This window comes from Kribbella sp. NPDC051770, assembly GCF_040681455.1.
In the GTDB taxonomy this organism is placed as follows: Bacteria; Actinomycetota; Actinomycetes; order Propionibacteriales; family Kribbellaceae; genus Kribbella.
The window spans coordinates 1-57671 of record NZ_JBFAYT010000002.1 but is presented as its reverse complement, the minus strand read 5'-3'; the positions used below and the strand labels follow the sequence as shown (position 1 = coordinate 57671).

Sequence of the window (57671 nt, the reverse complement as noted above, 5' to 3'; positions counted from 1 at the left end):
AGCGGTAGGCCAGCACTGCGATCACGACCACCGCGATCAGCAGAATGAGTTCCATGACGTGCCTTCCTCGACGTGCCTGGAAAGAGGTACTTTCCGTCGAGCCTACCGAGTCGTACCAATTCGCCGAAAAAAGAATTGGTCACCGATCCAGATAGCGCTCCCGCATCGCCGGGCTCGCCGCCGGGCCGGCCGTGAACACGTACCGCGGCCCGGAAACCGGCTCTCCGGTGGCCCGGTCGACCAGCACCGGTTCGACCTCCTCGCCGGTCTCGGAGTCGACCAGGATCATCGTTCGCTCGGCCGGCGCGAGCCGCTCGTTGCCCCACGCGGCCAAGGTCAGGATGACCGGTCGCAGCGACTGCCCGAGCTCGGTCAGCACGTACTCGTGCCGCACCGGGCGTTCCTGGTACGGCCGGCGCTCCAGCAGCCCGTCGTCGACCAGCGCCTTGAGCCGCGTGGTCAGCATGCTCGACGAGATCTTCAGGTTGCGCTGGAACTCGTCGAAGCGGGTGAACCCGTCGAAGGCGTCGTGCAGGATCAGCAGCGTCCACCACTCGCCGACGTGCCGCGCGGTGGCCGACAGCGGGCAGGACAGATCCTCGAGCCGGAACTGGTCGCGCATCCACATCCCTCACTTCGATTTCCGAAGCCAGTCTAAGGGGGTGTCTGGTGATTCCCCGCCTACTGCGCGGCACCCGGCACGGCACCTCGGCGCACGGGAACCAAGCTCACGATGCTTCGCATCGCAGCGCTTGTCTCCCGCACGCCGAGCTACCGCACCGGGCACCTGCTCGCTACGGCGGGGAACCACCAGACACCCCCTCGGCGCGCCACGCAGGGTGACCGCAATCCCCGGGATCCGGTGACTCCTTGCGCATAATCGGTCACAGCTGCTCATCAGCGCACAGATCTGCCGGAGGCTCTCCGATGCGTATCACCACCCCCGTGCGACTGGCCCTCACCGCGGTGACCGGGCTCGCACTCCTCGTCCCGCACGTTCCCTGGAGCGACCCGGCGCCGGCCGAGGCCGCGCCGCGTTCGGCGTACGAGGTCGAGCCGTCGTACCGGGAGCTGCCGCTGGCGCAGGTCCAGGGCACGAAGATGGCCAGTACGTCGGCGCAGACGCAGCCGTTCGGCATGGTCGGCGTGACCTGGCCGGCCCGGAAGAGCTCGGCCGGCATCGTGGCCAAGGTCCGGGTCCAGCGCAACGGTGTCTGGGCGGCCTGGGAACGGCTCGAGGTCGAGGACGAGCACGGACCGGACGGTGCCGAGGGCAAGCAACGCTCCGGGACCGAGCCGACCTGGGTCGGTACGGCGGACGGAGTCGAGGCCGCGGTGACCACCACCGACGGGACGCCGGTGCCGGACGCCAAGGTGGTGCTGATCCAGCCCGGGATCCGGGCCGCGGACAACGATCCGCCGACCACGCCGGAGCAGCCGATCGAGCCGGAGGGCAGCCGTGCGCCGTACGCGATGCCGCGGATCGTCGGGCGGCCCGGCTGGGGTGCCGACGAGAAGCTGCGCTCGCACAACGGTGCCGCGTGCGCGAAGCCGAAGTACACCAGCACCGTGCAGGCCGCGTTCGTGCACCACACCGCGGACACCAACAACTACACCAGCGCGCAGGTCCCGGCGATGATCCGCGGCATGTACACGTACCACGTGAAGAGCCGCGGCTGGTGCGACCTGGGCTACAACTTCCTGGTCGACAAGTTCGGCCGGGCCTGGGAGGGCCGGTACGGCGGGATGCAGCTGCCGGTGCTCGGCGCGCACACCGGCTCGTTCAACGCGAACTCCTTCGGCGTCTCGCTGATCGGCAACTTCGAGAAGACTGCGCCGACCGCGCAGATGATGGAGATGACCGCGCGGGTGGTGGCCTGGAAGCTGGACGCGAACTACCGCTCCCCGCTGAGCACGGTGATCCTCGACGGCAGCAAGCTCGGCACCGTCTCCGGGCACCGCGACACCAAGGCGACCGCGTGCCCGGGCAAGAACCTGTACTCCAAACTCGGTTGGCTGCGGCAACGGGTGAACGCGCTGATGGGCAAGAGCATCTCGACCGAGATCTACCGGCGCGCGCAGCAGCACGGCGGTTATCGCGCGATCGGGCAACCGTTCTGGGGCGAGCACCCGACGAAGACCGGGCGGGCGACGTACTTCGGTGCCCTCGACATCTACTGGTCGGCGCGCACCGGTGCCTGGTCGGTGCGCGGCGGCTTCAAGGCGCAGTACCGGCGGATCGGGCCGGACGGGTTCCTCGGGATGCCGACCGCCGAGCAGCGCAACGGGCGGGTGAGCGGCAGCCGGCTGCAGACGTTCCGCAACGGCGCGCTGTACTGGTCGCCGAAGACCGGGATGTACCCGGTCGCCGGGCTGATCTCCCGCAAGTACGGCTCGCTCGGCGCGGAGAGCTCGCGGCTCGGGCTGCCGACCTCCGGGACGTACGCCGTCAACGGTGGCCACCAGCAACGGTTCCAGCACGGCAAGCTGACCGCCAGCACCCGCACCCAGAAGGTCTACGTCTCGTGAGGCGGGTCGTTGCCGCCGGCCTTGTATTGGCCGTGCTGCCGAGCGGGCTGGCGGTTGCCCAGGACATCGACCCGTTCGACGCCGAGGCGACCCAGACGATCACCGGCCGCGGCTTCGGCCACGGCCGCGGCATGTCGCAGTACGGCGCGCAGGGTGCGGCCCTGGCCGGGCGGAACGTCAAGCAGATCCTCGACTTCTACTACCCCGGTACGGCGGTCGGCAAGGCCACTGGCACGATCCGGGTCCGGATCACCGCCGACAGCACCGACGGCGTCCGGGTGCACTCGGTGAGCGGGCTGAAGCTGCGCGACCTGAAGACGAACACCGTCTATACGTTGCCGGTGGCAACGACCCGGAACCAGTGGTCGATCGATCCGCACGGCGAGCACGGGACGCAGGTCCGGTCGTTCGACGCGAAGAAGCGGACCTGGTCGCTGTGGCGGACGCTGTCCGGTACGGCGCAGTTCGAGGGCCCGGCGGTGATCGGGCTGGTACTGCCGAGCGGGGCGCAGGTCAAGTACCGCGGCGCGCTGCGGGCTGCCGATGTCGCCGGGGCGCACCTCGACACGATCAACGTGCTGCCGCTGGAGACCTACCTGCGGGGTGTGGTCCCGCGCGAGGCGATCACCAGCTGGCGCCCGGCCGCGCTGCAGGCGCAGTCCGTTGCCGCGCGCACCTATGCGGCGTACCACCGCAAGCGGGCCGGGAGCCGGGTGTACGACCTGTGCGACACGATCTCCTGCCAGGTGTACGGCGGGTACTCCTCGGAGAAGGCGTCCACGAACGCGGCGATCGCGGCGACGGCCGGGCAGATCCGGCTGTACCGGAACACGCCGATCATCGCGGAGTTCTCGTCCTCGAACGGCGGGGCGACGACGGCCGGGACGGTCGCGTACCAGTTGGCCAAGGCGGACAGCTGGGATGCGTACCCGGGCAACAAGAACCCGAACGTCACCTGGACGACGACGCGGACCGCCGCGCAGCTGCAGGCGGCGTTCGGCGTCGGGAAGCTGAAGGGCGTCTCGATCAGCCGGCGGACCGGGCTCGGGCCGGACGGCGGCCGGGTGACCCGGGTGGTCGCGACGGGTGCGGCCGGGACGCGGGCGTTCACCGGGGATCAGGTGCGGGCGAATCTGCATCTGAAGTCGGCTTGGTTCGTCTTCGCTGGTTGACATACCAAGTGGTGAACCCTTGACGGTCCGCGCTGCTGACGGTTAGAACGTGACATCGATGTCAGCCGCCCGTGAAGGAGTGCTCGATGCGCGGAAGAATTGGTATATCAACTAAGGTCTTCGCCGGGTTGCTGGCGGTGGCGGTGGTCGGCGCGCTGCACGCGCCCGGGGCCGAGGCCGCCCCGGCCGGCGAGCAGACCGGTGCGCAGGGCGGCGGCAGCGCGGCGGCGCGCGCCAACTCGTCGTACCAGGCGTTGAACAAGTACTTCGCGGCCGGACCGGGGCTGTTGCTCGAGGAGTACCCGAACGAGCAGCAGAACCCGTACTCCTACGTCTGGCCGTACTCGCAGGGCGCGGTCGCGGCGGAGAACCTCGCGGGCATCCCCGGCTCGGGGCGCAAGGCCGCCGCCGAGGCGGAGCGCCGGCTCGACGGGTACAAGCCGTACTGGAACGCGGGGACGACGCCGAAGGGCTACGACTCCTACCTGCGGCCGCCGCTCGGCCAGGGCGGCGACAAGTTCTACGACGACAACGAGTGGATCGGGCTGAACCTGATCCAGCACTACCAGCGCACCCACGACAAGGCGTCGCTGGCGCGGGCGAAGGAGATCTTCGCGCTCGTCGTGCACGGCTGGGACACCGACCCGGCGCACCCGTGCGCGGGCGGCGTCTACTGGACGCAGGCGCCGTGGAGCCAGGACCGCAACACGATCTCCAACGGCCCGGGCGCGGAGCTCGGCGCGCACCTGTACCTGCTGACGCGGGACCGGTCGTACCTGACCTGGGCGCAGAAGATGTACGAGTGGGCGCGCAGCTGCATGCTCGCGCCGAACGGCCTGTACTGGGACCACATCGACCTGGCCGGAACGGTCGAGAAGACCCAGTGGAGCTACAACCAGGGCGTGATGCTCGGCGCCGGAACCCTGCTCTACAAGGCGACCGGCCAGAAGCGCTACCTGACCGAGGCCAAGGCCCTCGCGAACGCGTCCCTCGCTTTCTACGGCAGCGAGGACCGCCTCTGGAAGCAGCCGACCCGCTTCAACGCGATCTGGTTCAAGAACCTGCTCATCCTCGACTCGGTCACCCACGACCCGCGCTACACCGCGGTGATGAAGGCCTACTCGGCCCGAGCCTGGTCCGAGGTCCGCGACCCCGCCACCGGCCTCTTCCACTTCGCCGACGGCCCGGTCCAGCTCCTGGAGCAGGCCGGCATGGTCCAGATCGACGCCCTCCTGGCCTGGCCCCGCGGCCGCTACGACAAGCTGGCCTGACGCCCGAAGCCGAACCCGACCAGGGTCTCCTGGGTCGGGCGAGGCCCAGGCCAGTACGCCGGCCACCCACCCGAGGAAGTCGAGCGACGACGACCGCAGGGTGACGATCCATCCGTCCTCCGTGGCTCGGTCGAACCCCACCGTTCCCCCGAGCCACGGCTCGGCGTCGGCCGGCGTACCGGACCAGCTGATCCGCGCCGGCACCGCCCCCGCCGGATCGCTGAACTCGAACCAGTCCCGCCCGTCGACGAACCGCATCGGGTCCGCGACCTTCCACCCGACCTGTACGTCGAGACGCTCCAGCTCCAGCACGCCAACCCGGTCAACAGCCTGCTGCAGCACCAGCCCCGCCGACTGCAACGGCAGCTCGACATCGGACTGGAACCCGCACTGGAAAACGAGGTTCGCCCGCTGAGGGGTGGTCCACCCGTCGACCAACCCGGCCGGATGCCACTGCAACCCCTGCGTCCGCCCGTCGAACGCCGACAACCCCAGCGCCGCCGCCTGGTTCGCGACCAGGATGAACAGATCCCGGTCCGCCCCCGCGGCGTACGCCGCCCCGGCCCACCCGTGCAGCCGCAGCTCGCCGTACGCCGTGAACGAGAACCCCGCGGGCTCGTTGCCGAGCGCCGCGGGGGTCGGTTCGGGCATCGGCGGGCTAGTTCTTCGAGTCGGTGGTCGCCGCGGTGATGCGGACCTCGGTGGCGGGGGCGCCGTCGCCCGGTGTACCGCCCTCGACCGGCTTCACGCCGGCGTTGGCGACCTTGTCGACGGCCTTCAGGCCGGCGGCGTCGAGGGTGCCGAAGGCGGTGTAGGCCGGGTCGAGGCCGGAGCCGTCGCCGTACACGATGAAGAACTGGCTGCCGTTGGTGTTCGGGCCGGAGTTGGCCATCGCGAGGGTGCCGCGGCCGTACTTCAGCTCGGGGAAGACCTCGTCCTTGAAGCTGTAGCCGGGGCCGCCGCGGCCGTCGCCGCCCGGGTCGCCGCACTGCAGGACCTGCAGGCCCTGGCCGACGGTGAGGCGGTGGCAGACCGTGTTGTCGAAGTACTTCTGGTTGACCAGGCTGACGAAGCTGTTCACCGTGCAAGGCGCCAGTGCGCTGTCCAGGGTCAGGCCGAGGTCGCCGACGCTGGTCTTCAGCGTCACCGCGGTGGTGCCGCTGGCCTTCACCTTGCCGTTGGCCGGGGCGTTCACCTTCTTCGCCGCCGGGCCGCCCTTGGTGTAGCTGCAGTCGACCTCGGCCGGCAGCGCGGTCGGCCGCTTCAGCGGCGCCGCCAGCGCGGTCGGGATCGACGCCGGCTTGTTGCCGGGCCCGGCGTCTGACGGCAGCGACGACGGGTCGGCCGACGGGGTGTCACCGGCCGCCGGGGTTTCCTTGGTGCCGGTGTTCGCGGCGATCAGTACGACGCCGACGATCACCACCACCACGGACACGATCGCCGCGATGGTGATCCCCACCATCCGCCGCTGCTTGCTCCGCTCGGCCGCCCGCTCCGCCTGCCGCTGCGCCTTCCGCGCCGCGAGCTGCTGCTGGTGGGTCTTCTTGGACATCGCACTCCTCACCTGGGAACGGGCCAACGCTGGGGGAAAGCTACAACCAAACCCTGAGAATCACCTGTCAACCCCGCGGGTCGTCCACAGTACTGAGCAGCACGTCCAGCTCCGCCGCCTCCCGCAGACCGCTGGCGCGCGCCAGCCGCAGCGCCCGTTCCCACTCCGCCCGGGCCTCCGCACCCCGGCCGAGCGCGGCCAGCGCCTCCCCGAGGTACTGCCGGGTCCGGGCCTCCATCAACAGGTTCTCGTTCCGTACGGCGACCTCCAGCGCGGCGCTCAGATGCGCAGCCGCCTCCGCCGCCTCGCCCAGCGCCAGCTCGTTGCGCCCGAGCTCCTGCAGCGTCTCCATCCGCTCCAGCTCGTCGTACTCCTCCTCGTCGACCGCCAGGCACTCCCGCAGGTAGGTGACGGCCTCGGCCGACCGCTCCGACTGCCGGTAGGCGACGCCGATCCGGTACAGGATCCAGTGCCGCGCCGCCCGCACGTCCTCCGTACGCCGGACCAGCTCCGCGGCGGTCCGGAACTGCTCGTCCTGCTCGGCGTACCGCTGCACCTCGCCGTACAGCGTGCCGAGCACCAGGTGCGCCTCGGCGATCGGGATCTCCGCGCCGAACTCCACAGCCAGCGCGAGCCCCTGCTCGGCCTGCGGAAACGCCTCCTCGTGCCGTCCGAGCCGCCCGAGGTACGCCGCCAGGTAGATCCGGCAGTGCAGCTCGTGGTTCAGGTGCCGCGATGTCGGCTCGGCGTCGAGCGCCTCTCGCATTCGCGCCGCCGCCGCCTCGAAGTCGCCGAGCTCGGCCAGTGTCGTCGCCCAGTCGTAGAAGGTCAGCGACTGCCCGACCTGGTCGCCGGCGCGGCGGATCGCCGTACCGGCGGCGTCGTACAGGGCCAGACAGTCGAGGTAGCGCCGGCGGTCGCTCAGGTACATCTCCAGCCCCATCGCGATCGAGGCGACCGGTCGTGCCGCCCGCGGTGCGTCGTCCACCGCCCGCCGGACCGCGGCGAGCAGCTCGGGGAGCTCGGTCTGCAACCAGTCGTCGATCTGCGGTACGTCAAGCCCCGCGGCGGGCTCGGCCAGCGCGGGATCAGCGAGCTCGCGGGCCAGCTTGCCGAGGCCGAACACCTGCAGCCGTCGCCGCAGACCCACTGCTTGGTACCACTCGAGAATCCTGAGCTGAGCGGCGTCGTGCTCGGCGGTGGTCAGCTCGGCGATCGCCAGCTCTCTCGCGTAGGCCCGGACGAGGTCGTGCAGGGTGTAGCGCTGCGGCCCGACCGTCTCCAGCAGGTGCAGGTCGACGAGCTTCTCCAGCACCTCCTCGACCTCCTCCGCTGCCTGCTCCACCAGCCGAGCCGCAACGAGCAGATCGAGTACGTCGCCGCGGTAGGCGCCCAGCAGCGTGAACACCGCCCTGGCCGACGGCTCCGCCTCGACCAGCCGGGCCAGCGACAGCGCCATCGTCGCCCGGACGTCCAGGTCGTCGCTGGAGAGCTGGTCGAGACGAGCCCGCTCGTCGGACAGGCGCGCGGCCAGCTGCGCCACACGGAGCCCAGCGTCGGTCGCCAGGTGCGTACCAGTGATCCGGAGCGCCAGCGGCAGGTAGCCACACAGCCGGGCCAGCTCACGCAGCGCCTCCGGCTCAGCAGACACGCGGTCCGCCCCAGCGGTCTCCGTCAACAACGCGACGGCCTCTGCCTCACCCAGTACGTCGAGCTTCAGCAACCGGCTGCCGGGCAGGCTGGTCAGCAGACGCCTGCTGGTCACCATGACCGCGCAGGTCTCCGAGCCAGGCAGTAGCGGCTTCACTTGCGCGACGTCAGCCGCGTTGTCCAGCAGCAGCAACGTACGCCGCCCAGCCAGCACGCTGCGGAACCGAGCAGCCAGCTGGTCGACCGACTCGGGCTGGTCGCTCGGCTCCGCTCCGGCCTGCTCCATCAAGCTGGCCAGTGCGTCCTCGACCGGCAGCGGTTCGTCCGGCCCGAAACCGCGCAGGTTCACCACCAGTACGCCGTCCGGGTAGTGCGCGGCCAGCTCGTGCGCCACGTGGACAGCCAGCGCGGTCTTGCCAACGCCACCCATCCCGGCGATCGCGGAGATCACCACGACGCCTGGTCCGGTGCTCCCCGCGACCAGGAGGTCGCGCAGCTGGTCGACCTGCTCCTGGCGTCCCGTGAAGTCCGGGACGCGCTCGGGCAGGCTGCGGCGGCCCGCCGCGGTGGGGCGCCGCGCGTACTCGGTCAGCTCGGCCAGGTCTTCCGGAGTGAGGCCCAGCCCTTTCGCCAGCAGCTCTACCGTCTGGGCGCGTGGATAGCGCCGACGGCCGTTCTCGAGCGTGCGGACGGCCTCGACGCTCACCCCGGCAGTGTGAGCGAGCTGCTCCTGTGTCAGGTCCGCCGCGTGGCGGTGCGCCCGGAGGACGGCGCCGAAGTCAGTCACGGCCGTCGTACGCCTCAGGGCCGCCGTTGGCGTTCACGTAGAGGGAGTAGAGCGAGGTCGTCGCGGTCAGGAACAGCCGGTTGCGCTTGGCGCCGCCGAAGCACAGGTTCGAGACGATCTCGGGGACGAGCAGCTTGCCGAGCAGCGTGGCGTCGGCGTCGTACACGTGGACGCCGTCGGCGGCCGCGCCCCAGACCCGGCCGGCGGTGTCGAGGCGGATGCCGTCGAAGGCGCCGTTGCCGCACTCGGCGAACACCTCGCCGCCGCTCAGCGCCGTACCGTCGTTGATCACGTCGAAGACCCGGATAGTGGCCTCCTCGGTGTCGGAGATGTACAGCTTCGACCCGTCGGCGGAGAAGACCAGCCCGTTCGGGCGGTTGAAGTCGTCGGCGACCTTGGTGATCGCGCCGTCCGGGGCGATCCGGTAGACGTGGCAGCCCTCGGTCTCGATCTCCGCGCGGTGTCCTTCGTAGTCGGAGTCGATCCCGTACGCCGGGTCGGTGAACCAGACCGAGCCGTCCGGCCGCACCACCACGTCGTTCGGGCTGTTCAGCCGGTGCCCTTCGTAGCCGTCGGCAAGGACCTTGACCGACCCGTCGTGCTCGGTCCGGGTGACCCGGCGGTTGCCGTGCTCACAGCTGACCAGCCGGCCCTCCTGGTCGCGGGTGTGCCCGTTGGTGTTCCCGGCCGGCTCCCGGTACGCCGAGACCTGGTACGACGTCTCGTCCCAGCGCAGGATCCGGTCGTTCGGGATGTCGCTGAACAGCACGAACCGGCCCTGCGGCGAGTAGACCGGACCCTCCAGCCAGCGCCCGCCGGTCCACAGCCGCTCGAGGTGTTTGTCACCGAGCGGCCCGTTCCACCGATCGTCGAGCTTCTCCCAGACAGCGGGAACGGTTCCGGCCAGCGGCTCGAGCAGGGACATCCGTACTCCTCACGATTCGGGTGACAGCGTCGTCACCCGAGATCGTACGGCGGCCGCGCGCCGTCCGTCGTGAGCATCCAGGACCAGACCGACGTGGTCGCGGTGACGAACAGCCGGTTCCGCTTCGGCCCGCCGAAGCACAGGTTCGACACGAGGTCGGGCAGCAGCAGCTTGCCGAGCAGCGTCCCGTCCGGGTCGAACACGTGCAGTCCTTCGTGCGTCGCCGCCCAGACCCGGCCCTCGGCGTCCAGCCGGATCCCGTCGAACATCTCGGCCGTGCAGGGCGCGAACACGTCGCCACCGGTCAGGCCGTCGTCCTTCACGTCGAAGCGGCGGATGTGCTTGCCGGGGGTGTCGACGACGTACAGCTGGGTCTCGTCTCGCGAGAAGGCCAGCCCGTTCGGGCGGAGGAAGTCGTCGGCCACGACCCTCAGCTCGCCGCCCGGCGAGATCCGGTAGACGTGGCACCCGTCGATCTCCTGCTCGGCCCGGCGGCCCTCGTAGTTCGAGGTGATGCCGTACGGCGGGTCGGTGAACCAGATCGACCCGTCGCGCTTCACGACGACGTCGTTCGGGCTGTTCAGCCGCCGGCCGTCGAGGTGGGAGGCGAGCGTGGCGAGCGAGCCGTCGTGCTCGGTGCGGACGACGCTTCGGTTGCCTTGGGAGCAGCTGATCAGGCGGCCCTGGGTGTCGAGGGTGTTGCCGTTGACGTTGCCGGACGGCTCGCGGAAGACGCTGACCTGGCCGGACTGCTCGTCCCAGCGCAGCATCCGGTCGTTGGGGATGTCGCTGAAGACGAGGCTGCGCCAGGCGGGGACGTAGACCGGGCCCTCGAGCCAGCGGCCGGCGTCGTACAGGCGTTCCAGGTACTCGTCGCCGGCGATCGTGAACCGCTCGTCGAGGCTGATGAATTCGGCTTTCATTGAATGACCTCCTGTTAGAGTTCTAGTTGACAGGATCTGGTTCGGCAAGGGGGTTTGATGACCGTAGATGATGTGGACCGGCGGCTGCTGGCGCTGCTGCAGGAGGACGCGACGCGGCCGTACGCCGTACTGGGCGAGGCGGTGGGGCTGTCGGCAGGGGCCGCGCACGAGCGGGTGCGGAAGCTGCGCGCGTCGGGGGTGATCCGGCGGACGACCGTCGACGTGGACCCGGCGGCGCTCGGGCGGGGTGTGCTGGCCTACGTGCTGCTCGACACGGACGCGTGGATGGGGGACCAGCGCGCGGCGCTGGAGGCGATCGGCGCGGTCGAGGAGGCGCACATCATCGCGGGGCCGGCGTCGGTGCTCGTCAAGGTGCGGTCGGGGACCACCGAGGAGCTCCAGCAGACGCTCCGCGCGCTCCACCAGGTGGACGGCGTGACCAGCACTCAGACAGTTGTCGTGCTGGAGTCGTTCTTCGAGCGGCCACCCGCCGTGGTGTGACGCACAACCTCCCTCCCGGTGAGTAACTTCGTCCTACACTCAGGCGACGCCGAAGGGAGCTGAGCTGTGCCAGACAGCCGCAAGATCACCAAGGTCCTGGTCGCCAACCGGGGCGAGATCGCCGTCCGGGTCGTGCGCGCCGCCGCTGACGCCGGACTGGGCAGCGTCGCCGTGTACGCCGAACCGGACCGCGACGCGCTGTTCGTCCGGCTCGCCGACGAGGCCTACTCGCTCGACGGCGCCACGCCGGCCGACTCGTACCTGAACATCGCCAAGATCCTGGACGTCGCGGCCCGCTCCGGCGCCGACGCCGTGCACCCGGGCTACGGCTTCCTGGCCGAGAACGCCGAGTTCGCCCAGGCCGTGCTGGACGCCGGGCTGATCTGGATCGGCCCGCCGCCGTCCGCGATCGACTCGCTCGGCGACAAGGTCAAGGCCCGGCACATCGCCGAGAAGGTCGGCGCCCCGCAGGTTCCCGGTACGCCGGACCCGGTCGCCAACGCTGACGAGGTGGTTGCCTTCGCGCAGGAGTTCGGGCTGCCGATCGCGATCAAGGCGGCGTACGGCGGTGGTGGCCGCGGGATGAAGGTCGCGCGCACGCTGGAGGAGGTCCCGGAGCTGTTCGAGTCCGCGACCCGCGAGGCGATCAGCGCGTTCGGCCGCGGCGAGTGCTTCGTCGAGCGGTACCTGGACAAGCCGCGGCACGTCGAGACCCAGTGCCTAGCCGATGCCCACGGCAACGTCGTGGTGGTGTCGACGCGCGACTGCTCGCTGCAGCGGCGCTACCAGAAGCTGGTCGAGGAGGCGCCCGCGCCGTTCCTGTCCGACGAGCAGCTGGCCTTGCTGTACGACTCTTCGAAGAAGATCCTCCGCGAGGCCGGGTACGTCGGTGCCGGGACGTGCGAGTTCCTGGTCGGGCAGGACGGGCTGATCTCGTTCCTCGAGGTGAACACCCGGCTGCAGGTCGAGCACCCGGTCTCCGAGGAGGTCACCGGCCTCGACCTGGTCCGCGAGATGTTCCGGATCGCCGACGGCGAGGAGCTCGGGTACGACGACCCGGAGGTCTCCGGGCACTCGATCGAGTTCCGGATCAACGCCGAGGACGGCGGCCGCGGCTTCCTGCCCGCGCCGGGGACGCTGACGCGCTGGCACCCGCCGTCGGGGCCCGGCGTACGGCTGGACGGCGGGTACGACGAGGGCGAGACGGTACCGGGCGCGTTCGACTCGCTGGTCGCGAAGCTGATCGTCACCGGACGGGACCGCACGCAGGCGCTGGAGCGGTCGCGGCGCGCGCTGAAGGAGTTCGTCGTCGAGGGGATGCCGACGGTGATCCCGTTCCACGCGGCGGTGGTCAGCGATCCCGCGTTCGTCGGCGACGACGGGTTCGCCGTCCACACGCGCTGGATCGAGACGGAGTACGACAACCAGCTCACGCCGTACGAGGGTGGTGCTGACGCTCCTGAGGCCGGCGAGCGCGAGAAGGTCACGGTCGAGGTCGGCGGCAAGCGCCTGGAGGTCGTGCTTCCTGCTGGGCTCGGCGCTTCGACTGCTGCCGCCGGCACCGCCAAGAAGAAGCCGGCCAAGCGCGCCGGCGGTGGCGGGAAGTCAGCCGCCTCGGGTGACTCGCTCACGTCGCCGATGCAGGGCACGATCGTCAAGATCGCCGTCGAGGAAGGCGCCACGGTCTCCGAGGGCGACCTGATCGTCGTCCTGGAGGCGATGAAGATGGAGCAGCCCCTGAACGCTCACAAGGCGGGCACGATCACCGGCCTGGCCGCGGAGGTCGGCGCGACGGTCGCGGCCGGCGCCGCGATCTGCGAGATCAAGGACTGACCTACTGCTCGTCCTGCCCTGCCTCGATGACGTCGTCGGGGGAGGGCGGGGCGCAGGGGTGGGTCTGCCACTCGGCGGTGGTGTGGTTCCAGTGGACCAGGAACCAGCCGTCGCGGGTCGGTGGGATCTGGACAGCGCTCAGGCGGGCGGCCATCGAGGCCGTCATCGTCGACGGGAGCTGCAGGAGCAGGCGGGACTGCTCGTCGGCGATGGTGACCGTGCCTCGGGCGCGCAGAGCTGCCTTAGCCTGCCGGCGGTGCCGGCGGGAGAGCCGGTCGCGGATCTTGGCGTAGACGTCCTCGCCGGCCTTGGTGGCGATCGCCTGGACGAACGGGAGCAGCGTCGAGCCGGCCAGCGCGCCGAGGAGCAGCTCGACGGCTCCGCGGGGGTCCTCGTCCGGCTGGGGGCGCTCTGGGTGGGCGGGCTCCGGGGTCTCGGTCACGAGGTCATCTTCCCCTGTTCGCCGGATCATGCTCCCGCGTGGACGAACGGAGCCCACACGGCCGGGCGGTTCGGGTACGCCGTACGCACTGCTTGGACGGCGGCGTGGAGCGCGGTCGCGGGATCTGTGGTGCGTTGGGCGGAGTAGTAGTGGTCGGCGACTGAGCGAGCGGTTTGGTCGCCGACCGGCCAGAGGGTGCCGATGACGTGGCGGAAGCCGGCCATCTGGAAGGCGCCGGTGATGTGGAGGGCCTCGTCGGTGAGGTCGCCGCGGGAGACACTGGTGTCGCAGGCCGACAGGTAGGCGACTTCTGCATCGTCGAGCCTGAGGCGGGCGAGGTCCGCGACGGTCAGTGGGTCGGAGGCGTGGTCGTGCAGCAGGAGCTGCCCGGTCGCGGCGTCGGCCGAGCTGACGGCGTGGCAGGCGAAGTGGGCCCAGCGGTGGTTCGGCAACGCGTCCAGTACTCGGCGGCGCGTTGCTTGGTCGTCGGCCAGTACGAGGGCGGCGGGGAAGCGGTTGGTGAGCGCGGCGGTTTCCTCGCGGACGCGGGGGAGTGGGGGTGTGCCGGGGGCTGCGGGGACGCTGACGATCAGGGGTGAGCCTGGGGTGTCCGAGGTTGTACGGCGGGCGTCGGCGAGGCTGCGGACGGTCGGGGCGTACGACGAGATGACGCGGTCGAGGACGCTCGGGCCGTTGGGTGGGCCGGCTGCGTGGAGGGGGAGGGTGGTCAGCGGGCCGGTGGGGATCCACCACAGGCGGGGGAGATCTCGCCCCGGCAGGTGCGGGCCCGCCGCGGCGAGCACTGGGTCGGTGACGACTTTCGCCAACCAGGTCAGGGTTTCCTGGACTGTTGCGTCGTCCCTCTGCAGGACCGCGATGCGGAAGGCTTCGGCGCGGGTCGTGAGTTCGGCGTGGTGCAACTCGGGAAGCTCGACGAGGGTGACTCGGCCGTTGGCGACGATCAGGGCGTCGCAGCGCAGGACGCTGGTGTTGATGATCGCTACCGGGCCCTGGGCGCCGGCGGGCAGCAGTTCCTCGATGGCCGGTGGGCGGAGGAAGGTCTCGAAACCGGCCTGCTGGCGGATGGTTTCGAGGAGTTGGTCCCACTCGTCGGAGAGCGCGTGGCGCGCCTCGCCGGAGAGGTGATCGCCGGCGGCTTGGTCGAGGAAGCCGGTGGCCGCTGGGCGATCGAGAGCCGTGCGGAGGTCCTCGAAGCGAGCGGCCGGCGCGGGATGCCGCTCGTGCAGGTCGGTGAGCTCGGTACGGGCGTCGAGGGCCTGGCTGAGGAGGACGCCGCGGCCGGTTTCCAGGAGCTCCACGGCGCGGTCCGGGCGCCCGAGGGCGATCTCGCAGGCGGCGGCGTGGCCGGCCAGGCCGGAGAAGCCTGCCAGCTGGTGCTCGCGGTCGGCGTACGGGAGACGGCGCGGGGCGGTCTGGGGGAGCAGCTCGACGGCCAGCCGGAGCGACTCGGCGGCGCCCGCGACGTCGGCGTTGTTGCTTTGGGCAAGCAAACTGAAGGCGGCGAGGGTGGCGGCCTCGATCCGGTTGTGGACGGCGGCGGTCGAGTCGGCGGCGAGTTCGCGGAGGACCGAGAGCGCCGCGGCGCCCGCTTTGCGGTCGTTGGCGATCTCGCTCTGGAACGCGAGCGCGGCGCCGTGGGAGAGCAGGGCCTCCGAGCGGCGGTAGCCGTCCGGGCCGGCCGCGACGGCTTCGGCTGTTGCGGCGACGAATTCGTCGAGCTGGCGGCGCTGCTTGGAGAGCCCGAGTCGCCCGGCCAGCCGTCCGGCAGCTCCCGCCTCTCCGTCCGCCCCCGCTCTCCCCGTACGGCGAAGGTCGGCGCGCAGCAGGCCCGACGTACGGACGAGTTGGGCTTGTTTGATGCCGGTGAGGACCGACAGGCGCTCGACCCGGTTGGGATGACCCGGCGGAGTTGTGGCGACGGCTTGCTCGGCGAGCGTCGTCGCCTCCGCGAGATCCGCGGGGCTGTGGGTCGCGTGGTAGCGGGTGATCAGGAGCACCGCGAGGTTGGACTGGAAGCGCGGGTGCAGCAGCCGGTCCGGTGGGGTCGCGGCCAGCGTCGAGCGGGCCAGGTCGATCGCGCGGTCGAGGACTGCGGGGTCGCGGGAGTGCGTCGACAGGTACTGCCTGCGCAGGGCCTCAGCCAGATTGGCGCCGGCGAAGGCGCGGGCGTCGCTGCGCGGGCGGGCGGTGTCGAGAGCCTCCTGGAAGACGGTGATCGCCTCGGCCAGAGCCGACGAGTCGCCGAGCTGGAGATGCCGGGAGAGCAGTCCCTCGCCGAGGTTGGACAGGCGGTTCGGGCGGCGCTTGTCGTCGCGATCGGTGGCGGCCAACGCGTTGCGGACGGCGGTGATCGAGTCCGCGAGATCCTGCTCGGCGCCGGTCAGCCGCCAGCGGAAGCGCAGCGCGCCCGCGAGGTTGGACTCGAAGGCCGGGCGCACACCGAAGGCGAACGCGGCAGGCACGCCCTCGTCGAGCTGAGCGGTGGCCTCCCGGAAGAGCCCGATCGCCCGATCCGCTTCGTCGACCCGACCGGATCGCTCAGCCTGCGACCAGTACGACGTACCGAGTCCGTTCAGCGCAGCGCTCCGGGTGTCCGCCTCGTCCGCAAGCTCCAGCGCCTGCTCGAACGCGCTGACGGCTGCGGACAGGTCAGTCACCCGGCCACCGGTCTCGTACGCCGCGTGCAGCCGTTCCGCCTCGCCCAGGAGCTGGGTCACCACCATCCGCTGGAGGAAGTCGTTCACCGGCGCGCGTGGTCGGTGCAGTCGGCGGGAGTGTGCGGATCCCCGTTGCCGACGTGGACCTCGGCCATCCACGACGGCCCGCCGAGCATCAGCGGCATCGCACCGAAGGGGGTGTCGATCGACGGCGGCCGCCCGAACGCGGGGCACGGCAGCATCCCACTCCGGACCGTCGACTCGTACTCGCGGTTGATCCGCTCGATCCGCCCGTCGTCGAGCCCGATCGCGGTCTCCAGCCGGTCGACCGCGATCAGGACGGCGCAGTGCGGGCACGCGTCACCGGCGACGTTGCCGCCGGTGATCCGGAACTGCTGCTTGCGGTCACCGCTCGGTGCCTCCCACTTCACCGAGACGGTGCCGCCGGCCTCGTACATCAGGTACAGGTGGGTGAGGTCGCGGCGGGACGCGATGCCCGCCGCCATCGCGTCCGCGAGTCCCCACTTGCTGACCTTCTTCGGTCCGAACAACCCCACCGGTTCCCCCTCAGAAGTTCTTCTTCACCTGGTCGATGATCGTGAACACGGCCAGCGCGCCGAACGCCAGGAACGCGAAGGCCAGGACGGCGGTGCGCACCGCGCTGATCCGGATCGGGGCCGGCAGCGCACGCGAGTTCATCCACCACAGCAGCCCGGAGTACACGAACATCATCGTGCCCGCCGTACAGGCCGAGATCACCAGCAGCACCAGCGGCTGGTCCAGCCCGGCCAGCAGCACGATGATGCCGAAGGCAACCAAACCCCAGACCAGCCAGAAGTACAGCTTGGACTCGGTCACGCTGGACTCGCGCAGGTAGCGGGCCTTGATCATGTCCGAGGCCAGCCGCGAGGTGTAGTCGACGATGCCGGCCGCGGCCGCGAACAGGCTGAACGCGCCGATCGCCCAGAACAGGTAGCCGAACCAGCCGCCGACCAGGGCCTGCAGGTTGACGCCCTCGATCTTCAGGAAGCTGATGTTGTTCTTCACCGACGCGTCACCGAACAGCGTGGCGTGCGCGAGCATCGACGTGAACATGATCGTCAGCACGGTGATCAGCACGAAGGTGAGCGCCTGCTCGAGGTTCGCGAACTTCCACCAGCGCTTCCAGCGGGCCAGGTTCTGCTCGTCGGGCGGGAAGGTGTAGCCGTTGGCGTTCGGGTCGGCTTCCTTCTCGCCGGTCACCGGCGAGGTCAGCCGGGGCACGTGCACGCCCATCCCGAAACCCTTGTCGCGGATCCAGTTGCTCTGGCACAGGTTCTGGCCGCCGCCGGCCCCGGCGTACGCGATCGCGCCCATCATCAGTGCGAAGCCGAGCTGGTCGACCGGGAACTGCGGGTTGGTGACCGCGTCGCCGAGCGCGCTGTAGGTCTTGCCGCGGATCGCGAAGATCAGCGCCAGCACGACGAGCAGGGCGACCGCCGCGATCTTGACGAAGATCAGCCGTTCCAGCATCACGTAGACGACCGGGGCCAGGGTGAGGATCAGGCCGATCACGACCAGGATGCCGATCGCGATCCAGCGTGGGTCGCCGGCGCCGAAGAGATAGGTCAGCATCGACGCCGAGCTGGTGGCCCAGCCGGGCCAGAGGTTCGCGAAGTACGTCATGATCGCGAAGAACAGGCCCCAGTGCTTGCCGTACCGGTTGAATCCGGTCAGCGCGGTCTCGCCGGTGGCCAGCGTGTAGCGCTCGATCTCCATGTTCAGGAACCACTGGATCGCGACGCCGACCACCGCGCCCCAGAGGAAGACCAGGCCGACCTGCGACGAGATGTACGGCCACAGGATGAACTCGCCGGAGGCCAGTCCGACGCCCGCGCCGACCATGCCCGGTCCGACGATCCGCCAGGTGTTCGACGGCGGCTCGGGCAGGTCGCGGACCTGCGGCGCGGGCAGGTTCTTGGTGGGCAGGTTGAAACGGTGCGGTGTTGACCTGGTGTCTGCCATGGGCTCCTCGCTCCCGGTCGACCCCCGTTCACCGGACAGTAGCGAAGGTTGCGGTCAGGGGCGACCCGACACCGCCCAGCGGTCCGATCCTGTCGCCGGGCGGTTGTCCGGTTGTCCGGATGCGGTCACGGAGGGCTGGTCCGTGGCGTCGCTCAGGGGCGGCCGGTGCCCGGTACGTCGACGCGCAGCGTGACGATCTCGCCGGTGCGCGGACCGTTGGTCAGCCGGTCGAGGTTGTCGGTGATGCTGTCGCCCGGCCGCCACTCGGCGCGGAGGATGCAGAGCGTCCGGCGATCGTCCCCGCCGAGCGCGATGGCGAACGGCGCCTTGTCCGCGGACAGCTCGACCCGCTGCAACACCTCACCACCGTCGGCAACCCGTACGACGTCGGACCCACCGGTGGCCACCCAGATCGCACCCTCGACGTCCTGACAGATCCCGTCGGGCCCGAGCCCGTCCGCGAACACCCGCCGGTTCCCCAGCCCGCCGTCGGCGGCGATGTCGAACGCGGTCAGCCGCCCGGCGAACGACTCCGAGATCACCAGTGTGGAGCCGTCCGGCGAGATCACCATCCCGTTCGGGAACTGGATGTCCTGCGCAACTTCCCGGATCTCTCCGGTCGGCGTGACCAGCTTGATGTACCCCGGTTTCGGCGCTTCCCCACCGGCGAAGTCGAAGTCCGCGCCGTTCACGTAGGCGTTGCCGCGCGCATCGACCACGATCTCGTTGGCGTGCTGCTCGGCGTACGTCGTGAAGCTCCCGTCCGCCTGCTGCCGGCGCAGCCGATCACCCGTCGTGAGCAACGACCCGTCCGGCAGCCAGTCGATCGACCAGCCCATCAGCCGCTCACTCGGCGCCGGCCACCGCTCGACCGTCCCGTCCAGGCCGACCGCGACGATCTCCTGCGCGATCCAGTTCGCGAACCACAACCGCCCGTCACGCCACCGCGGGGACTCCGGAATCCCCAGCCCACTCAGCAAGACCTCCATGACCGCCACCTCGTTCTCGTCGGTTTACCCCCTACACGAACGGCGACGGCGGAGATCGACAGTCAGAAGGACCCGTCGCCGAACTTCACGCCGTCCTCGCTGCCGTACATGTCTCGCAGGCACTCGTGCGACTCATCGAGGCCGCAGCACGGTTCGGACCCACCGTGCGCGTAGCACGCCATCGCGTCCCGGACCGGGCAGGAGTAGGCCTAGCCGCAGCAGTACTTCATTCCTGGAAGTTATCCAGCCGCCAGGTTACGAGCGTCGCGGCAGGCGGCGTTGCCAGTTGAGGGGGCCGACGGCGATGCGTTGGGTGGAGGAGCCGTCCCACTCGACGGGGAGGTGGTGGGCCAGCAGGGTGGCGCGGATCTGTTCGCCTACCGCCTGGTCCTGCTCGGCGACTCGGCCCTTCTCGGGGTCGAGGGTGCCGTAGGCGAGGAAGAGGTGGGCGGGGTCGTCGGCCAGGCGTTCGGCGTCCTGCTGGTGGAAGAAGACGTAGCCGCTGGAGGGGCGGTCGGTGGGGCGTTCGTCGTCGATCTCGGTGACGCCGCAGGTCTGGCAGCAGGTGAAGTTCATCCGGGCGACGACGCCGTTCGCGTCGAGCTCGGCGAAGGCGGCGGCGACGCGGTCGGCGTCGGTGTGCGCGGGCCAGGACGCTTCGTCGGCCAGCCGGCCGTTCCAGACGTCGTCGACGAGGGCTTCGAGCTGCTGGTCGTCGACCGGCATCTCGTCGTCGTCGCGGAACTCCCGCGCGTACTCGAGCACCTCGGCGCGGGTGAGGAAGCCGGGACGGACCCAGAGCTCGACCTGCTCGCGCAGGTCCTCGACCGCCTGCTGCCCGTCGACCGCTGAGGCAGCGGGCTGGGCCGAGGCGCTCTGCGGCACGGCGGGGGCGTTCGCGGGCGCGGCTGCAGCGTCCGCGGGCGCGTCCTCAGCCGGCCGTCGCTTGAACTTGTCGAAGATCCCCACGTCCGAAGCGTAGGCCCTCCACCTCGTCGTAGCGCCGCAGAGCCAGCGCCGCCAACCGCGGGTCAGCCCCCAGCGGCCGGCTCGCCCGTCCAGCGATCGCCGCTACTCGGTCAGCGAAGAACCCAGGAGCCAGCAAGTACGTTGCCACCGCCACCCGCCCGCTCACCCGCGCAAGCACCGACGACAACCGCTCGCCAGCCCCCGACACGTACCCCACCTCCACCGGCACCCCAAGCACCAACGAAAGCTCCGCAGCAACCACTGAGCAATCCCTCAACGCCCGCGGATCCGAAGACCCAGCAGCCGCCAGCACCACTCGATCCGCCACCGGCAACTCCCGTACCCGATCAGCCAGAATCTCCGCCACCGCAGCATCCGGCCCCAACGCCCCGGCCGCGGCCACCACCCCCGGGTACCGCGTAACTTCCCCCGCGACATCCCGGCACACGTGATACCCCGAGCTCAACAACAACGGCACCACCACCGCCCGAGCCCCGTCACCCACCACCCGATCAACCACCCCGGACAGCGCCGGATGATCCACGTCCACGAACCCCAACGACACTGGCACCTCCGTCCGCTGCCCAGCGATCTCCCGCACGAGGTCGTGCACCGCCCGAATCCCGCGCCGATCCGCGGTCCCGTGCGCCGCCGCCACCAGATCGCTCGTCCCGAGCCCACGCCCGTACGCCGTCCCGTCCGCCGCCACCAGGTCGCTCATCCGAGCCTCCGCCCGTACGCCGTCGCGTGTGCGTCCGCCAGATCGCTCGTCCCGAGCCTGTACGCCGTACCGTGCGCCGCCACCAGGTCGCTCACGCCGGCCCCACCGCCAACCGGTACCCCCGCCGTACGACGGTCCGCACCAGCTCCGGCCGCCCGACAGCAGTCCGCAGCCGATTCACCGTCACCTCCACCGCGTGCACGTCTTCCGCCCCCGGAAGCACCGCCAGCAGGTCCGGCCGCGAGACCACATCCCCACCCGCCTCCACCAACGCCGACAGCACCGCCCGAGGCCCCGGCCCCAGCGGCAGCACCACCCCGTCGAGCACCGCGGCCCCACCGCGGATCACCAGCGGCCCGAAGCTCGTCTCGATCGATCGCGCGTTCGCGTCGGTCAGCCGGTCGGTGACGCTCCGGATCAACGCCCCCAACCGGTACCGGTCCGGCACCAACGGCTCCAACCCGAGCGCGACGAACGGCGCCGAGGTCACCGGACCGACGCACCCGTTCAGCACCCGCCCGCTCCGCAGCATCCGCAGCAACGCGTCGTACTGCCCCAGCTCGGCCGCCGCATCCAGCAACGCCTGCGCGGCCGGCGCCGAGGTGTGAACGATCGCGTCCACAGCCCCGCCGACGACCTGCCCGATCAACCGCTCGACAGCGACCGGATCGGGCGCCGGCCCCCACCGGTAGACCTCCAGCCCCCGCACCGAAGCCCCGGCCTGCCGCAGCTCGTCCTGCAGCCCGGGCTCCGACAACCCGTGCAGCTGTACGACGATCTTGCGCCCCTCGACGCCCTGCTCGCGCAGCCACTCGACCACCTCGGCGGTCGTCTCCGACCGCGCCGACCAGTGCTCCACCAGGCCCGCGGCCCGGATCGCCCCGCGTGCCTTCGGCCCCCGCGCCAGGATCCGCGACTGCTCCAGCGTCCCGAGCAGATCGGCCGCGAGGCCGGCGGTGTCGGCCGCCTCGACCCAGCCGCGGAACCCCACGGCGGTCGTCACCACGACGTCGTCCGGCGGGTTCGCGATCACCCGCCGGGTCGCCTCGATCAGCGCCTGGTCGTCGGGCGCCGGCACGATCTGCAGCGTCGGCGCGTGCAGCACCTTCGCCCCGCGCCGCTCGAACGACGCGATCAGGTCGTCGGCCCGCCGGTGCGCGGTCACCGCCACCGTGCACCCGCTGAGCGGCCCCGGCTTGGCCTTCACCGAGCCCCACCAGCAGCCGGCGCCGCATCAACAGCCGGCTCAGCACCAGCCCCGGCCTCGCCCAGCCCGTCCAGCCCGACCGCGTCCAGCCCGACCGCGTCCAGCCCGGGCGCCTCCCGCCCGGCCTCCGCCGCCCCCACCAGCACCAGCCCGTCGCGCACCTCCACGGCGTACGCCGTCACCCCCACCCCCGGATCGTCCAGGCACACCCCCGTCCGCAGGTCGAAGACCTGCTTGAACATCGGTGACGCCACCGTCGGCACCTCGCCGCGGCTGCCGACGATCCCGCGGGACAGCACGTTGGCGCCGCTGAACGGGTCCTGGTTGCCCAGGGCAAACACTTCGCCGGTGTGGGTGCGGAACAGCGCGATCTGGCGCCCGTCCAGCAGCGCGGCGACGCCGCGCTCGGGCAGCAGTTCGTCGTACGAGCAGACCATCATCATCGGCGTACCTCCAGTCGGGGGCCGGCCAGCAGCACCGGCTCCAGTTTGCCTCGCTCGGCCGGCGTCGCCGGCCGGGGCTGGCTGCGTTCGACCACGTACCGCAGGTCCGCGTCCGGCTGGTCCGGCGCGTTCACGAACGACACGAACCGGGCCAGCTTCGCCGGGTCGTCGAGCGTCGCCCGCCACTCGTCGACGTAGGAGTCGACGTGCGCGGCCATCGCCGCGTCGAGATCGGCCGCGATCCCCAGGCTGTCCTCCAGTACGACGGACCGCACGTGCTCCAGCCCGCCGTCGATCTCCTGCATCCAGACGGCCGTGCGCTGCAGCCGGTCGCCGGTCCGGATGTAGTACATCAGGAACCGGTCGATGGCCTGCAGCAACTGCTCGTCGGTGAGATCGGAGGCGAGCAGCTGCGCGTGCCGCGGGGTCATGCCGCCGTTGCCGCCGACGTACAGGTTCCAGCCGGACTCGGTCGCGATCACGCCGACGTCCTTGCCGCGCGCCTCGGCGCACTCGCGCGCGCACCCGGAGACGCCGAGCTTCAGCTTGTGCGGCGACCGCAGCCCGCGGTAGCGCAGCTCCAGCGCGATCGCCATCCCGACCGAGTCCTGTACGCCGTACCGGCACCAGGTGGACCCGACGCACGACTTCACGGTCCGCAGCGCCTTGCCGTAGGCGTGCCCGGACTCGAATCCGGCCTCGACCAGCCGTGCCCAGATCGCCGGCAGCTGCTCGATCCGCGCGCCGAACAGGTCGACCCGCTGGCCGCCGGTGATCTTGGTGTACAGCCCGAAGTCGCGGGCGACCTCACCGATCGCGATCAGCCCTTCGGGGGTGACCTCGCCGCCGGGGATCCGCGGGACGACCGAGTAGGTACCGTCCTTCTGGATGTTGGCCATCACGTGGTCGTTGGTGTCCTGCAGCGTCGCGCGTTCGCCGTCGAGCACGTGGCTGCCCGGGTCGAGGCTGGCCAGGATCGACGCGACGACGGGTTTGCAGATGTCGCAGCCGCGGCCGCTGCCGTGCCGCTCGACGATCTCGCTGAACGTGCGCAGCTCCGTGACCCGGACCACGTCGAACAGCTCGGCGCGGGACAGTGCGAAGTGCTCGCAGAGCGCCTTGCTGACCTCGACACCGGCCGCGGCGAGCTCGGTGTTCAGCAGGTTCTTCACGATCGGCAGGCAGGACCCGCAGCTCGTCCCGGCCTTCGTCCGGGCGCACAGCGCCTTCAGGTCGCCGCAGCCCTCGTCCCGGACCGCGCAGCGAATGGTGCCTGCAGCAACGTTGTTGCAGGAGCAGACCGGCGCGTCGTCGGGCAGTTCCAGCTTGACCGGCTGCGCGCCTTCGGGCAGCAGGTACGACGCCGGGTCGGCGCCGAGCTCGCGGCCGACCATCGGCCGCAGCGCGGCGTACGCCGAGGCGTCGCCGACCAGGATGCCGCCGAGCAGCGTGCGCGCGTCGTCGGACAGCACGAGCTTCTTGTAGACGCCCGCGACCGGGTCGGCGTACACGATGTCGAGCGCGCCCTTGGTGGTCGCGAACGCGTCGCCGAAGCTCGCGACGTCGACCCCGAGCAGCTTCAGCTTGGTCGAGGAGTCGGCGCCCGGGAACGTCGCCGCGCCCCCGAGCAGCCGGTCGGCGACGATCTCGGCCATCGCGTAGCCGGGGGCAACGAGTCCCCAGACGCGACCCTCGATGCAGGCGACCTCGCCGATCGCCCACACGCCCGGCACGGACGTCCGGCACGAGTCGTCGACGACGACCCCGCCACGTTCGCCCACGGCGAGCCCGGCAGCCCGCGCCAGCTCGTCCCGCGGCCGTACGCCGGTCGCGAACACCACCACGTCGGCCGGCAGATCCGGGCCGTCGGCAACAGCCATCGCCCGCGCGGAACCCTGCGAGGTGGTCTTCACCCGTGTCACCTGCGTCGCGGTCTGCACCCCGACATCCAGCCCGCGGATCAACCGCGCGAGCGCGGCACCGCCGCCTTCGTCCACCTGCAGCGGCATCAACCGAGGAGCGAATTCGACAACCTCGGTGACAGCGCCAAGCGCCCGCAGAGCACCCGCTGCCTCAAGCCCGAGCAAGCCACCGCCGACGACGACCCCGTGGACCGGCCGAGCCTCGCGAGCCGCCTGCCCACCAAGTCCCAGCCGGCGCGGCACCGCCCCCTCCTCCTGCGGTTCGCGCTCTGTGCGGAGTCGCTCGACGTACGTCCGCAGCGCCGCCACGTCATCGATCGTCCGGTAGACGAAGCACCCCTGCGCATCGCTGTTCTTCACCGGCGGCACGAACGCGCTCGACCCCGTCGCCAGCACCAGCTCGTCGTACGCGATCACCTCACCCCGCGTCGTCCGCACGGTCTTCCCCGCAACATCGAGCGCCGCAACAGCAACGCCCTTCCGCAGCGTCACCGCCGGGTCGTCCCACAGCTCCGCCTCGCCCAGGCTCAGATCCTGCGGATCCCGCCCGGAGAAGTAGCTGGTCAGCGCCACCCGGTCGTACGGCAGCCGCGGCTCCTCCGCGAGCACCGTGACCTTCCACTCGACACCGCTGTCCCGCGACCGCAGCGCCTCGACCAGCCGGTGCGCGACCATGCCGCCACCGACGACCACCAGGTGTTTCGCCTGCTCGAGATCCTTCATCGTCACCCTCCTGGTCGGGCTCTCCGCGGTCTCCCCGCGCCGAAGCCGCTCGAGAAGCTCACCCACCGCGCCGGTGCAACTGCCGCACCCGGTGGTCGCTCTGGTCCGTGCCGCGATGCCGTCGACGCTGTCGGCACCGTCCTTCCATGCCGCCTCGATGACGGCCCGCGTCACCCCGTTGCACCGGCACACCGGCGCCTTCCGCCGCGGCGCTTCCGTTGCCGCAAGCAACATCTCCGGTACGACGGCCGTCCGCCGGTCCGCCAGCAGCACCAGCTCGGCCGCCACGTCCGGCGCGTTCACCGCCACCGCCGCGCGAACGACCCCGTCGACCAGCACCGCCCGCACGTACCGCCCGTCGTCCGCAAGCCGTACGACGACGGGCGCGCTCTCGCCGGCCACCGCTCGGCTGTCTTCCTCGGCGACACGGTCCCCGAGCACCAGCACATCCAGCCCACCAGCGGTCAGCCGCACCACCTCCGGCGCCAACTCCCGCGCCGGCCGCCCGTCCAGCACATCCGCCAGCACCTCAGCCTGATCCCAGGCCGCCCCCACGGTCCCGGACAGCACCCCGTCGACCTCGGCGCAGTCCCCGATCGCATGCACCAGCGGATCCGCGGTCGTCAGCGACGCATCAACGGCAATCCCACCCGCAGCGCCAATCGCCAACCCGGCGGCCGCAGCCAGCTCCACCCTCGGCCGCACCCCACACGCGGTCACCAGCAGATCCCCGAACACCACCTGCCCACTCGCCAGCTGCAGCGCCCGAAACTGCCCGTTCCGCGTCTCGGTCGCCTGCACTCGCGCCTGCAGCACCACCTCGATCCCCAGCCGCCGCACCATCCGCGTGACCAAGCGCCCCGCCGTACCGGGCACCAGCAACGTCTCGCCGTCGTGCACGAGCGTCACCGCCGCACCGCGCTCCCGCAGCGCACAAGCCGTCTCGACTCCCAGCACCCCACCGCCCAGCACCACAGCCCGCCGAGCTCCAGTCGCCTCCTCGACCACCCGCTGGGCATCCGTTGCGGTCCGCAACGTGTACCCACCCACCGCCGCAGCTCCGGTGGCAAACACCAGATGGTCGTACGGGTGCTCAGCGCCAGCGCTGTCCACTACCACCCGAGTGCCCCGGTCCACCCGCAAAGCAGCCGCGTACTCCGCACCGGCCACCAGCTCAGCCCGCCCAGCGACGTACTCGGTCAACCGATGCCGCTGGTAGTACGGCTCGTCCCCCAGCAGCGTCACCTCGTGCGACCCCAGCAGCTCGGCCAGCCGAGTCCCCGCCATCCCAGCACCGACGATCACGACCTTCACGCCGACACCTCCGCCCGGCCGACCGCCGTCGCCTCCACCGCGCACGCCTTGAACTCCGGCATCCGCGACACCGGGTCGAGCGCGTCGTTGGTCAGCTCGTTCACCCCGGGGAAGTGGAACGGCACGAAGATCGTGTCCGGCCGTACGTCGAGCGTCACCCGCGCCGGACACACCAGCGATCCCCGCGCGGTCCGCAACCGCAGCAGCCCACCGTCGACGACCCCCAACGCAGCAGCCACTCGCGGATGGACCTCCGCGAACACCTCCGGCTCCGCCTCCAGCAACTCCGGCACCCGCCGCGTCTGCGCCCCGCTCTGGTAGTGCTGCAGCAACCGCCCGGTGATCAGGTAGAGCGGCGCATCCCCGCGCAGGTCGTCGGCCACCGGCTGGTGGTCGACGGCGACGATGCGAGCGCGGCCGTCCGGCGTACCGAAGCGCTCACCGAACAGGCGCGGCGTCCCCGGGTGCCCCTCATCAGGCACCGGCCAGTACAACGCCTCGCCGGCATCCAGGCGCTTCCACGAGATCCCCGAGTAGTCCGCAACCCCACCAGCACTGGCCAGCCGCAGCTCCTCGAACACCTCCTCCGCAGCAACAGGAAACGCAGCGGAGCAGCCCAACCGCTCAGCCAACCCAGCGAACACCGCCAGGTCACTCCGCACCTCACCCGGCGCCTCGACAGCAGCCCGCCGCCGCAGCACCCGGCCCTCCAGCGACGTCATGGTGCCGTCTTCCTCGGCCCACTGCGTCACCGGGAACACCACGTCCGCCAGCAACGCCGTCTCGGACGGTACGACGTCAGCAACGACCAGCAGGTCCAGCGACGCCAGCCGTTCCCGCACCGACGCCAGCCGCGGAGCGGACACCAGCAGGTTGCTCCCGTGCACCAGCAGCGCCCGCGGCCCGTCGGCAGTCCCCAGCGCGTTGATCAGCTCAACAGCACTCTTCCCAGGCCCCGGCAACGTCGAGGGCTCAACGCCCCACACTCCAGCCACATGCGCCCGAGCAGCAGGATCAGCAATGCTCCGGTAGCCCGGCAGCTGATCCGCCTTCTGCCCGTGCTCCCGCCCGCCCTGCCCGTTGCCCTGCCCAGTGATGCAGCCGTAGCCGCTGCCAACCCGCCCAGGCAGACCGAGCGCCAGCGCCAGGTTGATGCACGCCGTGACCGTGTCAGTGCCCTTGCTGTGCTGCTCAGCCCCACGCCCGGTCAGCACGAACGCCCCAGCGCCACCATGCACAGGTGCAGCAGCAGCCAGCACCCGCGCCGCCTCCCGAATCACCCCAGCCGGTACGCCGGTCACCCGCTCGGCCCGCTCCGGCCACCAGGCCGCCGTCGACCGGTAGAGCGCCTCCGGGTCGTCAGTCCGCTCAGCCAGGTACGCCGTATCCGCCAGCCCCTCCTGCAGTACGACGTGAGTCAGCGCCAGCACCAGCGCCAGATCCGTACCAGGCGTCGCCTGCAGATGCAGCCCGCCACCGAGCTGAGCAGTAGCCGACCGCCGCGGGTCCACCACCAGAAGCCCACCCGCCTCCCGCGCAGCCTCCAGGTGCGCCACCGCCGGCGGCATCGTGTCGGCCAGGTTGCTCCCGACCAGCAGGATCGCCGCAGCGCCACCCAGATCCGTCAGCGGGAACGGCAGCCCCCGGTCGATGCCGAGCGACCGGTTCGTCGCCGCAGCCGCCGACGACATGCAGAACCGCCCGTTGTAGTCCACGTTCGCGGTCCGCAGCGCGACCCGCGCGAACTTGCCCAGCGCGTACGCCTTCTCGTTCGTCAGCCCACCACCACCGAACACCGCCACCGCGTCGTTCCCGTACGCCGCCTGCAGCGCCTTGATCCGCTCAGCAACGACATCCAGCGCGTGGTCCCAGCTCGTCTCGACCGGTACGCCGTCCACCCGCACCAGCGGCCTCGTCAGCCGGTCCGGCGTGGTCAGCACTTCCGGAGAGGTCCAGCCCTTCCGGCACAGCCCGCCACGGTTGGTGGGAAACGCCCGCGGCGTGACAGCCACCGGCGCCGGCGACAGCGTCATGGCGCACTGCAGCGCGCAGTACGGGCAGTGGGTGGCCGTCACACCCGCACCCCGCTGAGCGGTCCGCCCTTGCGCAGGTAGCACGTGTACGTGACCAGCAGGCAGACGACGTAGAAGCCGCAGAAGCAGTACAGCGCCGGGACCAGCGACCCGTACGCCCCGCTCGACATCGCGAAGCCGCGCGGCACCAGGAACCCGCCGTACGCGCCGACCGCGGAGGCGATCCCGATGCACGCCGCCGCCTCGCGCCGGGCCCGGACCAGGTCGACACTCCCGTCCACGTCCCGCGTCGTCGACCGGAACACCGCCGGGATCATCCGGTACGTCGAACCGTTGCCCGCGCCGCTGGCCACGAACAGCACCAGGAAGCTGACCAGGAACCCGGCGAAACTCCCGGCGTTCAGCGCGACGACCGCGGACAGGATGCCGGCACCCATCACCACGAACGCCGCCACGGTCACCCGGGCGCCCCCGACCACATCGGCGAGCTTGCCGCCGAACGGCCGCGCCACCGACCCGACCAGTGCGCCGAGGAAGGCCAGCTGTACGCCCGCGACCTCGGGGAACGTGGTCTTGATCAGCAGCGGGAACGCCGCCGAGAACCCGATGAACGAGCCGAACGTGCCGATGTAGAGGAACGAGATCACCCAGGTGTGCGGCCGTTTCGCCGCCGCGACCGAGGCCCGGAACGACGAGGTCGCGGCGGACAGGTTGTCCATCACCTTCCAGCCCAGCACCACCGCGAGCACGATCAGCGGCAGCCAGATCAGCCCGGCCCGCTCCAGCGACAGCCCGGCACCGATCACGATCACGGCCGGTACGACGAGCTGCACGACCGCGACGCCGAGGTTGCCGCCGGCCGCGTTCAGGCCGAGTGCGAAACCCTTGTCCCGCTCGGGGAAGAAGAAGGAGATGTTGGTCATCGAGCTGGCGAAGTTGCCGCCGCCGGCACCTGCGGTGGCGGCGACCAGCGCGAGCACCCAGAACGGCGTGTCCGGCCTGGTCACGAAGTACGCGAGACCGCAGGTGGGGATCAGCAGGAGCAACGCCGAGACGATCGTCCAGTTCCGCCCGCCGAACTTCGGTACGGCGAACGTGTAGGGCAGCCGCAGCGTGGCGCCGACCAGGCTGGGCAGCGCGACCAGCCAGAACATCTGGTCGGTGCTGTAGCCGAACCCGGCGGCCGGCAGCGACACCACGACGATGCTCCACAACTGCCACACCGAGAACCCGAGGAACTCCGCGAAGATCGACGGCCACAGGTTGCGCCGGGCCACCCGGCGTCCCTTCGCGGCCCAGAACGCGGCGTCCTCGGGGTCCCAGACGTCGATCCAGCGCCCGCGCCGCGGCGCCTCGACGGTCCCGACCACGCCCGTTCCTTCTGCCGCGCCGACCGTGTCCGGCCGTGCCTCGAGCGTCATGGTTCGTCTCCGATCGTTCGACCCCACTGATTAGGCCAGGACGCTATGACCGGGGTGTTTCCGAGCGGTCATCTCGTTGTTACGCCGCCGAAACGGCCTCCGCACACGCGCCGGTGGGGGGTGAGAGATGTGATCCCCGCGGCTGGGTACTGTGCCCGTCAGGTAGCCGGCGCGGGACCGATGAGGGGATTCACGGGTGAACCAGCACGACAGCACGGGGGACAGCGGGCACGGCTCGCACCGGGGCGAGCAGCATCACGCCGAGCACGCGGCACCCCGCAAGGGCGGCCGCTGGGCCTGGCGGGCCGCGATCGCCGCCGTACTGATCGGCTGGCTGCTCGTCGGCTCGCTCGGCGGCCCGACCGTCGGCCGGCTCAGCGAAGTCCAGGAGAACGACAACGCGAACTTCCTGCCCAAGCAGGCCGAGTCCACGCTCGTCGCCGACCAGGCGGCCAAGTTCGTCGACTCCAAAGCGCTCCCGTACTTCGTCCTGATCGAACGCGACAGCGGGATCACCCCCGAAGACGTTGCGAAAACCAACGAGTTCCTGGCCCAGGTCCCCAAGCTCGACCTCGGCAACGGCAAGACCCTCGGCGAGTACCTCGCCGCGCCGGTCAAGACGGTGATCCCGTCCGAGGACAAGAAAGCGCTGCTCGTCACCGTCGAGCTGAACGGCGACCAGGCCGACGAGGTGGTCAAGGAAGGCGAGACCGTGCTGTTCGCGGTCGCCGACAAGATGCGGGCCGAGATCAAGGACTCGCTCACGCCGACCGGTCTGCAGGTCTACGTGACCGGCCCTGGCGGCGTGTTCGCCGACTTCGTGGTCGCCTTCGGCGGCATCGACGGCATCCTGCTCGGCGTCGCGCTGGCCGTCGTGTTCATCATCCTGCTGATCGTGTACCGCAGCCCGGTGCTGCCGATCGCCGTACTGCTGACCGCGGTGTTCGGCCTCGCGCTGGCCGCGCTCGTCGTCTACCCGCTGGCCAAGGCCGACGTGATCGAGCTGAACGGGCAGAGCCAGGGCATCCTGTTCATCCTCGTCGTCGGCGCCGCCACCGACTACTCGCTGCTGCTCGTCTCCCGGTACAAGGAAGAGCTGCACGACTTCGAGAACAAGTACGAGGCGATGAAGGTCGCCTGGCGGGCCTCGATCGAACCGATCGCCGCCAGCGCCGCGACCGTCATCCTCGGTCTGCTCTGCCTGCTGCTGTCCGAGCTCGGCAGCACCAAGGGCCTCGGCCCGGTCGGTGCCATCGGCATCGCCGGCGCACTGATCTCCGCGATGACGTTCCTGCCCGCGCTGCTGCTCGCCTTCGGCCGGCGGATCTTCTGGCCGTCGATCCCGCGCGTCGACCACGTGCACGCCCGTGACCAGGTCGGCGGCCGCAAGCTCTGGGGCCGCGTCTCCGGGCTGGTCGGCCGCAGCCCGCGCAAGGTGTGGGCGCTGAGCGCGCTGGCGCTGCTGATCTGCGGTGCGTTCCTGCCGACGTTCAAGGCCTCCGGCATCTCCCAGGAGGAGCTGTTCCTGGACAAGGTCGAGTCGGTCACCGGTCAGGAGGAGCTGGCCAAGCACTTCGACGCCGGCGCCGGTACGCCGGTGCAGATCCTGACGCCGCTGGACCAGTCGGCGCAGGTCGTCCAGACCGCGATGAAGGTCGACGGCGTCGCCACCGCGTCGGCCTCGGTCGCCCCCGGGATGCCGCCGAAGGTTGTCGACGGCAAGGTTCTGGTCCAGGCCACGCTGAAGGTCGCCGCCGACTCACCCGAGGCCACGAAGGTCGTCGAGCACCTGCGCACCGAGCTGGACACGGTCAGCCCCGACATCCTGGTCGGCGGCAACACCGCGATCAACCTCGACGTCCTCGACTCCAGCAAGCGCGACCTGCGGGTGATCATCCCGACCATCCTGGCGGTCATCTTCGTCGTCCTGATGCTCTTGCTCCGCTCGGTCGCGGCCGCTCTGCTTCTGGTGGTCTGCAACGTCCTCTCGTTCGGCGCCACCGTCGGAGTCAGTGCCCTGTTCTTCAACCACGTCTTCGACTTCCCCGGCGCCGACCCGTCGATCCCGCTCTACGCGTTCGTCTTCCTGGTCGCCCTGGGCATCGACTACTCGATCTTCCTGATGACCCGCGTCCGTGAGGAGTCGATGGAGCACGGCACCAGACCCGGCATCCTGGTCGGCCTCGCCGTCACCGGCGGCGTCATCACGTCGGCCGGCGTCGTCCTCGCCGCCACCTTCTCCGCCCTGGCCGTCCTCCCCATCCTCTTCCTCGCCCAGATCGCCTTCATGGTCGCCTTCGGCGTCCTCCTCGACACCACCGTCGTCCGCTCCCTCCTCGTCCCCGCCCTCTCCCACGACATCGGCCGCAAGATCTGGTGGCCCAGCAAGCTGGCGAAGGCTTCGCAGCCGGAGTAGATCAGGTACCGCTTCAGCCAGGCGTCGAACGCCTCTTACCGGCGTCGGTCCTGCAGCTTCCGCAGGTCGGCCTGGCAGCGGGCTTCGACCTCGGCGAGGTCGGCGAGGGTTTCGTCGAGGTCGCGGCGGCGTTGTTCGAGGTCGGCGCGGCGGACGGCGATCTGGTCGAGGAGGTAGACGAGCTGGCCCTCCTCGCCGGGTTCGGCGTCGTACATGTCGACGATGGTGGCGATCTCGTCGAGGGAGAAGCCGAGGCGTTTGCCGCGCAGGATCAGGCCGAGGCGGACCCGGTCGCGGGGGTGGTAGACGCGAGTGGTGCCGCGGCGTTCGGGGGTGAGCAGGCCGCGGTCCTCGTAGAAGCGGATCGTGCGCAGGGTGACGTCGTACTCGGCGGCCAGGTCGGCGATCGACCAGGTGGAGGTGTCAGTGCTCACCCGGACATTGTGCACACCACCCACTGTGCTTTACGTTTACGTAAGCGTCAATCACAAGGAGCCTGGCATGTCGTACGAGTTGTCCGAGGAGCACCGCGAGTTCCGCGCCAGCGTGCGCGACTTCGCGCAGGCCGAGATCACGCCGTACGCCGCCGAGTGGGACCGCAAGCACCACTTCCCGGTCGAGACCGTGCAGAAGATGGGCAAGCTCGGCCTGTTCGGGCTGACCGCGCCGGAGGAGTACGGCGGTGCCGGCGCCGACTTCACCAGCCTGTGCGTCGCGATCGAGGAGATCTCCCGCGCCGACCAGTCGATGGGCATCACGCTCGAGGCGGCGGTCGGGCTCGGGATCAACCCGATCCTCACCTACGGCACCGACGAGCAGAAGCAGACCTGGCTGCCGGACCTGGTCGCCGGCCGCACGCTGGCCGGGTTCGGCCTGACCGAGCCCGAGTCCGGCTCGGACGCCGGCGCGACCAAGACCCGCGCGGTGCTCGACGGCGACGAGTGGGTGATCGACGGCAGCAAGCAGTTCATCACCAACTCCGGCTCCGCGATCACCTCGGTCGTCACCGTCACCGCCCGCACCGGCGAGCGCCCCGACGGGCGCCCGGAGATCTCCACGATCATCGTCCCGGCCGGTACGCCGGGCTTCGTCGCCGAGGCGCAGTACGACAAGCTCGGCTGGCACGCCTCGGACACGCACCCGCTGTCGTTCGCGGGTTGCCGGGTCCCCAAGGAGAACCTGCTCGGCGAGCGCGGCCGCGGCTTCGCGCAGTTCCTGGCGACCCTCGACGACGGCCGGGTCGCGATCGGCGCGGTCGCGCTGGGCTGCATCAAGGCCTGCCTGGAGATGTCGGTCCAGTACGCCGGGGAGCGCAAGACGTTCGGCGTACCGATCGGGCAGAAGCAGGGCGTGGCGTTCCAGATCTCCGACCTGAAGGTGATGGCCGACGCCGCCGAGCTGCTCGTGTACCGCGCGGCCGCGCTGAAGGACGCCGGGGCGCCGTACCAGGAGTTCAAGCAGGCCGCGGCGGTCGCGAAGCTGTACGCGAGCGAGGCCGCGGTGACCGCGACCCGGATCGCGACGCAGGTCTTCGGCGGCTACGGCTTCATGGAGGAGTACCCGGTGACGCGGTTCTACCGCGACGCCAAGATCCTCGAGATCGGTGAGGGGACGTCGGAGGTGCAGCGGATGCTGATCGCGCGGGGCCTCGGGCTCCCAGTGGAATGATGAGGACATGACCCGGGATCACTGGACAGAGGTCAAGGTCGCGCGGGAAGCGACCCTGGCACCGCCGGAGAAGGCCAAGGCCAAGCTCGACTCGCAGAACAAGCTCTACGTACGGGACCGGATCGCCCTGCTCGTCGACGAGGGCAGCTTCGTCGAGGACGCGCAGCTGGCCAACGCGCTGAACCCGGGCCTGCCCGCGGACGGCGTCGTCACCGGGCGGGCGCTGGTCGACGGGCGGCCGGCGCTGCTGGTCGCCAACGACCCGACCGTGAAGGCCGGGTCGTGGGGTGCCCGGACGGTCGAGAAGATCGTCCGGATCACCGAGATCGCGCTCCGCGACGAGCTGCCGATCTTCTGGCTGATCGACTCCGCGGGTGCCCGGATCACCGACCAGGTCGACCTGTTCCCGGGCCGGCGCGGCGCGGGCCGGATCTTCCACAACCAGGTCGCGCTGTCCGGCAAGGTGCCGCAGATCTGCTGCCTGTTCGGCCCGTCCGCGGCCGGCGGCGCCTACATCCCGGCGTTCTGCGACCTGGTGATCATGGTGGACGGCAACGCCTCGATGTACCTCGGGTCGCCGCGGATGGCCGAGATGGTCGTCGGCGAGAAGGTGACGCTGGAGGAGATGGGCGGCGCTCGGATGCACACCTCGGTGTCCGGCTGCGGCGACCTGCTGGCGAGCGACGACACCGAGGCGATCGAGCTGGCCAAGCAGTACTTCTCCTACCTGCCCGGTTCGTGGCAGGTCCGGCCGCCGTCGTACGACGCGTCCGCGCCGGGCCGCGACTTCACCCGTGACCTGGTGCCGGCCGAGGAGTCGGTCGGCTTCGACATCCACGACGTGATCGACGCGCTGCTCGACGCGGACACGTTCTTCGAGCTCAAGCCGGCGTACGCGCCGGAGCTAGTGACGGGCTTCGGGCTGCTGGCCGGTCAGGTGGTCGGGATCGTGGCGAACCAGCCGGCCGTGAAGGGCGGCGTGCTGTTCGTCGACTCCGCGGACAAGGCGGCGCGGTTCATCTGGTTGTGCGACGCGTTCAACGTGCCGCTGGTGTACCTGTGCGACGTACCGGGGTTCATGATCGGGTCCGAGGTCGAGCGGGCCGGGATCATCCGGCACGGTGCGAAGATGATCACCGCGGTGTCCGAGGCGACCGTGCCGACGGTGTCGGTGATCGTCCGGAAGGCGTACGGCGCCGGGCTGTACGCGATGTGCGGGCCGGGGTTCTCGCCGGACGCGTGCATCGCGCTGCCGACCGCGAAGATCGCGGTGATGGGCCCGGAGGCGGCGATCAACGCGGTCTACTACAACAAGATCCAGGAGATCGCCGAAGAGACCGAGCGGGTCGAGTACGTCGCCAAGCTGCGCGAGGAGTACGAGACCGACATCGACATCCTGCGGCTGGCCGCCGATCTGGTGATCGACGCGATCGTGGAGCCGGAGAACCTGCGCGAGGACCTGATCGCGCGGCTGGCGGCGGCACAGACCAAGGACCGGCACTTCAGCACCAAGCGGCACGGGGTCCCGCCGGTCTGACCGTCCGCGGTACCGGACGTGGCCGGTACTGGTCGCGAAGGTTGGATCGGGACCGGACCGGTTTTACGCTCGGAGTATGAAGGCTCCTGAGCGTGGGGCGTTGCCGTTGTGGCCGGCTGGGACGTTGGGGCGGGCCTACGGGCGGGTGACCGAGGTCGTGCAGGGACTGTCGGACGCGGACTTCGCGCGGCCGACGCGCTGCCCGGGAATGGCCGTCGGGCCGTTGCTCGTGCATCTGCTGTACGACGCGCAGCGGGCGCTCACGGCGTTCGCGTCGCCGTCGGTGCTGGATCCGGACCGGGACTTCGTGTCGTACTGGAAGGACTTCCCGCCGGGAGCGGACGGGGACTCGCGGTTCGTGCAGGTGGTCGCCTCGGCGTACGAACGGCCTTCGGTGCAGCTCGTCGCGCAGTGGCGGGAGGTGTCCGAGGCGGCGGTGCGGGCGGCGGCGCTCGGGGTCGCGGACAAGGGCAAGCGGGTCGAGACGCAGGGGCACGTGCTGGCGGCGAAGGACTTCGTCGCGACGCTGGTGCTGGAGGCAACCGTGCACCACCTGGATCTCACCGTGGACCTGGACGGCGCGCCGGAGCCTGATCCGGAGGGGCTGCAGGTGACGGCGCGGACGCTCGACGGGCTGTTCGGGCCCGAGGCGTGGGACGTGATCGGGTGGGACACGACGACGTACGTGCTGAAGGGCACCGGGCGGGAGCCGCTGAGCGCGGCGGACCGGGAGATGCTGGGGGAGTACGCCGCGCGGCTGCCGCTGCTCGGGTAGGGCCGATCGGGTAGAACGGTCGCGTGAACAACTTCGCCAGCCGTCTTCGCGCCCGTGAATCGCTCGTCGGCTACTGGGTGGTGCTGGACTCGCCGCCGTCGACCGAGCGGATCGCGAGCGTCGGGTACGACTACGTGGTGCTCGACGGGCAGCACGGGCTGCTGAGCACGCGGGGGATCCTGGACGGGTTGCTCGCGATCGACGCGGCTGCTGGCTCGACTGTTGGGCTGGTGCGGGTCGAGGCGAACAACGCGACGCCGATCGGGCGCGCGCTCGACGCCGGGGCGACCGGGGTGATCGTGCCGCTGATCGACACCGCCGAGGACGCGGCGTACGCCGTCCGGGCGGCCAAGTACCCGCCGAGCGGGATCCGGTCGTTCGGGCCGACCCGGGCCGGGCAGCGCATCGGCCCGGTTCCCGCCGAGTCCGACGCGACGACCGTCGTCCTGGCGATGATCGAGACCGCGAGCGCGCTGGCCAACGTCGAGGCGATCTGTGCGACGCCGGGGCTGGACGGGATCTACGTCGGTCCGTCCGATCTGTGCCTGGCGATCGGCGGCAAGTTCCCGGGCGACCCGGACGTCGCCGAGCCGTTCGAGGCCGCGATCAAGCGGATCGCCCAGGCTGCCGCGGCGGCTGGGGTTGCCGCCGGCATCCACACCAACGACGGGCCCTCGGCCAAGCGTCGGCTGAGCGAGGGGTACAGCTACGCGACGGTGTCGTCCGACATCGACCACCTGCACCAGGTCGCCGCGGACCACTTGGGCGTCGTCAGGGGGTGAGGCACCCGGGCGCGACCACCTGAGCGTCAGCGTCTACAGCACCGCGCTGAGCGGCAGCGGGGTCTACAGCACCCCAGCGAACGGGTCCTCCAGCGTCTGCCAGTCCAGCGTCGCCAGCTCCGACTCCGTGAGCAGGCAGGCGTCCAGGACGGACTGCAAACGCGCGGGATCCAGCCCCACACCCGTGGCGACCACCGTGCACTCGGCGAGGTGGTTGGTGTCCGACCACTCGCCGAGCGTCCCCAACGAGGCGCTGTAACCCGCCGACTCCCACCGCACCCGCTGAGTCGGCCGGTTGGCCAGCCAGACGACACCCCGACTCCGAACCACCCCGTTGACGATGTCCTCCAGAGCATCGTTCAGCCGCGCCGGATGCAGCGGCCGCGTGGAGCGCCACAACACCGTGGTCACCCCGTCGCCGCTCGGCTGGAGCCGTTCGCCGTCGGCGATCTCCCCGGCCCACGCCTCAGCAGCAGCGAAGTCGAACCGGCCCGTCCGCGCGACCGCAGCAGCCGGTACGCCGGCCGGATCCGCCGGTACGACGGTGGTGCGCGGGTTCAGGTGGAGCAGCAGGTTCTGCAGCCGCTCGGGCGCCTGGCTGCGGTGCGCGTTCGCGAGCACGCAGATGTCGGCGTACTCGATCTGGCGGGCGGTCAGCTCGGCCACGTTGCGCCGGTCCGGCGGCCCGAGGGCGAGACCGCGTTCGTCGAGGAGCTCGTCGCCGGACAGCTGCTCGACCAGCAGGACGGCGTCGACGACGCAGGTGACGGTGTCGACCTCGATCTCCGGCATCGTCGCGACCAGCGCGCTGGCGAGCGGCCGGGCCTCCATCGCGGGCGGTGTCGCGAGCACGAGGTGTTGCCAGTGGGCGCGCGCGACCAGCGTCTCCAGGAGCGGGAGCAGCGACTCGATCAGCTGGCAGGCGCCGCAGTCGTCGCCCACGGTGAACTCGCCGGAGTCGATCGGGCCGCCGGCGTCGAGCACCTGCCAGGTCAGGACGCCGCGGCTGCGCAGCTCGTCCTGGTCGACGACGATCGCCACGGTGGTCGGGTCGGTGACGGCTTGCAGGACCGGCCCGCGAAGGGTCGTCGAGAGCCCTACGAGCAAGGACAGCGGGGTCTTCCGATGGGCGGCCATGGTCCGAGTATATGAAAACGGTTTTCATCAGTCCAGAGGTTGACGCGGAAGAGTTTCCCGTCAGGGCGGGAAATTTCGCGCCTGGCCGGGAAATCGGCTGTTAACTGTTAATCCGGTCACGCTCGCCCCGCGCTTCCCCGCGGCGGCGGGCGCGGGCTAGCCTCCGAGGGGGACTCGAGGAGGCGCGGTGCCGGACCGGTCGGAGGCAGCGGACGACGACTTCGCCGGCGTGCTGCGCGCGGCGATCCGGGCGCGCGGGCTCGGCCTGGAGCGGATCCGCGACCGCCTGCGCGCCCAAGGGGTGACCGTCAGCCTCGCGACGCTCAGCTACTGGCAGTCCGGTCGCTCCCGCCCGGAGCGCCGTGACTCGCTGCTCGCCGTGGCGCTGCTGGAGTCCGTACTGGAAGTCCCGGCCGGCACCCTCTCGTCGTCGCTCGGCCCACCGCGCCGTCGCGGTCGCTGGCTGAGCACGGTCCCGTCGTCCGAGGTGGCGGCGTACTGGCCTGAGCCCGATCCGGTCGAGGACGCGGTCAGTGAGGTCGACATCCGCTGGGACGAGCGCCTGACCCGGATCAGCCAGTACGACCACGTGTACGTCGGGGCTGACGGCGGCGAGCTCTCGTACCACTCGCGCCAGGTGCTGCGCGCCGAGGCCGACGGCCCGGACCGCTGGGTCGTGATCATGCACCTCGACGAGCACGACCGCCCGCTCCCGGCGATCCGCCCGCTGCGGCACTGCCACCTCGGTCGCGTCGTCTCGCGCCCGGGCGACGGGCTGCTCGTCGCCGAGCTGCTCTTCGATCGCGCGCTCCGCAAGGGCGAGACGGTGATCACCGAGCACGAACTGGTCAACTCACCGCCGTACCCGCCGGCCGACAACTACGAGCGCAAGTTCCGGCTGCCGGTGCGCGAGTACGTGCTGGAGATCTCCTTCGAGCAGACGCCGCTGTGGTGCGAGCAGTACGCCCAGCTGGACGACGACGCCGAGCAGGTGCGGGCGGTTGAGCCCAGTTCCTCGGTGCACGGTGTGGCCCTCAACTTCGGGCCCGGCCGGTACGGTTTCCGCTTCCAGCTGTGAACTGTGGAAGCGCGTTTTGTTAAGTGTGAAAGGGATCTCGGCGATGTCGGTCGCCGGATTTCGCTCCTAGGGTCGGGCCACCCCTCCGGACGAACAAGGAGCGAATCCATGAAACGGCGCAGGACAATGGTGATCGGCGGGTCCGCGGTCGTGGGCCTGGTGGCCGGTCTGGTCGCGATCGGCGGGCCGGCCAGGGCGGCGCAGCCCTCGCCGGCCGCTCCGCAGCAGGTCAGCCCCCAGCAGGTGTCGGAGAAGTTGCCCAAGGCATCGGATCTGGCGGGGCGGTGGATCGCCGACGACGGCAGGCTGCACGTCGCGGTGACCGACGCGGCCGCCGCCGATCGCGTACGCCGGGCCGGCGCGACGCCGAAGCTGGTAGCGCGCAGCCAGGCCGACCTGGACGCTCTGCTGGCCCAGGTGGACAAGATCGCGCGGGCCGACCGGTCCGCGGGCCTGCAGAGCTGGGGGATCGACCCGGTCTCGAACAAGGTCGTGGTCAAGGCGCGCGGCGCGTACGGCGCGCTGAAAAGCCTCGGCGACGGCGTCCAGGTCGTCCGGACCACGACGAACTTCAGCCAGCAGGCGGGCGACGTGCATCCCGGCGATCCGTGGTGGCCGGGCAGTGAGAGCAACTGCTCGGTCGGCTTCCCGGCGACCGATGCCCAGGGCAACAAGCACTTCCTGACCGCCGGGCACTGCACGAACGACGCCAACCAGGCGGCGTACGGCGCGAGCGGGCAGCAGAACCGGCTCGGGACGTCGAACGTCGGCGGCAGCCGCAGCATCAACGCCCGCGAGGGCGACATGGGCGTTGTCGCGGTCACCGAGCCCGGCTGGAACATCTCCGCGGCGGTCAACACCTGGGGTCAGCCGGCGATCACCGTCACCGGTTCGGCCGAGGCGATCGTCGGCGAGACGGTCTGCCACTCCGGCAACACCGCGCCGAAGTTCGAGTGCGGCAAGGTGCGGGCGGTGAACCAGTCGATCGACTACGGCAACGTGGTGATCGACGGACTGACCACGACCGACGCCTGCTCGCAGGGCGGCGACTCCGGTGGCGCCTGGTTGCGCGGCGACAAGGCGGTCGGGCTGCACTCCGGCGGCAACTCCAGCTGCGTCGCGAACGACGACAACTCGATCTTCCAGCCGGTCAACGAGGCACTGGCCAAGTGGAACCTCACGCTGCTGGTCGGTGACGGTGGGCCGGGCGACCCGGACGACACGCAGGCGCCGACCGCGCCGGGCAACGTCCGGTCCACCGGTACGACGAGCAGCTCGGTCTCGCTCGCCTGGGACGCTGCCAGCGACAACGTCGGGGTCACGGGGTACGACGTCTACAACGGCAGCACCCTGGCGACGTCGGTCGCCGGTACGTCGGCCACGGTCAGCGGGCTCGCGGCCGACACGGCGTACTCGTTCACCGTGCAGGCGAAGGACGCTGCGGGCAACAAGTCGCCGCAGAGTGCAGCGGTGTCGGCACGGACGCAGCCGGGTAGCAGCGGCGGGCGCACGTTCAGCAACGGCACCGACTACCCGATCCGGGACTTCCAGACGGCTGTCAGCGCAGTGCGGTCGACAGCGACGGGCCGGGCGACCAGTCCGGTCAAGGTGACGGTCGAGGGCAACCACAGCTGCCTGGAGGACCTCAACATCAGCCTGGTTTCACCGAGCGGCCGCTGGTACTACCTGCAGCGCTACGGCGGCAGCACCTGCCACCCGCTGCCGAGCAGCAAGACGTACTCGGTTCCGACGACCGAGAACGCCGCAGGCACCTGGACGCTCCGCATCGGCGACAACGGGCCGGGTGACACCGGCACGCTGACGAACTGGTCGATCACGCTGTGAGTGCTCCCCGTCCACTGCTCCCGAAAGTCGGGGGCAGTGGACGGGTGAGTCTGGTAGGCAAGGGCCATGACGAACTCCATCGGGCGGTACGAGGGCGAGTGGGCCGAGCTGGTCAAGCTGCTGAACCTGGGGTTCGCGGAGCCCTGGAGCGACGCGCAGCTGCTCGCCGAGCAGAAGATGTGGGAGCCGGCGCGGAGCATCGTCGCGTCGGAGGACAAGGAGCTCACCGGGCACACCACGTCGTTCGGGATGACGATGAGCGTGCCGGGCGGTCAGCTGCCGGTCGCCGGCGTGAGCATGGTGTGCGTCAGCCCGACGCACACCCGTCGCGGCATCCTGCGCGACCTGATGCGCGCCCAGCTCACCGAGCTGCACGAGACCGGTGTCGAGCCGGTCGCCGTACTGACCGCGAGCGAGCCGGTGATCTACGGCCGCTTCGGCTACGGCCTGGGCTCGGACCACCAGCAGATCACCGTGCCGAAGGCCTCCCGGGCGCTCCGCCCGGTCGCAGGCGCCGACAAGGTCCGCGTCCGGTACGCCGACCCGGTGGAGGCCCGCCCGGTGACGACGCGGATCCACAACGACGAGGCGCTCGGGCGCCCGGGCATGTTCCACCACGACGCCCGCTGGGAGTCCTACGTCGGCGGCGAGAACGTGGTGACCAACACCAGCGGCGCCTCACCGCTGCGCTGCGTGCTGGCCTCGGTCGACGGAGAGGTGACGGGCTACGCGCACTTCCGGACCCGCCGGACCACCAAGGGCTTCGTCGACGTCTCCCGCGTGCACGCCCGCGACCTGGCCTCGCACGCCGCGCTCTGGCAGTTCCTGCTCAACCAGGATCTGCTGAGCGAGACGACGTACGAGCAGCTGCCGTCGGACGACCCACTGCTGTCCCTGCTCGTCGACCCGCGAGCGCCGAAGCCGACCACGGCGGACGGGCTGTGGGTGCGGCTGGCCGATGTCGGCAAGGCCCTGGCCGGCCGGACGTACGCCGAGGAGCTGGACGTCGTACTGGGTGTCAGCGACGACTTCCTGCCCTGGAACGCCGGGCACTGGCACCTGGTCGGCGGACCCGCTGGAGCGACCTGCGAGCAGACGGACCGGCCGGCCGACGTACTGGTCGACGTACGCGAGCTGGGCGCGGTCTACCTCGGCAAGCCGTCGCTGGAGCTGCTGGGAGCCGCCGGGCTGGTCGAGGAGCGCACCGAAGGGGCACTTGCTGCAACTTCCCGGGCATTCCTCGGAAAGCGCCTCCCCTGGCTCGACACCGGCTTCTGATTCGCGGTTAGTCTTCCGGGATGCAACCGACGCGACGCAGTGTGGTGGCAGTGGTTGCTGCCCTCGTGCTGGGAGTCGGGGCCGTGGTGCTGGTCGTGTTCGCGTCGGCCGGCGGGAGCGTGCAGCCGGTGAGCGAGAGCACCCGTACCGCGGCGCCGCGGACGCCGCCGACGTTCAACAGCAGCCAGTCGGTGGTGGCGCCGACGCCGAGCGGGCAGCCGACGCCGAAGGACATCGAGCCGATCGAGATGCCGGAGTGGCTCAAGGCGCTCTGGACGGCGCTCGTGTACGCCGCCGGGGTGCTGCTGGTGCTGTTCCTGCTGCGGGTGGTCTACCGGATCCTGCGGAAGGTCGAGCTGCCGCAGGGCGAGGACGACGACACCGACTGGGAACGGGTGAAGGTGGACCGGCTCGCTGAGGCTGTGGAGTCGGGGCTGTCGACTGTGGACTCCGGTACGGCGACCGACGCGGTGATCGCGTGCTGGGTCGCGCTGGAGGAGGCGGCCGCGTCGGCTGGTGTTGCCCGGGAGCCGTCGGAGACGCCCGCGGAGTTCACTGTGCGAGTGCTTGGTGTGGGTGGGATCTCGGAGCCGGAGCTGCTCAGGCTCGCTCAGCTGTACCGGGAGGCTCGCTACTCGACGCACGGGTCGACGGAAGAGGCTCGCACGCAGGCGAGAGCGGCGCTGCTCAGCCTGCGCGAGGAGCTGGCGGCCGCGGTGGCGGCGCGGTGAAGGAGAAGCTGCGGTCTTTCAACAGCGTGCTGCTGAGGCACCTGTTGATCTGCATCGTCGCCGCGCTGCTGGCGATCGCTGGGTTCGGGCTGGCTGGTACGGCGCCGCGTCCGATGTGGTTCGTCGGGCTGGCGCTGGCGATCGCGTTCGTGTCGGTGGCGCTCCGGCTGGTCTTCCCGCAGCTCGTCGAGACCACCTGGCCGTCGCGCTTCGACGAGAAGTGGGCCGAGCTGCGTAGCCGCAGCAACGACAACCGGACCCAGTTCCTGGCCACCTGGGTGCAGGAGTCCGGACGCGAGCGCCGCGGCGGTGAGGGGTCGCTGACGTTCGCCCGGCGGGTCCGGCCGCTGCTGCTGGAGCTGACCACCGACCGGCTGGTGCACCGGCACGGCATCGACCCGCAGCAGGAGCCCGACCGCGCCCGCGCGCTGGTCGGCGACCAGCTGTGGAACCTGATCACCGGGACCGGGCCGGGCACGGCGTCGTTCGCCGAGATCGAGCAGGCTGTCCAGACCATCGAGAAGCTGTGAGGAACCGTGACTGATCGGGAACTGAGCCCGGGCGACGTGTCGGAGCTGAGCCGGCGGGTGCTGGAGCGGGTCGGCGAGGCCGTGGTCGGCAAGGCCGAGGCGCTCGAGCTGGTGCTGGCCGGGGTCCTGGCCGGCGGGCACGTGCTGCTCGAGGACTACCCGGGCCTGGCCAAGACGCTGGCCGCGCGGTCGTTCGCGCAAGCGCTCGGGCTGGAGTTCCGGCGGGTCCAGTTCACGCCGGACCTGCTGCCCTCCGACGTCACCGGCGCCTTCGTGTACGACCAGAAGAACGGCGAGTTCGTCTTCCGGCCCGGACCGATCTTCACCGGGCTGCTGCTCGCCGACGAGATCAACCGGACGCCGCCGAAGACCCAGGCCGCGTTGCTGGAGTCGATGCAGGAGCACCAGGTCACCGTCGAGGGCCAGACCTTCCCGCTGCCGGTGCCGTTCCACGTGCTGGCCACGGCGAACCCGGTCGAGTACGAGGGCACCTACCCGTTGCCGGAGGCCCAGCTCGACCGCTTCATGCTGCGGATCGGCTTCGGCTACCCCAGCGCCGACGAGGAGTGGCAGGTGCTCCAGCGCCGGATGGCACGGCGCCAGGAGGATCAGCACGTCGAGGCGGTCACCGACGCGGCCGGTCTGCTCGCCGCACAGCGCGCTGTCGAGACAGTGACCGTCGACGACACCGTCGGCCGGTACTGCGTGGAGCTGGCCGCCGCTACCCGGCGGGACTCGCAGGTACTCGTCGGTGCGTCACCGCGTGGCTCGCTGGCGCTGCTGCTGACCGCCAGGTCGTACGCCGTGATCCAGGGCCGCGACTACGTCGTACCGGAGGACGTGAAGGCTGTCGCGGTCGCTGCGCTGGCGCACCGGATCACTGTGCGGCCGGAGCTGTGGCTGCACGAGGTGACCGGCGCGAGCGTCGTACGGGCGGTGCTGACGCAGGTGCCGGCGCCGCCGACCGTCGTGGGCGCCCGGCAGTGACCTGGCGGCCGACCCACGCGCAGATCCGGGTGGTCTGCGTAGCCGCCGGGCTGCTGCTGGTGGCGGTCGTCGCGCGTCGGCCGGACCTGGCCGTGCTCGGGATGCCGCTGGGGTTCGTCGCGGTCTGGGGACGGTTCTTCCGGCCGCGGAGCGTTCCGCAGGTGGCGACCGAGCTGGACGCGGACGTGCTGTTCGAAGGGCAGGCAACGACGTACCGCGTGCTGGTGCCGGGCGCTGTCGACCCGGACATCGACCTGGTGGTCGCGGCGGTGCCGCGAACGCAGTGGTTCCGGTACGACCCGCCGCAGGCCGCGGTGGCCGAGTCGGCGGCTGACGGGACGGTGGAGGTCGAGGTCGGCGTACGGTCCGAGCGGTGGGGGCTGCGGCGGTTGGAGCGGCCGCAGGTCATCGCCACGTCGGACCTGGGGTCGTACCGGGTGCAGTTGCCGGATGCTGCGGCGCTGACCGTGACGACGTTGCCGCTGCGGGAGGGCTTTGAGGCTGTCGACGCCGTACCGCGGCCTGCTGGTCTGGTCGGGCTGCACCGGTCGCGGCGGCCGGGTGAGGGGACCGAGCTGTCGGGAGTCCGGCCGTTCCGGACCGGCGACCGGCTACGGCGGATCAACTGGTCGGTGTCGGCGCGGACGCAGGAGCTGCACGTCACGTCGACCTGGTCCGACCGGGACACCGAGGTCGTCATCTTGCTGGACACCGGTGGTGACGTCGGGATCAGTGAGGGCATCGACGGGCGCTCCAGCAGCCTGGACACGGCTGTACGCGCTGCCGCGTCGATCGCCGAGCACTACCTGCGGCACGGCGACCGGGTGCGCCTGGTCGACACCGGTACGGCGGTCGGCGGTGTGCGCGCAGGCAGCGGGCGGGCGCACCTGCGGCGGATCCTGGACGTGCTGGTCCACGCTGACCAGAAGGGCCGGCAGCAGGACGAGCAGTCGCTCGCGCGGCGGCACCGGATTCGCGCGGACAGCCTGGTGCTGGTGCTGAGCCCGCTGCTGCGGCCCGCGGTGCTCGGGTATGTGGTGACGCTGGTGCACTCCGGGTGCACGGTGATTGCTGTGGACACGTTGCCGGACGACGTGGCGGACGTGATCGATCTGGATCAGCACGACTCGCAGGCCTGGCCGCTGGCCTGGCGGCTGCGGTTGCTGGAGCGGCGCCGCGAGCTGGACCGGCTGGGGGACTTGGGAGTGCCTACTGTGCGGTGGCGGGGTGCTGGGACGTTGGACGAGGTGCTGCGCGATGCAGCGCGCGTCGCCTCGGCGCCGAGGATGCGCTCATGAGCTGTGTCTTTGGCGTCGACTTCGTCGCCGCGGGTTTTGGGGCTTTCTCGCCCGGTCTTCCCTCGTCGGTCGGTCGCTGCGCTCCCTCCCTCCTCAGTCCAGACCGGGCGGCCCCAAAACCTTTGTGGTGCTCGTCGATTGTGGAGGGGGTGGGTTGTGAGCATCGCTGATCGGTTGACGCGCTGGCTCGGGGAGCTGCGGGCGTTCGGGCGCGGGCCTCTGGTTGCGCGGCTGCTGATCGCAGTGGGTGGGCTGATCGCCCTGCTGGTCCCGGCGCTGCAGCCGTGGGATCAGATGGACGCAGTGTCGATCGCCGCTGGTGCTTTGCTGCTGGTCTGCCTCGTGCTGCCTGACTCAGCTGCAGCGCTGCTGTTTCTGCTCGTCGTACTGGTCGGCTGGTTGTTCCGGGCGCCAGTGGAGGTCGGCTGGTCGACGGTGGTCACCGCGCTCGGCCTCCTCCTGCTCCACCTGGCATCGGCGTACGCCGCGCAGCTGCCGTCGTACGCGAAGGTCGGACGCCGCTCGCTGCGCAGGTGGTTGCTGCCGACAAGCATCGCGGTACTGCTCGCGCCGCTGGTCGCGATCGGCGCCTCCGTCGTACGCGGCGCGGGGGTGCCCGGCTCGTTGATCGTCACCGTCGCCGCGCTCGCAGCGGCGACAGCAGCGGTCTGGTTCGCCTCCGGGCAATCGGTGAACGACTAGAGGTTCTCCAGCAGGTCGGTGGCCCACGTGCAGGCGACCGGGTTCGGCCCGACGACCTGCATGGCGGCCATCACCGTCAGCAGCATGCCGGTCGCCATGAACTCCCGCGTCTCCTCCGGCGACGAGTTGGTCAGGTCGCGGACGAGCCGGTAGATCCCGCCGAAGCGCTCCCGCGACGCCTCGCCGATGGCCGGCTCCGCGCTCGCGGCGAAACCGTGCAGCAGGACCACGAGCAGCTCACGGCGTACGAGCAGCTGGTTGAACGCGTCGCCGAGCGACTCCAGGTCGGACTTGCGCTCGGCAGCCGTCCGGAACGCCTGCTCGATCTCGTCGCAGACCCGCTCCAGCGTGGCCAGGAACAGCTGCTGCTTGGTGCCGAACAGGCGGATCACGTAGGGCTGCGAGACCCCGGCCAGCCGGGCGATCTCGTCGGTCTTCGTCCCGGCGTACCCGGACTCGCCGAAGGCCGTGATGGCGGCCTGCAGCACCTCTTCGCCGCGCTCGGCCGCGGTCAGCCTGGTTCTGGTCATGCGGGTCCTCCTCTGCGTCACTTGACATGTTATCAGTCAATGCATACCTTGCTTGTTATCAGTCGATAACAACAAAGGATGCGCGCTATGACATCGACCGTCCTCGACCCCGGGGTCCGCACCGCCCGACCGCTCGGCGCGGTGCTCGCCGTGGTCGGCATTCCCGTCTTCATGGTCACGCTCGACAACCTGGTGGTGACCACGGCGCTGCCGGTCATCAAGCAGGACCTCGGCGCCTCGCTGACCGACCTGCAGTGGTTCGTGAACGCCTACACGCTGTCCTTCGCGGCGCTGCTGCTGACTGCCTCGGCGATCGGCGACCGGCTCGGTCGGCGCCGGATCTTCCTGGCCGGGCTCGCGCTGTTCACGTTCGCGTCGGCGGCCTGCGCACTGGCGACCGAGCCGTGGATGCTGATCGGCGCCCGCGCGATCCAGGGCGTCGGTGCGGCCGCGGTGATGCCGCTGTCGCTGACGCTGCTGTCGGCCGCCGTACCGGAGAAGATGCGCAGTGCCGCGATCGGGATCTGGGGTGGTATCTCCGGGCTCGGCGTCGCGGTCGGGCCGGTGGTCGGCGGCGCGGTCGTGGACGGGCTGAACTGGCAGTGGATCTTCTGGCTGAACGTCCCGATCGGCGTGCTGGCGCTGCCGTTCGTCGCCCGCGTCCTGACCGAGTCGTACGGCGGCAGCCGGCGCTTCGACGTGGCCGGGCTGGTGCTCTCGGCGGCCGGTTTGCTCGGCGTCGTGTGGGGTGTCGTCCACGGTGCTGACGACGGCTGGACGTCCGGGCCGGTGCTCGGCGCGCTGGTCGGTGGTGCCGCGCTCCTGATCGCGTTCGTGGTCTGGGAGAGCCGCACGCCGGCGCCGATGCTGCCGCTGCGGCTGTTCCGGATCCGCGCGATCAGCGTGGTCAACACGACGTCGTTCACCTTCTCGCTCGGTGTGTTCGGCGCGGTCTTCCTGCTCGCGCAGTTCTTCCAGGTCGTGCAGGGCTACTCGCCGCTCGACTCCGGGCTGCGGACGCTGCCCTGGACCGCCGCGCCGATGGTGGTCGCGCCGATCGCCGGGATGATCGTCGACCGGGTCGGAGCGCGAGTGCTGATCGCGGGTGGGCAGGCGCTGCTCGCCGTGGCGCTGGGCTGGATGGCTGTCGTCACCACGGTCGACGTCACCTACAGCGCGTACGTCGTACCGTTCGTGCTGGCCGGCGTCGGAATGGGCCTGACCTTCGCGCCGACCGCGAGCGTGGTGATGGGCGCGGCGGCCGAGAACGACCGGGGCGTGGCGTCGGGAACCAACAACACGGTCCGCGAGGTCGGCGTCGCGATGGGCGTCGCGGTGCTGGCCTCGGTCTTCGCCTCCGCCGGTGGCTACGAGTCGCCCGCCCGGTACGTCGACGGCCTGGTCCCCGCGGTCTGGGTGGGCGCCGCGGTGGTCGCGGTCGGCGCACTCGTCGCACTGCTGATCCCGGGACCGGCCAAGACCCGCTGAGTGTCCCCGCAGTACGGCAGTATGGTCCCCTCGATGTCGGGGACCATACTGTTGTCTTGTTGGGGGAGTGGGACGTGCTGAACGCGGACGACGTACGCCGGGTCGCGCTGTCGTTGCCGGAGACGGTGGAGAAGCAGCGCTGGAACCACCCGACGTTCGACGTCGCGGGGCGGATGTTCCTGACCGTGCCGGACGACCAGACCTCGTTCGCGGTCCGCTGCCCGCGGCTGGAGCGTGACGAGCTGATCGCCGCCGAGCCGGAGAAGTTCTGGGTCCCGCCGCACGAGGCCGGCTCGGCGTGGGTCCGCGCGCGGTTGTCGGCGCTCGAAGGCGCCGACGAGCTCTACGACATCGTGCTCGACTCCTGGCGCCAGACCGCGCCGGACGGGCTCGAGCCCTAGTTGTGATGTTCAGGCAGGTTGGTCAGTCGGGTGATTGGTGGAAGGTTGCCGAGGGCTGTGTGGGGCCGGTGATGGTTGTACTGGTGTAGCCATCCTGTCAGCGCGGCGCGGCGGGTGTCTTCTGAGGTGTAGAGCTTTTTGTAGGCCCATCCCTCGGACATGGTGCGGTGGAGTCGTTCGACTTTGCCGTTGGTCTGTGGCCGGTAGGGCCTGGTCTTCTTGGCGGTGATCCCCAAAGCTGTGCAGGTGTCACGCCATAGGAACGAGCGGTAGGCAGCTCCGTTGTCCGACAGCACGCGTTCGACGGTGACGCCACGTTCGGCGAACCAGGCCACGGCCCGCTGCAAGACACCGGCCGCGGTGGTGGCCTTCTCGTCGTCGTGGCATTCGGCGTAGGCGACCCGGGAGTGGTCGTCGATGACGGTGTGCACGAAGCAGGTTCCGACCTTCGGGTGGTACTTGCGGGCCTTGATCCCGGTCCGGTCCCGCGTCGCCAGCCGGTTGGAGTCGCCTTGGCTCTTGCCGACGAACCGCCATCCGCCGCCATCGGGAACGTTGCCGAACTTGGTCACATCGACATGGATCAGCTCCCCGGGCCGGGAGCGTTCATAGCGGCGTGCCGGTTCGCCGGTGACCCGGTCGATGTGCGACAGCCGGTTGAGCCGGCACCGCACCAGGACGGCGTGCACCGTCGAGGCCGGAACACCGATCCGGGCCCCGATCTGCACCGGCCCCAGCCGCTGCCGCAATCGCAACCGGACAATCTGTCGCACTCTGCGCGCCGAGGTCTTCGCATGCTGGGAGCGTCGCGCCGAGGACCGGTCAGCCATGCCGGCCAGTCCCTCGTCGCGGTAGCGCTGCGCCCACTTGTCCGCCGTGCGCCACGACACGTTGAAGAACTCAGCAGCCCGCGACGGCGGCCAACCGTCCTCAACGATCAGCCGCGCCAGCCGGAGACGATGTCTCGGCGTCAAAGCCGCGTTAACGTGACCCATGAAGGCCTCCTCGCGTGGAGAGGTTCCTAGACAGCTCCACTCCACACCCCCGGGGAGGCCTTCACCTATCTACAAACGCCGTACCCAATCCCACAACCTGCCTGGACATCACACCTAGTCCTCGGCCTTGAAGCGCGACTCCTGGAACCACAGCGAGCGGTCGACTCGGCGTTCCAGCTCCGCGACGACCTTCTGGCCGCCGCGGTAGAGGTCGCCGGACACCAGGATCACGCAACCGTCCGTCCCGAACACCACCGTCGTCCCGTCGCCGGCCCGCATCACCCCGGCGACTTCGTCCCACCGCACGCGGTGCACGCCGTCCTCCTCGCGGACCGCCAGCTCGTCCGGCGTCACCACGAGCGCCGTCTCCCGTGCCTCCCGCACGAACAGCCGCGCCATCCGCGGCGGCCGGAACTCCTCACCAGCAGGCAGCTCCTCGCCGACCGGGCACAGCGACACCTCGGTGAACCCGTGCTTGGTCCACTGCTCGACCGCCTGCTCCGCGGCGTACCCGATGGCCGTCGGCAGCGCAGCACGCAGTACGGCGGCCAGGTCGTCCGGCCTGGTCGCCCGCACCCGCTCCGGGTCGAGTGGCTCGGCCGGAGGCTCACCGAACAGCTCCCGGCGCAGCACGTTGAACTCGGCACCCAGCTCGGCATCGGTGGTCGCGCGCTCCTCCTCGAAGCGGTCCAGCGCCAGCTGCAGCTCCTCCTCGGACGGGCCGTCGGCGGCCAGATCGGTGAGGGACTCGACAACGGCCTGGGCCACCTCCTGCTCGGCGCCCTCGCGGGCCTCGGCGTACAGGACCCAGTCGGTCGTGCCGTCCTGCTGCTGCACCGCGTCGTAGTCGACCACGTAGCTGTGGCCTCCACCGTGCCGGGCACTCTCCTCGATGCGCTGCTGCAGTACGTCGGTCGCCAGCGCGGCGGTCCGGGCCGCATCGGTGTTCGGCAGCGACAGCAGCACGGCAGCGCCGGGGATGCCGATGCCGACGACCGCCGGGCCAGCGAACTGCCGGGCGGGGTAGTGCTGGTGCTGCGGGCGGCTGCCGGTGGGTAGCGGGAGCTTGAGGTCGGCAGGGATCGGCCCGGTGAGCTGCAGTACGGCGTTGTCGGCGGTGAACCAGCGCTGGGCGAACGCGGTCACCTGATCGGCAGTGAGGCCATCCGGGCCAGGCCCGTCCAACCAGTCGAGACCAGCGCCACGGGCGCCGTACCGGATGAAGTAGAGGAGAGCAGCCATCGGGTGCGTGACCCAGCCGTCCTCAGCAGCCAGTACGCCGGCCTCCACCTCCAGCCGCTCGACCGGCGGGTTGGCCAGTGCCGCACAGATGCCGGTCAGGAACTCGCCGACGCGTTCCGGCGTACCGGAGGCGACGAAGCTGGTCGCCGTGGTGTCGACGGTCGCATCGATCTGGATCGGCAGCCGGCGCACAGTGCTCATCACCAGGTGCTCCAGCGCGTGCGCGACGCCCACGGTCGGCAGCGTCTCGTCACGAGCGCCCACGGCGAAGGTCAGCGTGGCGTCGGTGGTGGTCTGCTGCTCGCGGTGGTGCAGCAGCCGGACTCCGTCGAGGTACTGCGGCATTCGGACCCTCCTGGACAAGTCGGTGCCTGAGGTTACCCACAGGCCTGCGGTAAATGACGGAGTCGCCGGTCGTGCGGCAGGTAGGGTCGGAGCCGTGACGGACGCGACCACACCGAACAGCCCGATCGACCAGGTCTCCGAGCGGTTCCTCGAGCAGTACCTCGAGCTGATGCCGACCGCGGCGACCTTCATGGGGGTCGAGGGGCACGACCACGAACTGCCCGACTACTCGCCGAACGGGTTCGACGGCCTGCTCGAGGTGCACCGGCGGGCGCTCGCCGAGGCGCGCGCTCTGCAGCCCGGCAGCCCGCGCGAGGAGGTCGCGCAGGACGCCTTCGTGGAACGGCTCGGGCTCGAGGTGGAGAACCTCGAGGCCGGCGTACCGCAGTCGCAGCTGAACGCGCTGACCTCGATCCCGGCCGAGATCCGGCAGGTGTTCGACCTGATGCCGACCGCCTCGGCCGAGGACTGGGAGCGGATCGCGATTCGGCTCAACCAGGTCGGGACGACGCTCGACGGGTTCCGCGAGACCGTGCTCGACCAGGCCGGTCAGGGCCGGGTGTCCGCCGTACGGCAGCTGAACGACCTGGCCACCCGGATCGCCAGCTGGACCGGCGCCGAGGGCGACGACTTCTTCGCCGGGCTGGCCGCGCGGGCGCCCGAGGGTCCGGTCAAGGCGTCGGTCGAGGCCGCCGCCGGGTCGGCGCGCAAGGCCTACGACCAGTTCGGCCAGTGGCTGACCGCCGAGGTGGTCCCGCAGGGCCGGGCCCGGGACGCGGTCGGCCGGGACATCTACGAGCTTGCCTCGCGCAACTTCCTCGGCGCGGCCGTCGACCTCGACGAGACCTACGCCTGGGGCTGGCAGGAGCTGGCCCGGATCGACGCCGAGATGCAGACCATCGCCGCGTCGCTGAACGGTGGCGACAAGAGCATCGCGGCAGCCGCCGAGCTGCTCGACAACGACCCGGCCCGCCAGATCCACGGCAAGGAAGCCTTCCGGGACTGGATGCAGCAGCTCGCCGACGCCGCCGTCGCCGAGCTCGGCGGCGAGCACTTCGACATCCCCGAGCAGATCCGGCGGATCGAGTGCATGATCGCGCCGACCTCCGACGGGTCGATCTACTACACCGCCCCGAGCGAGGACCTGACCACCCGGCCCGGCCGGATGTGGTGGGCGGTCCCGGCCGGGATCGAGGACTTCGCCACCTGGCGCGAGGTGACCACGGTCTACCACGAAGGCGTCCCCGGGCATCACCTGCAGGTCGCGCAGACGATGCTGCGCGGCGAGACGCTGAACCGCTGGCAGCGGATCGGCTGCTGGGTCTCCGGGCACGGCGAGGGCTGGGCCCTGTACGCCGAGCGCCTGATGGAAGAGCTGGGATACCTGGAGGAGCCGGGCGCCCGGCTCGGCATGCTCGACGCGCAGGGGTTCCGCGCGGCCCGGGTGATCGTGGACATCGGGATGCATCTCGAGCTGGAGATCCCGCGCGACAACCCGCTCGGGTTCCGGCCCGGCGAGCGGTGGAACGCTGAGCTCGGGTTCGAGTTCCTGCGCGCGTACTCGCGGATGGAGACCGAGTTCCTGCGCTCGGAGCTGAACCGGTACCTCGGCTGGCCCGGGCAGGCGCCGTCGTACAAGGTCGGTGAGCGGATCTGGCTGCAGGCGCGCGAGGAGGTGCGGGCGCGGCGCGGTGCCGCGTTCGACCTGCGTGCGTTCCACCGGGAAGCGCTGGACCTGGGCTCGATCGGCCTCGACCCGCTGCGCCGCGCGCTCGCCCGCCTGTGAACGGCTCTGGTGAACGGCCGCGGTTCGTCCTGGCGTCGCAGTCGCCGGCCCGCCTGAAGACGCTGCGCAACGCCGGCGTCGAGCCCGAGGTGATCGTCTCCGGCGTCGACGAGGACAACGTCACCGCCGAGAGCCCTGGCGAGCTGGCGCGGTTGCTGGCCTGTTTGAAGGCCCGAGCGGTCGTCGCGACCCTCGACGACCACGCGACCGTCCTCGGCTGCGACTCCGTCCTCGAGATCGACGGCATCGCCTACGGCAAGCCCGGTACGCCGGAGATCGCCCGCGAACGCCTGCGGATGATGCGCGGCCGCACCGGCGTACTGCACACCGGGCACTGCCTCTTCGACACCAACACCAAGCAGGAGCTCCGCGAGCTGGCCTCGACGGTCGTGCACTTCGCCGACTTCACCGACGAGGAGATCGACGCGTACGTCGCCACCGGCGAACCGCTCGTCGTCGCCGGCTCCTTCACCGTCGACGGCTTCGGCGGCCCGTTCGTGACGGCCATCGAAGGCGACTACCACAACGTCGTCGGTCTCTCGCTGCCGTTGCTCCGCCGCATGCTCACCGAGGTCGGCATCCCCTGGCCGTCGCTGTGGCAGGACCCCCACTTCGCGTACGACGAAGCCGAAGCCGCCATCTACGACGAAACCCGAGGCGGCGAGACAAGAGCCCGGGCGGCGGCGGAAGCAGTCAACCGCTTGATTCCTTCGGGTACTGCGCGGGTGCTGGAGCTGGCTGTCGGCACCGGGATCGTGGGCGCTGAGCTTGTTGCTCTCGGCAACCTCGTGCACGGGGTCGACCTCTCGCCCGCGATGCTCAAGCACGCTCGCTACCGGTTGCCCGGGCACGTGGCGGCAGCTGACGTCGGGCATCTCCCGGTCGCCGACCGCCGGTGTGACGCCGTGGTGGCGATCTGGCTGCTGCACCTGCTCGACGACACCGAGGGCGTGATCGCCGAGGTCGCCCGCGTCCTGCGGCCCGGCGGGGTCTTCATCACCACCACCGAGAAGTCCGAAGCCAGCCGCTACGCCGCCGGCCGCTCACCGGATGACACCCGCTCCGGCGACGCCCTCTCCCACCTGGTCGCCCGCGGCGCCGAGCACGGGCTGGTGCTCGACGGCGCGACGACCTTCGAGGGCCCGCTCCGCGGCGGGCCGGGAATCCCGGTCTACCCCTTGGTGCGCTTCCGCAAGAGCTAGCTGCAGACGTGCCCGACGGCACCGCTGAACGCCTGCGTGTGCAGGCGATCCAGCCGGTGCTCGAAGCCGGTGGTGATGCTGCTGGTGGTCAGCTCCACCACGCAGCGCACCCCGGCGTGCCGGACGTTCGTCGTACTGCGTAACGCCTGCAGCAGCTCGGTGGTCAGCTTGTCGAGCGTCGCCCGGATCTCGTTGAGGTCCGGGCGCGTCGTCGGCGCCTCCGCCGGATGCGCGGTCCAGCGCGCGAACAAGCCGCGCTGGACGACCTTGCTCGCCCCGATCTGGTCGCGGAAGAAGGTCGCCGTCTCCTCGGGGTCGATCCCGAGCTGCACGGCCGAGGCACGTGCCTGGTCGAGCACGACCTGCTCGCGCGCCGGGTCGTCGATCGGCTTGTCCGTGCCGAACTTCGAGGCGGCCACGAGGTCACCGACCTCGATCCGTTGCGCAACGAGGTCAGTCAGTTGCCCAAGGCCCGTTGCCTGCGCAGACACCCGCTCCGCAGCAGCCGAAGCCGGCGCGCCCGGCACCGCAGGAGCCAAAGCCGGCGCGCCCGGCGCTGCAGCAGCTGAAGCCGGTGCGGCGATCATCCCGCCCAGCAGCACCCCGACCGAGACCACCCCAGCAAACCGCTTCACTCGATTCCCGCCTTCGCGTCCAGCAGCTGCAACAACTCGTGCGCCGCGAGCTCGACCTTCTTGTGCCGCCATTCTGCCGCCCGGTACACGCACGCGATCAGCCCGGTCCGATGGATGCGCCGGAAATCGCCGTACACGAACGCGTGCCGAGCCTTCGTCTCCTCGTTCGCGCCGTCGGTCAGGCCGAGGTGCCAGGCGCCGTACTCGTCCCAGCCGTGCTTGGCCAGGTAGTCGTTCTGCGCCTCGGCATCTGGTTGCACCGAGCCCCAATCGCTGTCCAGCACGTACTGCCGGCCCTCGATCAGCTTGCGCGCGTACTCGACCGCTGCCGGGTTCACCTCGTACTTGGCCATGGGCCTAGTGTTGACGGCCGCGCGCCGACGCGCCACCTGGTGGCGCGCGGGTCGAGGTGGAATCCTGCTCGCATGCGATTCGACGAGTTCGCCGCCGAGCGGGCGCAGGTGGTCGGTGTGGCTGATGACATCGCCGCTTTCAAGGCGGGTGTGGAGCGGTTGCGCGGGCTGGCGGCGACGGTGGAGGACGACCCGGCGAAAGCCTTGCGATACCTGGAGGCCACCGAGCGGATGCTCCTGGAGGCGACCGCGCCGCAGAGCGAGACGGTTGCGCACGCGTTCGAGGCGATGCTGCGCGCCCGGCAGGCTCCCGCCGGTACGGCGGCCGAGCAGCGCGCCCACGTCGAGGCTGGGATCGCCGAGGTCGCCCGGATCGCGGCCGTCGCGCCGACCGACGCCGAGCGGGACGCCGCGCTGGAGATGAACGCGGCGCTGCTCAGAGTGCTGGAGCGGATCGAGCGGCAGTGATGCGCCGCGACCCGGCCAGCGAGGTCCCCGGCTTCGACGGCCTGTGGGACCGCCTCGCCGCTGACGTGGTCAGCAACTATCGCGCCGAGGCGACGCTCTGGAACGGCCGGATCGACTACCTGCCGCCCGATCGCGAGAACGACGTCAGGGGCCAGGCGACCGCGGACGGCCGGTTGCTGCTCAGCCGCCCGCTGGTCGTGGAGCCGCTCCGACGCCTGTACGCCGAGGGCCCGGGCGCGCTGTCCGACCCGAGGTTCGCGCAGACCTGCTGGCGCGCGCTCAAGACCGCCGCGCACGAGTTCGGGCATCTGACGGCGCCGGCCGATTGGACTCTCGACGACCGGATCCGCGACCTCGGCCGCGACGAGCAGGACCCCGCGGAGGAGGGTTTCATCGAGGCGCTCACCCAGGCAGAGCTGCGCGGTCTGGTCTCCCGGGTCCTGCCGCCCGAGCTCGCCGAACCGCTGGCCCGCGCTGTGGCCGCCGGGCCGGAGCCGATGCTGCCGTCGTACCCCGGCTGGACGAGCGCGGCCGGGATGTTCGCCGCGGAGCTCGCGGCGGAGTTCGAGGATCTGCGGGCTGTCGACGTACTGCGTGCAGGTGCTCGCGAGTCGGCGTCCCGCAGGCCGGAGGCGCTGGCGAACCTGATCATCACCCGAACCCAACTCCCCGCCTCCTCCAGGACCCCCGCCGCCAGGCCGCCCTCCGCGCCGACCTGGCCCGCACCCTCGCCGAGGGCTTCGCGAGCCTCACCGACATCCCCACAGCCCGAAGCGCCGGCGCCCAACGCGGCCAAGAACTAGCCGCGGTTGCCATCGAGAAAGTCCGCACGGCCGAACAGTTCTTCACCCAAATGGCGGACTTCGGCGGCCTCACGTACGACCAGGGCATAGCCCCAGCCGCCGGCCCGGCAAGCACCAAGGCCAACCAACCGAGCCCCCACCCCCGCGAGCCCAAAGGCGAACGCGGGCCGAGGAACGAGCCCGACGGCCGCAGCTGAAGCCGCCGGGCGCCGCTGGTGTTCGGGCTTGGGTGCGCGGTTACGGGTGTGCGCTTGCGCGCCACCGGCCAGGCGGCGCCCCCGCCGGTCCACGCGGCGCTCGTACCCGAGCTGCAGTCGCTCCACGTGCCGCTCGTACTCGAGCTGCAGTCGTTCCACGCGCCGCTGAAACGCCGGCCCGCGTCGCCGCTCGTGCTTTAGCTGCCGCCGCCCCACGCGCTGCAGAGGCGCCGGCTCGCACGCGGCTCGGACGCCGGCCCACGCCGCGCGCGCTCGCCCTGCGGCCGCCGCACTGCAGTCGTTCCACGCGCCGCTGAAACGCCGGCCCGCGTCGCCGCTCGTGCTTGAGCTGCCGCCGCCCCACGCGCTGCAGAGGCGCCGGCTCGCACGCGGCTCGGACGCCGGCCCACGCCGACGCTCCTCCGAGAGGTGCCGCCTGAACGCAATCATCCG

General features: G+C 70.8%; 50 protein-coding genes (1 of these 50 running past the window's edge). 24 read left to right on the top strand and 26 right to left on the bottom strand.

Annotated elements, in window-relative coordinates; all coding sequences use genetic code 11:
• Positions 1-55 carry the beginning of a hypothetical protein gene (locus AB0M01_RS06900; protein ID WP_363666338.1) on the bottom strand. The gene continues 779 nt to the left of window position 1, outside the view, so 55 of the gene's 834 nt are visible here — the first part of the coding sequence; the start codon lies at positions 53-55; the stop codon falls past the left edge of the window.
• A gap of 84 nt (positions 56-139) precedes the next feature.
• Positions 140-622, bottom strand: a complete 483-nt coding sequence (locus tag AB0M01_RS06895; protein WP_363666336.1) for a helix-turn-helix domain-containing protein — start codon at positions 620-622, stop codon at positions 140-142.
• Positions 623-927: 305 nt separating this feature from the next.
• Between AB0M01_RS06895 and AB0M01_RS06890 the strand changes: the two genes are divergently transcribed.
• The 3 genes from AB0M01_RS06890 (at position 928) to AB0M01_RS06880 (ending at position 4972) form a co-directional block, all read left to right on the top strand.
• Positions 928-2529 (top strand): N-acetylmuramoyl-L-alanine amidase, encoded by a 1602-nt coding sequence (locus AB0M01_RS06890; protein ID WP_363666334.1) that lies wholly within the window; start codon positions 928-930, stop codon positions 2527-2529.
• A 32-nt stretch (positions 2530-2561) separates the two neighbouring features.
• A complete protein-coding gene (locus AB0M01_RS06885) occupies positions 2562-3701 on the top strand; it encodes a SpoIID/LytB domain-containing protein (RefSeq protein WP_363666332.1) in 1140 nt (379 codons plus the stop codon).
• Positions 3702-3787: 86 nt separating this feature from the next.
• Positions 3788-4972 carry a glycoside hydrolase family 76 protein gene (locus AB0M01_RS06880; RefSeq protein WP_363666330.1) on the top strand — a complete coding sequence of 395 codons (1185 nt, stop codon included), beginning with the start codon at positions 3788-3790 and terminating at the stop codon, positions 4970-4972.
• Between the two features lie 658 nt (positions 4973-5630).
• On the opposite strand, the gene AB0M01_RS06875 is transcribed toward AB0M01_RS06880, so the two are convergent.
• The 4 genes from AB0M01_RS06875 to AB0M01_RS06860 all read right to left on the bottom strand — a co-directional run bounded on the left by AB0M01_RS06875 (position 5631) and on the right by AB0M01_RS06860 (position 10809).
• On the bottom strand, positions 5631-6524 hold the full coding sequence (locus AB0M01_RS06875) for a peptidylprolyl isomerase (RefSeq protein ID WP_363666328.1): 894 nt from the start codon (positions 6522-6524) through the stop codon (positions 5631-5633).
• Between the two features lie 67 nt (positions 6525-6591).
• A complete protein-coding gene (locus AB0M01_RS06870) occupies positions 6592-8961 on the bottom strand; it encodes an NB-ARC domain-containing protein (RefSeq protein WP_363666326.1) in 2370 nt (789 codons plus the stop codon).
• Positions 8954-9886, bottom strand: a complete 933-nt coding sequence (locus AB0M01_RS06865) for an SMP-30/gluconolactonase/LRE family protein (RefSeq protein ID WP_363666324.1) — start codon at positions 9884-9886, stop codon at positions 8954-8956. The genes AB0M01_RS06870 and AB0M01_RS06865 overlap by 8 nt, the downstream gene beginning before the upstream one ends.
• A gap of 32 nt (positions 9887-9918) precedes the next feature.
• A complete protein-coding gene (locus AB0M01_RS06860) occupies positions 9919-10809 on the bottom strand; it encodes an SMP-30/gluconolactonase/LRE family protein (RefSeq protein ID WP_363666322.1) in 891 nt (296 codons plus the stop codon).
• Between the two features lie 57 nt (positions 10810-10866).
• Between AB0M01_RS06860 and AB0M01_RS06855 the strand changes: the two genes are divergently transcribed.
• Positions 10867-11310, top strand: coding sequence for an Lrp/AsnC family transcriptional regulator (locus AB0M01_RS06855; RefSeq protein WP_363666320.1), 444 nt, complete (start codon positions 10867-10869; stop codon positions 11308-11310).
• A gap of 66 nt (positions 11311-11376) precedes the next feature.
• Positions 11377-13143, top strand: a complete 1767-nt coding sequence (locus AB0M01_RS06850) for a biotin carboxylase N-terminal domain-containing protein (protein WP_363666318.1) — start codon at positions 11377-11379, stop codon at positions 13141-13143.
• Position 13144: 1 nt separating this feature from the next.
• Here the strand turns inward: AB0M01_RS06850 and AB0M01_RS06845 are convergent, their stop codons facing one another.
• From AB0M01_RS06845 to AB0M01_RS06790, 12 genes are all read right to left on the bottom strand, one after another.
• Positions 13145-13585: a hypothetical protein gene (locus tag AB0M01_RS06845; protein ID WP_363666316.1), complete on the bottom strand. Its 441-nt coding sequence runs from the start codon at positions 13583-13585 to the stop codon at positions 13145-13147.
• Between the two features lie 26 nt (positions 13586-13611).
• Positions 13612-16350 carry a CHAT domain-containing protein gene (locus tag AB0M01_RS06840; RefSeq protein ID WP_363666314.1) on the bottom strand — a complete coding sequence of 913 codons (2739 nt, stop codon included), beginning with the start codon at positions 16348-16350 and terminating at the stop codon, positions 13612-13614.
• Positions 16347-16820: a hypothetical protein gene (locus tag AB0M01_RS06835; RefSeq protein WP_363666312.1), complete on the bottom strand. Its 474-nt coding sequence runs from the start codon at positions 16818-16820 to the stop codon at positions 16347-16349. Before AB0M01_RS06835 ends, AB0M01_RS06840 begins: the two co-directional genes overlap by 4 nt.
• Before the next feature lie 10 nt (positions 16821-16830).
• Positions 16831-18267, bottom strand: coding sequence for an Nramp family divalent metal transporter (locus tag AB0M01_RS06830; protein ID WP_363666310.1), 1437 nt, complete (start codon positions 18265-18267; stop codon positions 16831-16833).
• Positions 18268-18419: 152 nt separating this feature from the next.
• Positions 18420-19256, bottom strand: coding sequence for an SMP-30/gluconolactonase/LRE family protein (locus tag AB0M01_RS06825; protein ID WP_363666308.1), 837 nt, complete (start codon positions 19254-19256; stop codon positions 18420-18422).
• Between the two features lie 255 nt (positions 19257-19511).
• Positions 19512-20225: a hypothetical protein gene (locus tag AB0M01_RS06820; RefSeq protein ID WP_363666306.1), complete on the bottom strand. Its 714-nt coding sequence runs from the start codon at positions 20223-20225 to the stop codon at positions 19512-19514.
• A complete protein-coding gene (locus AB0M01_RS06815; RefSeq protein WP_363666304.1) occupies positions 20188-20946 on the bottom strand; it encodes a sirohydrochlorin chelatase in 759 nt (252 codons plus the stop codon). The genes AB0M01_RS06820 and AB0M01_RS06815 overlap by 38 nt, the downstream gene beginning before the upstream one ends.
• A 91-nt stretch (positions 20947-21037) precedes the next feature.
• Entirely contained in the window at positions 21038-22153 is a 1116-nt protein-coding gene (locus AB0M01_RS06810) for a uroporphyrinogen-III synthase (RefSeq protein ID WP_363666302.1), read from the bottom strand.
• Positions 22150-22596 carry a nitrite reductase small subunit NirD gene (nirD, locus tag AB0M01_RS06805; RefSeq protein WP_363666300.1) on the bottom strand — a complete coding sequence of 149 codons (447 nt, stop codon included), beginning with the start codon at positions 22594-22596 and terminating at the stop codon, positions 22150-22152. Before nirD ends, AB0M01_RS06810 begins: the two co-directional genes overlap by 4 nt.
• Positions 22593-26555, bottom strand: coding sequence for a nitrite reductase large subunit NirB (nirB, locus tag AB0M01_RS06800; RefSeq protein WP_363666298.1), 3963 nt, complete (start codon positions 26553-26555; stop codon positions 22593-22595). The genes nirD and nirB overlap by 4 nt, the downstream gene beginning before the upstream one ends.
• Entirely contained in the window at positions 26552-28630 is a 2079-nt protein-coding gene (locus AB0M01_RS06795; protein WP_363666296.1) for a molybdopterin oxidoreductase family protein, read from the bottom strand. The genes nirB and AB0M01_RS06795 overlap by 4 nt, the downstream gene beginning before the upstream one ends.
• Positions 28627-30009, bottom strand: coding sequence for an MFS transporter (locus AB0M01_RS06790; RefSeq protein WP_363666294.1), 1383 nt, complete (start codon positions 30007-30009; stop codon positions 28627-28629). Before AB0M01_RS06790 ends, AB0M01_RS06795 begins: the two co-directional genes overlap by 4 nt.
• A 196-nt stretch (positions 30010-30205) precedes the next feature.
• Between AB0M01_RS06790 and AB0M01_RS06785 the strand changes: the two genes are divergently transcribed.
• Positions 30206-32425, top strand: a complete 2220-nt coding sequence (locus AB0M01_RS06785; protein WP_363666292.1) for an MMPL family transporter — start codon at positions 30206-30208, stop codon at positions 32423-32425.
• Between the two features lie 35 nt (positions 32426-32460).
• Here AB0M01_RS06785 and AB0M01_RS06780 read toward each other — a convergent pair whose 3' ends face one another.
• Positions 32461-32859, bottom strand: coding sequence for a MerR family DNA-binding transcriptional regulator (locus tag AB0M01_RS06780; RefSeq protein ID WP_363666290.1), 399 nt, complete (start codon positions 32857-32859; stop codon positions 32461-32463).
• A gap of 67 nt (positions 32860-32926) precedes the next feature.
• Here AB0M01_RS06780 and AB0M01_RS06775 point away from each other — a divergent pair, with 67 nt between their 5' ends.
• From AB0M01_RS06775 to AB0M01_RS06760, 4 genes are all read left to right on the top strand, one after another.
• Positions 32927-34093, top strand: coding sequence for an acyl-CoA dehydrogenase family protein (locus AB0M01_RS06775; RefSeq protein ID WP_363666288.1), 1167 nt, complete (start codon positions 32927-32929; stop codon positions 34091-34093).
• Positions 34094-34100: 7 nt separating this feature from the next.
• Positions 34101-35630, top strand: a complete 1530-nt coding sequence (locus tag AB0M01_RS06770; RefSeq protein ID WP_363666286.1) for an acyl-CoA carboxylase subunit beta — start codon at positions 34101-34103, stop codon at positions 35628-35630.
• A gap of 76 nt (positions 35631-35706) precedes the next feature.
• Positions 35707-36405: a maleylpyruvate isomerase family mycothiol-dependent enzyme gene (locus tag AB0M01_RS06765; RefSeq protein WP_363666284.1), complete on the top strand. Its 699-nt coding sequence runs from the start codon at positions 35707-35709 to the stop codon at positions 36403-36405.
• A 23-nt stretch (positions 36406-36428) separates the two neighbouring features.
• Positions 36429-37187: an aldolase/citrate lyase family protein gene (locus tag AB0M01_RS06760; protein WP_363666282.1), complete on the top strand. Its 759-nt coding sequence runs from the start codon at positions 36429-36431 to the stop codon at positions 37185-37187.
• Between the two features lie 63 nt (positions 37188-37250).
• Here AB0M01_RS06760 and AB0M01_RS06755 read toward each other — a convergent pair whose 3' ends face one another.
• Entirely contained in the window at positions 37251-38324 is a 1074-nt protein-coding gene (locus AB0M01_RS06755) for a GTP-binding protein (protein WP_363666280.1), read from the bottom strand.
• Positions 38325-38511: 187 nt separating this feature from the next.
• Here AB0M01_RS06755 and AB0M01_RS06750 point away from each other — a divergent pair, with 187 nt between their 5' ends.
• From AB0M01_RS06750 to AB0M01_RS06715, 8 genes are all read left to right on the top strand, one after another.
• Positions 38512-39402: an XRE family transcriptional regulator gene (locus tag AB0M01_RS06750; RefSeq protein WP_363666278.1), complete on the top strand. Its 891-nt coding sequence runs from the start codon at positions 38512-38514 to the stop codon at positions 39400-39402.
• Positions 39403-39510: 108 nt separating this feature from the next.
• Positions 39511-41247: a proprotein convertase P-domain-containing protein gene (locus AB0M01_RS06745; protein ID WP_363666276.1), complete on the top strand. Its 1737-nt coding sequence runs from the start codon at positions 39511-39513 to the stop codon at positions 41245-41247.
• 66 nt (positions 41248-41313) lie between these two features.
• On the top strand, positions 41314-42525 hold the full coding sequence (locus AB0M01_RS06740) for a GNAT family N-acetyltransferase (RefSeq protein WP_363666274.1): 1212 nt from the start codon (positions 41314-41316) through the stop codon (positions 42523-42525).
• Positions 42526-42545: 20 nt separating this feature from the next.
• A complete protein-coding gene (locus AB0M01_RS06735; RefSeq protein ID WP_363666272.1) occupies positions 42546-43256 on the top strand; it encodes a DUF4129 domain-containing protein in 711 nt (236 codons plus the stop codon).
• On the top strand, positions 43253-43786 hold the full coding sequence (locus AB0M01_RS06730; RefSeq protein WP_363666270.1) for a hypothetical protein: 534 nt from the start codon (positions 43253-43255) through the stop codon (positions 43784-43786). Before AB0M01_RS06735 ends, AB0M01_RS06730 begins: the two co-directional genes overlap by 4 nt.
• 6 nt (positions 43787-43792) lie before the next feature.
• Positions 43793-44773 (top strand): MoxR family ATPase, encoded by a 981-nt coding sequence (locus AB0M01_RS06725; protein ID WP_363666268.1) that lies wholly within the window; start codon positions 43793-43795, stop codon positions 44771-44773.
• Positions 44770-46071: a DUF58 domain-containing protein gene (locus AB0M01_RS06720; protein ID WP_363666267.1), complete on the top strand. Its 1302-nt coding sequence runs from the start codon at positions 44770-44772 to the stop codon at positions 46069-46071. Before AB0M01_RS06725 ends, AB0M01_RS06720 begins: the two co-directional genes overlap by 4 nt.
• Positions 46072-46227: 156 nt before the next feature.
• A complete protein-coding gene (locus tag AB0M01_RS06715; RefSeq protein WP_363666265.1) occupies positions 46228-46773 on the top strand; it encodes a hypothetical protein in 546 nt (181 codons plus the stop codon).
• On the opposite strand, the gene AB0M01_RS06710 is transcribed toward AB0M01_RS06715, so the two are convergent.
• A complete protein-coding gene (locus AB0M01_RS06710; protein WP_363666263.1) occupies positions 46770-47303 on the bottom strand; it encodes a TetR/AcrR family transcriptional regulator in 534 nt (177 codons plus the stop codon). The genes AB0M01_RS06715 and AB0M01_RS06710 overlap by 4 nt on opposite strands.
• Before the next feature lie 87 nt (positions 47304-47390).
• On the opposite strand from AB0M01_RS06710, the gene AB0M01_RS06705 reads away from it, so the two are divergent.
• Both AB0M01_RS06705 and AB0M01_RS06700 read left to right on the top strand, forming a co-directional pair.
• Entirely contained in the window at positions 47391-48791 is a 1401-nt protein-coding gene (locus tag AB0M01_RS06705) for an MFS transporter (protein WP_363666261.1), read from the top strand.
• Between the two features lie 56 nt (positions 48792-48847).
• Entirely contained in the window at positions 48848-49192 is a 345-nt protein-coding gene (locus tag AB0M01_RS06700; RefSeq protein WP_363666259.1) for an MmcQ/YjbR family DNA-binding protein, read from the top strand.
• On the opposite strand, the gene AB0M01_RS06695 is transcribed toward AB0M01_RS06700, so the two are convergent.
• Complete coding sequence (locus AB0M01_RS06695; protein ID WP_363666257.1) at positions 49189-50187, bottom strand: IS481 family transposase; 999 nt, start codon at positions 50185-50187, stop codon at positions 49189-49191. The two genes, AB0M01_RS06700 and AB0M01_RS06695, sit on opposite strands and share 4 nt — an antisense overlap.
• Before the next feature lie 114 nt (positions 50188-50301).
• Positions 50302-51774 (bottom strand): insulinase family protein, encoded by a 1473-nt coding sequence (locus tag AB0M01_RS06690; RefSeq protein WP_363666255.1) that lies wholly within the window; start codon positions 51772-51774, stop codon positions 50302-50304.
• A gap of 94 nt (positions 51775-51868) precedes the next feature.
• On the opposite strand from AB0M01_RS06690, the gene AB0M01_RS06685 reads away from it, so the two are divergent.
• Both AB0M01_RS06685 and AB0M01_RS06680 read left to right on the top strand, forming a co-directional pair.
• Positions 51869-53560, top strand: coding sequence for a DUF885 domain-containing protein (locus tag AB0M01_RS06685; RefSeq protein WP_363666253.1), 1692 nt, complete (start codon positions 51869-51871; stop codon positions 53558-53560).
• Positions 53557-54762, top strand: a complete 1206-nt coding sequence (locus tag AB0M01_RS06680; RefSeq protein WP_363666251.1) for a Maf family nucleotide pyrophosphatase — start codon at positions 53557-53559, stop codon at positions 54760-54762. Before AB0M01_RS06685 ends, AB0M01_RS06680 begins: the two co-directional genes overlap by 4 nt.
• On the opposite strand, the gene AB0M01_RS06675 is transcribed toward AB0M01_RS06680, so the two are convergent.
• A complete protein-coding gene (locus tag AB0M01_RS06675; RefSeq protein ID WP_363666249.1) occupies positions 54759-55397 on the bottom strand; it encodes a chorismate mutase in 639 nt (212 codons plus the stop codon). The two genes, AB0M01_RS06680 and AB0M01_RS06675, sit on opposite strands and share 4 nt — an antisense overlap.
• Positions 55394-55750, bottom strand: coding sequence for a hypothetical protein (locus AB0M01_RS06670; protein WP_363666247.1), 357 nt, complete (start codon positions 55748-55750; stop codon positions 55394-55396). The genes AB0M01_RS06675 and AB0M01_RS06670 overlap by 4 nt, the downstream gene beginning before the upstream one ends.
• Before the next feature lie 72 nt (positions 55751-55822).
• On the opposite strand from AB0M01_RS06670, the gene AB0M01_RS06665 reads away from it, so the two are divergent.
• On the top strand, positions 55823-56218 hold the full coding sequence (locus AB0M01_RS06665) for a hypothetical protein (RefSeq protein WP_363666245.1): 396 nt from the start codon (positions 55823-55825) through the stop codon (positions 56216-56218).
• Entirely contained in the window at positions 56218-57021 is an 804-nt protein-coding gene (locus tag AB0M01_RS06660; RefSeq protein ID WP_363666243.1) for a hypothetical protein, read from the top strand. The genes AB0M01_RS06665 and AB0M01_RS06660 overlap by 1 nt, the downstream gene beginning before the upstream one ends.
• Here the strand turns inward: AB0M01_RS06660 and AB0M01_RS06655 are convergent.
• Complete coding sequence (locus AB0M01_RS06655; RefSeq protein ID WP_363666241.1) at positions 57018-57377, bottom strand: hypothetical protein; 360 nt, start codon at positions 57375-57377, stop codon at positions 57018-57020. The two genes, AB0M01_RS06660 and AB0M01_RS06655, sit on opposite strands and share 4 nt — an antisense overlap.
• Positions 57378-57671 lie beyond the last annotated feature (294 nt).

Excerpts from the sequence above, each read along its gene's own strand:
- AB0M01_RS06895 (WP_363666336.1), bottom strand. The coding sequence starts at position 622 with ATGCGCGACCAGTTCCGGCTCGAGGATCTGTCCTGCCCGCTGTCGGCC.
- AB0M01_RS06890 (WP_363666334.1), top strand. The coding sequence starts at position 928 with ATGCGTATCACCACCCCCGTGCGACTGGCCCTCACCGCGGTGACCGGG.
- AB0M01_RS06880 (WP_363666330.1), top strand. The coding sequence starts at position 3,788 with ATGCGCGGAAGAATTGGTATATCAACTAAGGTCTTCGCCGGGTTGCTG.
- AB0M01_RS06875 (WP_363666328.1), bottom strand. The coding sequence starts at position 6,524 with ATGTCCAAGAAGACCCACCAGCAGCAGCTCGCGGCGCGGAAGGCGCAG.
- AB0M01_RS06865 (WP_363666324.1), bottom strand. The coding sequence starts at position 9,886 with ATGTCCCTGCTCGAGCCGCTGGCCGGAACCGTTCCCGCTGTCTGGGAG.
- AB0M01_RS06860 (WP_363666322.1), bottom strand. The coding sequence starts at position 10,809 with ATGAAAGCCGAATTCATCAGCCTCGACGAGCGGTTCACGATCGCCGGC.
- AB0M01_RS06855 (WP_363666320.1), top strand. The coding sequence starts at position 10,867 with ATGACCGTAGATGATGTGGACCGGCGGCTGCTGGCGCTGCTGCAGGAG.
- AB0M01_RS06830 (WP_363666310.1), bottom strand. The coding sequence starts at position 18,267 with ATGGCAGACACCAGGTCAACACCGCACCGTTTCAACCTGCCCACCAAG.
- AB0M01_RS06825 (WP_363666308.1), bottom strand. The coding sequence starts at position 19,256 with ATGGAGGTCTTGCTGAGTGGGCTGGGGATTCCGGAGTCCCCGCGGTGG.
- AB0M01_RS06815 (WP_363666304.1), bottom strand. The coding sequence starts at position 20,946 with ATGAGCGACCTGGTGGCGGCGGACGGGACGGCGTACGGGCGTGGGCTC.
- nirD (WP_363666300.1), bottom strand. The coding sequence starts at position 22,596 with ATGATGATGGTCTGCTCGTACGACGAACTGCTGCCCGAGCGCGGCGTC.
- AB0M01_RS06790 (WP_363666294.1), bottom strand. The coding sequence starts at position 30,009 with ATGACGCTCGAGGCACGGCCGGACACGGTCGGCGCGGCAGAAGGAACG.
- AB0M01_RS06775 (WP_363666288.1), top strand. The coding sequence starts at position 32,927 with ATGTCGTACGAGTTGTCCGAGGAGCACCGCGAGTTCCGCGCCAGCGTG.
- AB0M01_RS06770 (WP_363666286.1), top strand. The coding sequence starts at position 34,101 with ATGACCCGGGATCACTGGACAGAGGTCAAGGTCGCGCGGGAAGCGACC.
- AB0M01_RS06765 (WP_363666284.1), top strand. The coding sequence starts at position 35,707 with ATGAAGGCTCCTGAGCGTGGGGCGTTGCCGTTGTGGCCGGCTGGGACG.
- AB0M01_RS06755 (WP_363666280.1), bottom strand. The coding sequence starts at position 38,324 with ATGGCCGCCCATCGGAAGACCCCGCTGTCCTTGCTCGTAGGGCTCTCG.
- AB0M01_RS06745 (WP_363666276.1), top strand. The coding sequence starts at position 39,511 with ATGAAACGGCGCAGGACAATGGTGATCGGCGGGTCCGCGGTCGTGGGC.
- AB0M01_RS06740 (WP_363666274.1), top strand. The coding sequence starts at position 41,314 with ATGACGAACTCCATCGGGCGGTACGAGGGCGAGTGGGCCGAGCTGGTC.
- AB0M01_RS06735 (WP_363666272.1), top strand. The coding sequence starts at position 42,546 with ATGCAACCGACGCGACGCAGTGTGGTGGCAGTGGTTGCTGCCCTCGTG.
- AB0M01_RS06710 (WP_363666263.1), bottom strand. The coding sequence starts at position 47,303 with ATGACCAGAACCAGGCTGACCGCGGCCGAGCGCGGCGAAGAGGTGCTG.
- AB0M01_RS06705 (WP_363666261.1), top strand. The coding sequence starts at position 47,391 with ATGACATCGACCGTCCTCGACCCCGGGGTCCGCACCGCCCGACCGCTC.
- AB0M01_RS06695 (WP_363666257.1), bottom strand. The coding sequence starts at position 50,187 with ATGGGTCACGTTAACGCGGCTTTGACGCCGAGACATCGTCTCCGGCTG.
- AB0M01_RS06690 (WP_363666255.1), bottom strand. The coding sequence starts at position 51,774 with ATGCCGCAGTACCTCGACGGAGTCCGGCTGCTGCACCACCGCGAGCAG.
- AB0M01_RS06670 (WP_363666247.1), bottom strand. The coding sequence starts at position 55,750 with ATGGCCAAGTACGAGGTGAACCCGGCAGCGGTCGAGTACGCGCGCAAG.
- AB0M01_RS06665 (WP_363666245.1), top strand. The coding sequence starts at position 55,823 with ATGCGATTCGACGAGTTCGCCGCCGAGCGGGCGCAGGTGGTCGGTGTG.
- AB0M01_RS06660 (WP_363666243.1), top strand. The coding sequence starts at position 56,218 with ATGCGCCGCGACCCGGCCAGCGAGGTCCCCGGCTTCGACGGCCTGTGG.